We start from the raw sequence: 52,091 nt of genomic DNA, 5'->3' as shown, positions 1-52,091 counted from the left end.
CCCGCCAGCCACCCGCCCCACCCCCCCCCCCCCCACCCCCCGCCCCCCCCCCCCCCCCCCCCCCCCACCACCTGGATGCCGCCGGCGATCGCGGCGAATCCGATTGCCATGAGAACACTTTCGCGCGACACCGCCGCACTCTGACCGGTCAGTTGCCGCGGGTGACGAATCCGGCGTCGAGCATGGTCTTGTAGTCCGGCAGCGGCGTCGAACGGTCAACCTTCCCTTGGTCCTTGGCCCAGGTCCCCAGCTCGGCGAGGGTATCGGCGAGCTCCGGCCGCAACTGCAGGGTGTAGTCGAATTCGGGCAGGATCTTCTTGATCAACGCCGGGCTCAGCTGGGTGGCGGTGGCGACCGCGGACACCGCGTCGTCGGAGCGGGCGGTGAGTTGGGTCCCGGCGTCCCCCAGTGCGGCGAAGAACGCCGTCAGCGCAGCCGATTTCGACGCGATGGCGGTATCGGTCGCCAGGTACAGGCTGTGCTGGTTGTAGGTGCTGCCGGTGAGCTCGACGGCGTCATCACCCAGGGATTCGGCGACCTGGGCCTGGTAGGGCTGGAAGATCGAGACGGCGTCGACATTGTGCTGGGTCGCCGCGGTCAGCGTCGCGGACGGTGCGACCTGCACGAGGTTCGCCGAGATGCCGTTGTGCGAGAGCACATTCGACGCGAAGTAGGCGGCGCTGGTGCCCAACGGTGTGCCGATCGAATGCCCGGCCAGGTTCGCGACCGAGGTGATCCCGGCGCTGCGCCGGGCGATGATCCGCGAACCCTGCCACCGCGATCCGTCCCCGACCACGCGCAGTGCGGGCGATCGGGTCAGCGTGGCCGAAGTGGGCACATCGGCGGCGGTGGCGATGTCGACCTGGTGGGCGGCGAGCGCCTGCAACGCCTCCACACCGGTCGAGAAGTTGACGACCTTCACCTTCACGTCGTGATTGGTGAACAGTCCGGCCTGCTGGGCGACCGGAATCTGCGCCCACGACGGGTCGACCACGAATCCGACGGTGAGGGTTTTCGGGTCGGAATCATCGGAGGACCCGCACGCGGTCAGCGGCAGGGCCAGCGCGAGTACGGCGAGGGCGGTGGTCAGGGGGCGGAGGAGTTTCTTCACGACTGTTCTCTTCTTCTCTTCAAATCGCGTGCTGGATACCGAGTTCGTGGTGGAGCCGCCGGCGCAGTTCGCTGTAGCCGGGCTGATCGGCCAGAGCGTCCGCGGGCCGGGGCCGGGACAGCGGGTTGGGGATCTGATCGGTGATCCGCCCGCCCGCGAGCACGCTGATGGTGTCGGACAACCGGATCGCCTCGTCGACGTCGTGGGTGACGAAGACGACGGTGCGTTGCAGCCGGGTCCACAGATCGATGAGCAGGTCCTGCATATTGAGCCGGGTCAGCGCATCCAGCGCCGCGAACGGCTCGTCCATGAGCATGATCTCGGGCTCGCCCGGAGCATCCGTGCGATCCCGACGCGTTGACGCATCCCGCCCGACAACTGGGCGGGCCGCTTGCGCCGCACGTCCGCGGGCAGTCCGACCAGGTCGAGCAGCTCGTCGATCCGATTGCCGCGCAGGCGAACCGGCACCCTATGGGCGCGCAGCGCGAAGTCGATATTGCCCGCCACGCTCAGCCACGGGAACAGCACGTCCCGCTGGAACGCGACACCGCGGCGCGGGTCGGGGGCGAGCACCGGCACGCCGTCGTCGGTGATGGTGCCCGAGGTAGGGGTGATGAGCCCGGCCAGGCAGTGCAGCAGGGTCGATTTGCCGCTGCCCGACGCGCCCACCAGCACCGTGAACGAGCCGTCCGGAACGGTCAGATCGATGTTGTGCAGGGTGGGCTGCGGGGTGTTCGGGAAGCGGACCGTCAGGTCGCGGGTGGCGATCGCCATGGCTAGCTCACCTCCCGCGCCCAGCGCTGGACCGGGGCGCTGATCACCGCGATCACCGCGTCACCGATCGCACCCAGGACCCCGAGCACCAGCAGGCAGAAGATCAGCCGGTCGGCCTGGGAGAACAGCTGCGCCTGATAGATCCGATATCCGAGACCCGCCGTGGTGCCGGTCATCTCGGCGACCACGATGAGCACGAACGCCATGGCCGCGCCGACCCGCACACCGGCCACCACATCGGGCAGCCCCTCGGCGATGACGACGCGCGTCAGCGTTTGCCAGCGCCCCGCGCCGAGGCAGCGTGCGGCTTGCAGGTAATCGGCCGGGGTTCCGGAGAACCCGGAATGGCTGTTGATCCAGACCGGAACGAACACACCCAGGGCGATCACCAGGATCTTGCTGTTCTCGCCGATGCCGAACCAGAGAATCGCCAAGGGCACCAAACCGATAGTCGGCACCGGCGACAACAAGCGCAGCACCGGCTGCAACAAGGCCCGCCCGATCCCGGTACTCGCGGTGAGGATCGCCGCGAACACACCGGCGGCCGCGCCGAGCAGCAGACCGAACACCGCCCGGCGCAGGCTCGCCGTGAGATCGGGGATCAGCAGCCCTTCGGCCCACAGCGTGTGCCCGGCCGTCAGGATCTGGGGAACGGTCGGAAACAGTTGGCGGGGAAAGGGTTCGGCTGCGGCGACCAGGGACCAGGCCAGCACGGCCAATCCGATTCCGGCCGCGGTGCCGCCGATCGATCGCCATCGCGGCGACCAGCGCGGGTACGGCCGCCGCGTCCGGCGCGGTTCGTCCGCCACCGCGGCGGTCGGTTGCGCCGCGGGGCGGTCCGATGTGGTGTGCACGCTCGATGTCATGGGATTCACCTGAATTCGGCAGAGCTAGGTGGTGGGACGGACCGTCGTCCGCAGATCGACGGCGGCCAGATCGGGATGCGGCTCGAGCGGCACCCATTCGGCGGGGACGGCCTGTGCGCGATACACCAGCGGGGTGTCGCTGAGCCGGTCCACGCCCGGCACGCGCGGCTCGTGCACCTCGGGTTCCCCGGCGACGCCGCGACCCTCATAGGGCGACACGTACTCCCACACCACATCGCCCTGCGGGGTGACCTGGAACAGGCGGCCGGTCATGCCCTCGGTGACGAGGGTGTTGCCGTTCGGCAAGCGCTGGGCGTTGCTGACGAACGAGCTGAAGAAGGTCCACGACGGCAGCCCGGAATCCTCCGCCGTGTACTGCCACACGATCTGCCGGGTCGTCGGATCGATCTCGAGGACCCGGGATCCGGCGTAGATGCCCAGGGCCGCGGGCGGATACCCCGCGCCGCCCTGATTGTCGAAGACGAGGATATTGCCGGCACCCGGCAGGCCGTCGGCGATGAGATGCGGATTGTGTTGCCCGGAGATCTGATCCAGCGGCCGCGGCACCTTGTGCGCGTTGATCCGCTGGTGCTGCGCCCCGGCCTCGGCGTCGAAGTACGGGCCCAGCCTCCACACGATCGAACCGGACGCCTTGTCGATCAGCGCCACCACATTGGCCTTGCGGCTGCTGATCAGGATGTTGTCGGGCTGGAACACACTGTCGGGGTCGGCGCGATGCCAGCGGTTGGGTCCCAGCGTCTTCGCACTGTTGATCTCCAGATAACCCCAGGCATCGTCGGGGTCGCGAGCGACGGTCTCGCGCAGGGCATCCCACCCGGCGTCGGAGAATCCGAGGTCCTCGAGATGGTCACCGGCCCGCCACTCCCAGACGATCGACCCGTCCGGGGCGACCTCGTAGAGCCCCTGGTCGCCGACCACATTCGAGCCCAGCTGCGGAACCACCCGAGGAATGGTCACCAGCAGCAGGCGGTTGCCATTGGCCAGCAGTTCCCAGTCGTGGTTCTGCCGGGCGGCACCGCCCGGAGCCTGCGTGCCCCACTCCCACACCCGGTCGCCGTCCCAGGTCAGTTGTCCCACAGTGCCATTGGCGTAGATCCCGCCGCGCGGATCGCCGCTGAGCGAGAGCTGTACCCCGACGTCACCCAGCCGCCCGGTCAGCGCCGGATCCAGGATGCGCGGCGGCACACCGGCACAGGGCCATTCGTGGCGCACCGTGCCGTGCATGTCGATGAGCCGGGTGACGGAGTCCGCGCCGGTGAAGACGATGTAGCTGTCATGGGCTGATTCCGGTTCGTAAAAGGTGACACCGGTGAGTCGTACGAAGGCCATGCATTCACTCCATCAGTCGGCTGTTAAGCGGTCGGGTCACGGATGTAACGAATCTAATCGATTTGCGCGGGACGGAACCGGTGCGGAGACTGTAAGAATCAGAACGATTTCAAGCCTGGGCAACCGGCCCGCGAGCGACGAGAGTTGGGACCAACGTGACTGCCAAACGCGCCACCCTCGCCGATGTGGCCCGGCGAGCGGGTACCTCGACCGCCGTCGTGAGTTACGTCCTCAATGACGGCCCGCGCCCGGTCTCGGATGCTCTGCGCGCCAAGGTGACCGCCGCCCTCGACGAACTCAACTACCGCCCCGACCGCGCCGCGCGCGCCCTGCGCAGGCCGCGGCGCTGGCGGCACCTCGGCCTGCTGGTCCCCGACGTCCGCCTCCCCCTCTTCGGCACCCTGGTCGGCCACATCGAGATCGAGGCCCGCCACCGCGACCACCTCACCCTGATCGGCAATACCGCCTACGACCCCGAACGCGAGATCGAGTTCGCCGCGGCTTTCGTGGATTCCGGTATCGAGGGGCTGATCGTGGTCGGCGGGGCCAACGGTCCGGCGACAGCCGAATTGTGCAGGCAGGCACGCATTCCCATCGTCTGGGTGCACAACAACCGCGACCACGTCGACGCGGGGATGGTCGGCGCCGATCACGTGCAGGCGGGACGGCTGGCCGCGAGCCACCTGGCCCGGGACCATCACCGCCGATCCATCGTCTTCGTCGGCGGATTCACCCCCGACGAGGTCCCGCACGGTGACCGCGAAACCGTCGCCCAGCGCTACGAGGGGTACGCCTCCGTCGTCGGACCCGCTGCCGCGCAACGGATTCCCACCGACCTCACCCCGGCCGGCGCGTACGACGCCGTGCGGCGCTACCTCGCCGACCATCCCGCGCCGGACGGACTCGTGGTCGGCACCTACGCTCAAGCCGCCGCGACCTTGCGCGCGGTCGCCGATTTCGGCCTGCGCATTCCCGAGGACGTCGCCGTCGTCGGCTACGACGCCGATGCCGCGAACACCTACGCCCCGCTGATCCTGACCACCGTGCAACAGCCGATCGACGACATTGCCCGCACCGCCCTGGCCCGCGTGCTCGACGCGGCCGGAAGTGCGAACTCCCCCACCGCTCCCCCGATACCCTTCGGCGTCCGCCTGAGTCTCGGCGAAACCTGTGGCTGCACACCGGAACGGACAACTTCCGCACCCGTCGGATGACGCGGCCAGCCGGCAGCATCAGCGCCGCAGCCCGGAACCTGAATCTGACCCAGCCGACGCTCAGCCGCCAGCTGCGGGATTGGAGCGGCGCGTCGGTGCCGAGTTGTTCGAGCGAGAGGGCCGCAACCTGTTGCCGACACACCTCTGTCGGGTCAGACCGTGCACAGAGACCAGGCGGTGGACATGCCGCGAGCAAATCAGCCACACCGGCGACAGAAAGTTGACGAGTCACCACGCCGGGTTACCTGCGGGACGTTATGGGGTATCGAACCACGAACACGAACCGCTGCGAATAGGTGTAGCAAACGCGCGTGTCTCTGAGAGTTCATCGCTATAGTCTCCTGAGAATTCGGACTGGCTTGTCGAACGAAGTGAACTATTCATGGAGGTCGGACACGTGCTTGGTCAGTTTCCTCTTGTTCTTCGTAGCGGGTCGGCGAAAGTGCTGGCTGCGCTGGGTGGCGTAGTTCTCGGGTTGTCAATGGTGACTCCCGCCGGGGCGGACTCGATCTATCCGATACCCGATCCGGATCCGTTCTACGCCGCCCCGGCGGATCTGGCGGCACACCAGCCCGGTGACGTGCTCCGCGTGCGGGCAATGCCGCCGGTGGCCGTATTTCCGGGCGCCACCGTTACTCTTGTGCAATTCCGATCCGCCAACTCCCGGGATGAGCCGATCGCGGCGACCACCACGGTCCTCACCCCCGCCGGTCACCGGCCCGACGGCCCATTGATGTCGTATCAGCACTTCATCAATGCGCTCGGCACTCGCTGTGCGGTGTCGCATCAGCTGTACTCCGACGATCCGAATCTCTTGACGACGGCGTCGATTCTGAATGTGGCGATGGCGCAGGGCTGGAGCATCGCGCTGCCGGATCATCTCGGTCCGTACTTCGCATTCGGCGCGACGCGTCTGGGCGGCCGGATCGTTCTGGACGGCGTCCGAGCGGTGAAACAGGTGCCAGAACTCGCGTCGCAGCAGAGCCCGGTCGCGTTGGCCGGCTACTCCGGCGGCGGCATGGCCACCGGGGCAGCGGCGGCGATGCAGCCCACGTACGCACCGGAACTGAAACTCGCGGGCGCGGCCATCGGCGGTGCCCCGATGAACCTGCTGACGATGGTCGAGGCGCTGGGCTACAACCCGCACCCGGCCTTCGGGCTGGTTATGGCGGCGGCGATCGGCCTCGAGCGTGAATATCCGAGCCAGTTGCCAATCAGCTCGTACCTCAACCAGCGTGGCTTGGCGATCCGCGATGCCATGGCCAACGACTGCACCAATCAGATCCTCGCAGACGGCCTCGGCGGCAGCGCGCGGGAATTCATGACCGATACCTCGGGTTTCGACGTCGGTGAAGGCCGGGCGGTGCTGGAGGAGAACAGCTTGGAGCTCTTCGGCGAAGTGCCGGCAACACCGGTGTTCGAATGGCATTCACCCGACGACCCGCTGATTCCGGTCCAGGCGATCGACAACACCGATCACCGCTGGTGTGCGGCCGGTGTTCCAGTGCAGGCGATGCGCGTTCCCGCACCCGAGCATCTGTCGGGAGCGGTGATCGGTGCCCCGGAGGTGATGGCGTGGCTCAACGGCCGGGTTCGCGGCGAGCCCGCACCCAGCAACTGTTGACGGGAACAGGGGTGCTGTAACTTCTCGGCCGACATTCTCAGCTGTCCCGATCGGGCGGTTCCGGCTGCCCACCCCGGCGGAGTGGTCGGCCGAGTCCATTGCTCGACCATGAAGGCCGCGGCTACGAAAGCCAGGAACAGGCATATCGCGGCGATTCCCTTGTCCCACTCGGGTATCGGGCGGCGGCGCCCGGCTCTGGTCGTCACTCCTCCAGCATCACCGCCCGGCGCCGCCCAGCGCATCCGTAGATCTACCCGGCCCGCGAACGTCGCGGCCGCGCGCAGGGAAGTGGCTCGCCCCCTGGACCTGCGCTTCCGCACCACAAGGGTGGGCGCAGCAATTTATGCCAGGGCGGCGAGCCACGACTGACGCTGGCCAGCCCCTCTCCTGCCCGCCGGCCCCAGAATCAGGGGCACCTGCTGACCGCGACGTACGCCGAGCGCGGCGCCCGAGGGTGAAGGGGTTCAGGTAGTAATGGCGCAGAAACCAACGAAGTTCGGGTAGCCGCAGGTCAGTTCACCGGCGGCGATCGGCGCACAGCCGGGCCATGATCGGCGACTTCGGCTCGATCCGGAAGTTCCGCCAAAAGCCAAATACGTCAAAAGATTTCATTTCGTCAGATCAGCGCGTTCGGCACCCGAGCGGAACGAACAACAGCACCGAGCAAGCCTTGGTGGTCCACCAAATAAGCTGAGCATCCGAGAACTTATCCGCCACCATCGGAACCGTTGGTCTCATCGCCAGCACGACCCTTCAGGTGTTGCCCGTCCGCAATAGAAGGAGGAGTCATGAGCAGGGAACCGAACCACGACGATCAGCCGGACTTCGAAGCGCTGTACCGGGACGCGTCATCGGAACCGGGTGCTCCCGCGTTGATCCCCTGGGACATCGGCGGCCCACAACCGGTCGTGCAGCAGTTGGTGGCCTACGGCGCCGTGCGGGGCGAGGTGCTCGACCCCGGAACCGGCCCGGGACATCACGCGATCTACTACGCATCCAAGGGCTACTCGACCACCGGTATCGATGCGTCGCCGTCGGCGATCGAGCGGGCCAAGCGTAACGCCGAGCGCGCCGGGGTGACGGTGGACTTCGAGGTGGCCGACGCCACCAAACTCGAGGGCTTGGAGGACCGGTTCGACACCGTCGTCGACAGCGCGTTCTACCACGTGTTCCTCGACGACGAAGAAATCCAGACCCGGTACCTGCAGGCCCTGCACCGGGCCACCAGGCCGGGGGCGCGACTGTTCATGTTCGAATTCGGCCGCCACAACGTCAACGGCTTGCAGCTCGAAGGTTTGCCGGCCGAGAATTTCGACCGCGTGCTTCCCACGGCCGGGTGGCGCCTCGACCACCTGGGAACCACCACCTACCAGGGCAACTTCAGCCCGGAGACGTTCACCTATATGACCAAGGAGATGAGCGAGGACTCCGGATGGGCCGATCGGATGAAGCCGATGCTCGAACAACTCCAGGTCATTGGGCCGTTGCTGAAAAACAATCGGGTGCACCTGCCCGTGTGGGCCGTGACCGCCACGCGCCTGGACTAGCGCTGGCCCGGCTGTCCTACGACCAGGCCCGTGACCTGCTCGACGCCGCGACCGCCGTCGACGGGCCGGGGACCGGGTGGGATCTGCACGAGCTCCGGCATTCCGTGCTCACCCATCTCGGCGAGGCCGGCGCGAGCCTGCTGGAGCTGATGGCCAAGTCCCAGTCCCACGACGAGATCCTCGCCCTCTGCGCGAAAGCCGGTGTGGTGCCGCGGATCGGCGCCGAGGGCCGCAGCGTGCAGACGGTGCTGGCACTGGTCGCGGCAGGATTCGGCGGGGCGGTGCTATCGGATTCACACCGCGCGCTGCGCCGGGTCGGAGTGATCGCCCGGCCGCTGGCCGGCACCCGGACGACACTGCGACTGGTGTGGCGCGGCGGCGACCGGAATCCGGCACTGGAACGACTGCGCGCGGTGCTGGCCGAGGTTCGTCTCGATGGCGAGCAGCCGCCCCGGTGAAGGCCTGGCCGTCGTGGAGGCGGGATACCTCCGCGCGGAATCGGGTAGCGGCTACAGCGCGGGCAACGTGACGACCTGCGCGCCGAAGGCGAGACCGGCACCGAAACCGGCGAGCAGTGCGGTGCCCCCATGCAGGTGTGTACCACGTCACCCTCCGATTGTGAACGCGCACACGGTAACCCGACGTAAGAGACAACTGGGGTAACGACATTTGCGAGTTCTCGAGCCGCTCGCCGGGTTTCGCCTGCCGCCAAACCTATGTATATTAGGTTTAAACCTAATAGTCTTAGGAAGGAGTGGCTGATGTCGCCGCGGGTGGGTCTGAACGCCGAACGCATCACGCAGGCAGCCGCCGAGATGGCCGATGCCATCGGACTCGACAACGTCACGCTGGCCGCGGTCGCCAAGCACTTCGGGGTGAAGGATCCGAGCCTCTACTCGCATGTCCGGAATCTGCGGGATCTGCGCACTCGCATCGCCCTGCAGGCGGCGGTCGAGATGACCGACCGGATCGGTGTGGCGGTCCAGGGACGGGCGGGTCGCGACGCGCTGATCGCCTTCGCGAACGCCTACCGCGACTACGCCCGCGAACACCCCGGCCGCTACGACGCGACCCAGCGCAAGCTCGACAACGAGGCCATCGCCGACGCCCCCGGAGCGGTCCGCAGCGTGCAGCTCACCGAAGCCCTGCTTCGCGGCTACGACCTCGACGGCCCAGAGCTCATCGACGCGGGCCGACTGCTGCGCAGCACCTTCCACGGTTTCGCGACGCTCGAGACCGTCGGCGGCTTCAACCACTCCCGTGAGACCGACGGGTCCTGGGCGCGCATCCTCGACGCCCTCCATCTGCTGCTGACCCAGTGGCCGACATCGAAACAGGTGACCCCGCAATGAGATCCGAGACACTACCGGTACCGGGCGCGACCATCTACTACGAGGTGCGCGGCAGCGGCCCGCTCGTGCTGTTCCTGCCCGGCGGCGGGGGCGACGCGGCCTCGGCGGACCCGATCGCCGAGGTTCTCGAGGACCGGTTCACGGTGGTTTCGCTGGATCAGCGCGGTTATTCGCGCAGTGTCCTCGACGGTCCGCAGCGGACCCAGCGGGTCGAGGTGCAGAGCGACGACGTCCACCGGCTGCTGAGCCACCTCACCGGCGAGCCCGCGCTCGTCGTCGGCGGCAGCAATGGCGCGATCGTCGGACTCGAGCTGCTGGCCCGGCATCCGGAGCAGGTGTCGCTGCTGATCGCGCACGAACCACCGTGTTTCGCCGTCCTTCCCGATGCCGCCGAACAGCGCGCCATGATCGACGAGGTCTACACGCTGTTCCGCACCGAAGGCCCCGGCCCGGCGTCGATGCGCTTCCTGGCGGGCATCGGCAATGCGATGAAACCGTCTCCCATGCCCGACGAGCTGCCGCCGCGCGCCGCCGAGATGTGGGCACGACTGGCGGCCAACGGCCCACTGATGCTCGAACACGAGCTGCGGGAATTCACCTCGTACCTACCCGATTTCGCGGCGCTCGCCCCGGTGGCCGATCGACTGGTCCTGGCCGCCGGGCGCGAGACCAAGGGCTGCCTGCCGTACCGCCCTGCCGTCGAGATCGCCCGCCGGCTGGGGATCGAGGTCACCGAGTTCCCCGGCGCCCACAATGGTATGCGCACCGAGGCCCCCGAATTCGCCGCGCGGCTGGGCGACATCCTGACCGCGCACCTGCGCGCCGGAGCGGCCGGACGCTGTTAGCGTCGGCACATGATCACCGGTGCGCACACCATCCTCTACGCCGAGGACGCCGACGCGGCACGGGCTTTCTTCCGCGACGTCCTCGGTCTGGCCCATGTCGACGCGAACAACGGGTGGCTCATCTTCAAGTCGCCGCCCGCCGAACTCGCCGTGCATCCCGCACAGGTCCCCGACAGCGGCAAGGCCGAGCTGTACCTCATGTGCGACGACCTGACCGCCACCGTGGCCGACCTGGGGTCTCAGGGCGTCGAATTCGCCTCGGACATCACCGATGCCGGGTGGGGCCTGCTCACCATGCTGAAGGTGCCGGGCGCGGGCCAGATCGGCCTCTACCAGCCGCGGCACGCCACGGCGTACGACCTGCCCTGAACGGCGCGCCTACGCTGTCGGTTTCCGCCACGCGGGGATCGACAGGTAGGTCGCCGCGCGCAGCAGCCACTCGACCGGGCCGTACGGGTGAGTCCGCAACCACCTTGCGCTCAGCCGGATCTGCACCAGATAGGTGGCGACCGCGAGCAGCACGACCCCGACCGGGGGCACGCGATCGGCCAGCGCCAGGCCGTATCCGGTGTAGATGAGCATCAGTACCACCGACTGCCCGATGTAGTTGGTCGCCGCCATCCGCCCGGCGGGTGCGAGCCGGCCCACCGCGCCCGCCCATCGGTAGCGGGCCAGCCACACGATGCCCGCCGCGTACCCGAGCGTCAGCAACGGATTCGTGAGTTCCTGCACCCCGTACCAGAACGACGGCAGCTCGCCGTGCAGCGTCATCAACGTCACCGTGACAGCGGAAACGGGCAGTCCCACACCGAATCCCACCGCCAGCGCCCGCGGCAGCCACCGGGTGGTCCAGTCCGCGTCCTCGAGCACGCGGCGCTTGCCGGCCGCCAGGCCGACCAGGAACATCCCCAGCGCCGGAATGCCCTGACCGATCCAGGTGAAGATCATGAACTTCGGGCCGAACTCCAGCTGGGCGCGCAGCGTGTCACCGATATTGCCCGTGTAGCCATCATGCATCCGCTGCAAATCGAACACCTCGCCCAGCCCGGCCAGTCCCCCGTTGCCCGGCAGGAACGCCAGTGACGCGAACGCGAAATACAGGACCAGACCCGTGATCAGGGCCGGGCGTGGCCGAATCCAGCGCAGCGCCACCAGGATCAGGCACAGCGCGGCGTACAGGGTGAGGATGTCGCCGATCCACAGCAACAGCAGATGCGCCAGGCCGATCAGGAACAGTGCGAGGCAACGGCGCAACAGCCGGGGCGTGGCCGCGACGGCCGCACGCCCGGCGGCCGCGATCTGCAAGGTGAACGAGTACCCGAACAGGAACGCGAACAGCAGATAGAACTTGCCGAGGAAGAACCCGTCGATCAGCCCGTAGACGAACCGGTCGAGCGTGCCGTCGAACATCGACTGCGGATCGGCGCCCGCGCCCGGCGACGACCAGAGCATGGTCGCCACCACGGTGTTGGTGACCAGAATCCCGAACAGCGCGAATCCGCGCAGACTGTCGACCACCCCGATGCGCTGCCTCTGCGTCACACCGGCTACCTGGGTTTCGAGCTGTTCGGACATGCCTGCACGCTATTTCCGGCAGCGCCCCCGCCACATCCACCACGGCCCCGGATTCCCTATCCGACCTCCGAGGTATTGACACGCCCGGAAGTCATCCCATGGCAGGACCTCTCAGCAGGTCGATGAGCTTGGTTTCGGACAGATCGCCATCTCCTTCCGCGACCAGACGTTCGAAGATCCGCTCGGCGGTATGCCCCAGGGCCGCGGGAGTGCCGACCGCATCGGCCAGTTCGACCCCGATCCGGGTGTCCTTCAGGCGCAGGGCCGCGGTAAAGGCGATATCGCGGTCGTGCACGCCGCCGATCATCTCCGCGCACATGCGGATCACCGTCGGGCTGGCCGCGCCGCCACGCGAGAGGGTGTCGGCGACGACCGCCAAGTCCAGGCCCGCGAGTTCCGCGGTGCGCAGGGCCTCGGCGGTGGCGGCGATCTGAATGGAACCGAGCAGGTTCTGGATCAGCTTGTAGCTCGTGCCCGAACCGACCTCACCGAAGCGCACGATATCGGTGCAGAGAGGTTGCAGCAGTGGGCGCGCCGCGTCGAGGTTCGCGGTGGACCCGCCGACGAACAGGGTCAGTCGCCCGGCGGCCGCCGCGTCAGGGAGCCCTGTCACCGGTGAGTCGAGATACCGAAGACCGTGGGCGGCGGCATGTTTCGCCAGCTCCAGCACCCACGGCCGGGAGATGGTCGAGAACTCCACGGCGAATGCGCCGGGCGCGTACTCCCCCGCCAGCGCGCCGTCCGGCCCCAACCAGGCAGCCCGCGACGCCTCGTCGTCGGCCACCATGGCGAAGATCGCCTCGGCGTCTCGGGCGGCCTCGCGGGCCGTGGCCGCGAATGTGGCTCCCTGAGCGACGAGTTCGTCGGCCTTGGCGGCGGTCCGGTTGTAGACCACCACCTCGTGCCCGGCGGCGACCATGCGCCCCGCCATCCCCGCACCCATCCGGCCCAACCCCAGAAACGCGATCCTCGCCACGAGCCGAACCCTACCCAGCCCCGGCTACCGGCCGCAGCGCTCGGCCGTCGAGCGACAGGATTTCACTCAGTGCGTCGATCAGGACGGTCCGCGGGTCGAGGGGCTGGTCGATCATGCGCCAGGCGACCACGTGGTCAGGGCGAATCAGGACCGCGCCGTCCGGGCGCAGCCCGATGCCGCCGGTCCAATCGCTGTCCACCACAGGAATTCGCTGCACGGTCAAGGGAATCGCCAGTGCATCGGCTGCGGCGTCCGCGGCATCAGCCCAGTCCTCGTCGGCGGTCAGGACGGTGAGATCCTTGCCGACCAGATCCAGCGTCGACACCCGCTCCCCGTCATGCGACACCCATCGATGCGGCAGGCGCGAGCCGGGCGTGCCGTCCAGGACCAGCGAAACGTTCTCGGTGGAAGGCAATATCGGATTCGAGCCGATGACAGCGGTGGATTCGTAGCGATAGCCCACATGCACAACGGGAGCATTGAGCACTCCAGCCCGTTGGCGAGCCGCGACGATCTCCGGGGAGTTCTCCCAGTGCAGCCGGGGATCCGGTAGCCGCAGCACGGCCTGCTCGAGCGTGGTCGCCGCGACCGGCCGCCGTTCGGCCTCGTAGCTGTCCAGCAGTCCGCGCTCGGCCCACCCGTGGTGGACGGCGGCGATCTTCCACGCGAGGTTGTGGGCATCGGCCACACCGGTATTCAGTCCGAAAGCACCCAGCGGAGGCACCGTGTGGGCGGCATCGCCCACGAGGAAGACCCGACCGGACCGGAACCGCTCGGCCAGCTGTCCACGCGGCCGCCAGGGCAGCACGCTGACCACCTCGACTTCGACGCCCGGGTCACCGACCGCCGCCCGGATCAGCTCCACACACCGGGCATCGGGGAATCCCCCGTCCGAATCATCGGCGGGCACATGGAGAATCCACTCGCCGGAACCGTCCACGGTGACCAGCAGGCCGGAGACGTCCGGGTTTTCGATCGTGCAGGTAGCGAAAGAGCGGCCCCCGGTATACGGGGTGAGGTCAGCGCGAAACAGCATGCTGATCATGGGCGTTCCCAAGGGCCCGGGCCCCTCGAGCTCGATATCGAGTAGGCCGCGAACATCACTCCGCGCCCCGTCCGCGCCGATCAGATAGTCGGCTCGCACGAGGGAGCCATCGGACAACACCGCGCGCACGCCGTCGTCGTCCTGCGTGAACGATTCCAGTCGCGTCGAATACCGCACCACCGCACCGCGTTCCCGCGCGGCGGGCAGCAGCACCGAGTCCAGCCGGTGCTGCGGGCACGTACCCCGCACCAGCGCCGGACTCGAATCGTCCGTGCGTGAGGTGGCAGCCGCCGTGCCCGCGAGATCGGTTGCGGCGAAGTCGGCCTCGGCCAGTGTGCGCGCGTAGACCTTGCCGAGCCCGGCGCGCATATCGATGCTCACCGCGTTGACCGCGTCTTCGAGCCCTTCGGCGCGCAGCATCTCCATGGTTCGCCGCGACAGCCCGGTGGCGCGCGGATGTGGTGACGGGCCGGGCTGTGCCTCGACCACGAGCGTCGGAATGCCGTGCCCGGACAGGAAGACGGCGGCGGCGAGGCCGACCGTGCCTCCCCCGGCGATCAGGACCGGAACTCGGTGTTCGGTCATTGCGAAACTCCTTATGGATACGCTGTAGCCGTAATGGATACACCGTAACCACAGTGCTAGGCTCAGCGCAATGGCGCAGTGAGGCGCGAGAATCCGGACAGGAGCGCGATGACGAACGAGAACCCGATGCTGGTCTGGAGCAAGGAGCGCCCGGAGCCGGCCCGCCGCGCGCCGAGCGTCGACCGCATCGTCGACACCGCCCTGACCCTCGCCGACACCGAGGGACTCGACGCGGTATCCATGCGCCGCATCGCCACCGAACTCGGCTCCGGCACCGCCTCGCTCTACCGCTACATCACCGACCGTGGCGAACTACTCGACCTCATGATCGACGCCGCCCAGGCCGAAATCCCCCCACCGGCCCTCACGGGTGATGCCCGCGCCGACCTCGCGGCGGTCGCCCACCACTTCCGGGATCTCCTGCTCCGCCATCATTGGCTGGGCCGCGTCCTGTCCGGCCGACCCGCCCTGGGCCCGAATGCCCTGCGCCGCTTCGATATCGCCATGGCCGCGGCCTTGGAGCTCACCGACGACATCACGCTGGCCGCCAATATCGTCGACACGGTGCTGTCCTACGTCGCCGGCGCCGCCATCCAGGAACTGTCCGAGATTCGCGCCCAACGGCGCACCGGACTCACCGAGGACCAGTGGCGCGAGGCGGTCGGCCCCTACCTCCGAACCGCCATCGCCACCGGCGACTACCCCCACTTCGCTCGCCGCATCCGCGACGCCGAAGACCCCACTCCCGACCAGACATTCGCCTTCGGTCTGTCCTGCGTCCTCGAAGGCGTCCTGGCAACCGCGCGAGCCGCCTCGGACTAGGCCTGTCTCGGCATGTGGGGTCCAGTTGAGCGGAAACTGGCGTTCCGATACCCGAGCACACGAACGATTCGAACCTACTGGCAAATCTCGGGCAATTGCAGAATTTCGCGATGGTTAGTTATCCGAGACAAAGACGAAGGTCGGCGGCGGATTCGTCAGACAGTTCCGACGGTCACCGGCTGCACCCGCAGGCCGATCGCGATCTCCGAGACACCGAGCGCGACCGTCAGCAGCCCCACGGTGATCGAGAGCGGCGGCAGGGTCGTGAACGGCGCGACCGCGACGCCCACCCCCGCGGCCACGGTCGCCAGCCCGATCAGCTCCAGTCCGCCCGCGCCCGCGTACTCCTCCGACCACACCCCGACGATCGCCTGCACGATCCCCCGCAGCACCCAGCCGATCCCAATCCACAAGGACAGCAAGGCAACCCACTCGCCACCGTCGAGGGTCCACAGCGCCAGCACGAGGGAGACGACCGCGCTGAACACCTCGAGCCATTTGAGGGCGGTGTGGATCCGGGCGCCGAACGCCATCACCAATTGGAAGGCCGCCGTCGCCAGCAGCACCAGCCCGAAGAGGATCCCCGCCACCTGCCACGATTTGTCCGGCCAGACCGCCAGGACCACCCCCAGCACCACAGAGCAGCCGCCGGTGACGACCAGCGACTGCCAAGCCCAATCGGCGAAGACCTCGCTTCGCCCTTCTATCCGGTTGGCGGGCACCTATTCATGATATGGCCGATCAGTCCAGGTAACTGGACGTTTGCGTGTGCGCTCGGCGCGTCGGGGCCGTCCCGGATCAGGGAGCGCTGAGGAAGACCCCGCGTGGCGTGGTGCCGTCGGGGGCCGACCACGGCGCGTCCAGATGGCTGCGGTCACGGCCCAGCGACCGGCCCGTGGCGAGACGCCGGTGCACGCGGATCAGCTCCGCGCCTGCATTGGTGGAGCGGTCGGAGTCGAAGGCGATATCGGTCTGGGCGTCGGTGTCGATCACCGTGGGCCGGAATCCCGGTGCGGGCGTGAGGATATCGCCCGGTACCACGTGCACCGTCAGGTCGGGGGTGTCACTGGTGTTCTGATCCTGCGGAGTGGCCTTGCCGGTCAGCAGCAGGGCGGCCTGCTCGATGAACACCGGGTCGTGGGCGGCGTCGTAGAGCCAGCGCATGCCCAGCACACCGTGTTCGGAGGTACCGATCAGCGCGTGGTCCAGGCCCTCGACGCGGGCGCCGCGGTAGGTCATCGGAACCAGATACGCGACCGGCACCGGACCCGCGAGGTCGGTGACGACCATGAGTTCGATGCCGACCGCGCCGTCGGGGTCGTCGAGCCGGAATCCGCCCGACTTGACCAGGGCGGGCGTCCCGGCGCCGACGTGCCAGTGCCGGGTGGGTAGCCACGCCGTCAGCAATTCCAGTTTGGAGGGCTGCATGGTCGTCTCGTGGATCTCGGCCATAGAGCCATCCTGCCAGAGTCCGGCCGGATCGCGGCCGAACCCTTTGCGGCGGACCGATATTCGCCGATGTCAGCGCAGCTTTCGGAAGAAGTCACGCAGATCCCGGGTCAGCAGATCGGGGGTCTCCATCGAGGCGAAGTGGCCGCCGCGATCGAATTCCGACCATCGCACGACGGTGTTCTGCCGCTCGGCCAGGCCGCGAATCGTGCCGTTACCAGGGAAGACCGCGACCCCGGTCGGCACGCCGGAGTCGGGCAGCTCGGCACCCCAGTGCTGGGACTCCTTGTACAGGCGCATGGACGAACCCGCGGTGTCGGTGAACCACAGCACCGCGAGGTTGGTCAGCAACAGATCGCGGTCGATCGCCGCGTCCGGGGTCTCGCGGGTCGGATCGGTGAAGGTGTTCACCACGTCGAGCACCCATGCCAGCAGTCCCGCCGGGGAGTCGGCGACGGCCGGGGCGAGAGTCTGCGGACGGGTCGAGTGCATGCCCGCGTACCCAGAGGTCTCGCTGCTGCTCCAATCCTTCAGCCGCGCCAGCTTCTGCTGATCGGCCTCGCTGTAGCCGGAGCCGTCGTCGTTCCAGGACGGGATCGTGATGGGGTCGTTGAGGTGCACACCCGCCACCCGATCGGGCGCCAGGCGGCCGATGCCGGGAGCGATGAACGATCCGGCGTCCCCGCCGTGCGTGCCGTAGCGGGTGTAGCCCAGGGCGGTCATGAGCTTCACGATCAGCTCGGCCGACCGCTCGGTCGCGGCCTCCCCCGCGTGCCGTGTCGGCCCGGAGAAGCCGAACCCCGGCAGCGTCGGGACGACCACGTGGAAGGCGTCGGCCGGATCGCCGCCGTGCGCACGCGGATCGGTGAGCGGGCCGATCATGCCGGTGAAATCCTCGAACGGCCAGCCGTGCACCAGCACCAGCGGCAGGGCGTCCGGTTCGGGCGAGCGGACGTGCGTGAAATGCAGTCGCTGACCGTCGATTTCGGTGACGAACTGGGGATGGCGGTTGCGTTCGGCCTCGTGGACGCGCCAGTCGTAGCCGCCGCCCCAGTACTCGCACAGCTCACGCACGTAGGCGGTCGGAATGCCGTAGGACCAGCCCACCTCGGGCAGGTCGGCGGGCCAGCGGGTGCGGGCCAGGCGGGTCCGCAGATCGTCGATGTCGGAGGCCGGAATGTCGATTCGGAAGGGCTCGAAAACCGTCATGTCTCCACGGTAGGAATCAACTAGGTCAGGGGCGGCCCTAATCCGTGCGCCGATTCCGCTGCGGCGGCCCGCGTTCTAGGCTGGTACGCAAGCGTTTCAGCCGCGGCGAGGCGGCGCGACTGGAGGGAACCGGCTACGTGACCACCACCTTTCCACCCGGACCGGCCCTGCCGCCCCTCCTGCAGACCGCCATCTACACCAAATGGCGCGGACCGCTGGTCCGATCGGCCGCCCGCCGGCACGGCGACACCTTCACCCTGCATCTGGTCGCGCCGTACGCCGAGAACCTGGTCGTGTTCACCCGGCCCGAGCACATCCGCGAGATCTTCGCCGGAGACCCCGCGGATCTGCATGCCGGAGAGGGCAATCGGCTGCTGGCCGAGATCCTGGGTGAGCACTCGCTGCTGATCACCGACGAGGACGAGCATGCCCGCGCGCGGCGACTGCTCATGCCCGCCTTCGTGGGGTCCTCACTGCGCGGATACCGGGCGCTGGTCGACGACATCGCGAAAACCCATGTCGACCGGTGGGTTCCGGGCGCGACCGTGCACACGCTGGACCGCATGAACGATCTGACACTCGATGTCATCATGCAGGTGGTGTTCGGTATGGCCGACGAAGCCCGCCGGGCCGCGCTGGTGCCGCGATTGCGTGAGGTCGTGAACGTCAGCCCGATCATCATGTTCGGCTGGAAGTACCCGTTCCTGGCGCGGCGCGGCATGTGGAAACGGTTCCGCGCCACCCAATCCGCCATCGACGAGCTGCTCTACCGCGAGATCGCCGAGCGTCGGGCGCAGCCGAACCTGGACGCGCGCGACGACGTGCTGTCGCGGCTGCTGGCCGCCGGATCCGGCGAGAACCCCGACGACGCGCCGCTGACCGACGCCGAACTGCGCGATCAGCTGATCACCCTGCTGCTGGCCGGGCACGAGACGACCGCGTCCGCGCTGTCCTGGACCTGCCACGAGCTGGCCGCCAATCCCGAGATCCAGACCCAGGCCCGCCGCGCGGCCCACAACGGGGACGAGAAGTACCTCGAAGCGGTGCTCAAGGAGTCGATGCGGCTGCACACGGTCATCGCGGGCACGGGCCGCAAACTCACTCGCGACCTGACCATCGGCGGATACGACCTGCCGCGGGGCACGGTCATCGCGACCTCGATCATCCTGGCGCACGAACGTGTCGAAGCCTTCCCGGACGCCGTCACGTTCCGGCCCGAACGATTCCTCGACGGATCGGTCGCACCCAACACCTGGTTGCCGTTCGGCGGCGGCGTGCGGCGGTGCATCGGAGCCGGGTTCTCACTGATGGAGGGAACAGCGGTGCTGCGGGAGATCCTCACCCGCTACCGGCTTTCGCTGCCGCAGGGCAAGACCGGCGAGCCCGTGCGGATCCGGAACATCACGCATGTTCCGGCCCACGGCGCTCCGGTCGTGGTCTCCCCGCTCCCTTAACCGCGGTCCGGGAAGTCGGGTGCTCGTCGCACGTGGGCCTGGGCCACGTACGCCGAGCACTCGTCGCATTCGCTGATGATGGCGTGGCGGCAGGCGAGCAGATGCTCGAGGAAGTGGTCGGTGGCCTCGAGCAAGGCGATGCGCTCACGCACCTCGGCGCGGCGGTCGTTGATGATGGCGCGGCGATCGGTGTGCTCGCTGAGCCCCAGCTGCCGGATCTGGCTCAGCGACAGACCGGTTCGCTGCAAAGTCAGAATCGCGCGGGCGTAGTCGAGGATGTCCTCGTTGTAGCTGCGGTGACCCGATGGGCTGCGCGGCGGGGCGAGCAGGCCCACCGACTCCCAATGCCGCAGCACGTGCGTCTCCACACCGAGTGCCGCGGCGGCGTCACCGATTCTCATGTCCTGCGCTGTGGTCACGATTCTCCCCTTTACTTCATGTCGACCTTAAGTATTAGCGTTCCTTCATGTCCGATCCAGTCCGCAAGCCCACGCTCCTGCAATGCTGCACCGCCGCAATCGGTTCCCTCCACGGCGCGGTCCGGCCCAGGCCCGCCGACCAACGGTTCCTGCGCTCGATCACCGACGCGGGACTCCCCCGCGCCGAGCGCACCGTCACCGTGACGGCTCTGACCAACTTCCCGCGACCGGTGCCGACCCAGGTGGTCGTCGAAGGCGTCTCCACTCCGCGCCGCATCACCAGCGCGCTGAGCTCCTTCGTCATCCAGCACCCCGAAGCGACCTTCATCGTGGACCCGGGATTCTGCATCGACGCCGAGCATCGCGCCATCGCGCAACTGCCCGCGGTGATCCGTCCCGTCGCGCGTCCGCCGGCCGAGACCATCGCGACCGCCACCGCGCTGAAAGCCCAACCGGGCCTGCCCGCACTGGACTTCGCGCTACCCACCCATGCCCACTGGGACCACGTGTGCGGTCTGCTCGACCTGCCGGGGCTGCCCGTCCACCTGCACAGCGTCGAGCGGGACTGGGTCATGGCCGGTCCCGTCGCGCCGGTCGGCGGCGTCCGCGACTCCCTCGTCGACCGTCCCCACCAGGAGTACGACCTCGACGGTCCCCCGATCCTCACCTTCACCCGCAGCCACGACCTCTTCGGAGACGGCAGCGTCGTCCTGGTCGACCTCGCCGGACACACCCCCGGCAGCATCGGCGTTCTCGCCCATACGACGCACGGCTGGAAGCTCCTCGCCGGCGACGCCGCCTGGCACACCCTGCAAATCGACCGAATCCGTCAGAAGGCCACCTATCCGGGCGTCTTCATGGACCACGACCGCGACGCCACCTTCAGAACCCTGCACCGGCTCCACCTGGCACAACGCCTCGTTCCGGTGATCCCCACCCATGATCCCGACGCCGCCCTGCTACTGGCAGCGCCCGATGCGGAGGTCGCCGAGCCGCTACCGTGAACCCATGGGGATCACCGTACGTCCGGCCCAGCTATCCGATATTCCGGAATTGGCGCGAGTGCTCGGCATCGCCTTCTCCGACGATCCGATCACCGCATGGCTCATCCGCGACGACGCCACCCGCGCTCGCCGCGCCGCCGCACTGTTCACCGGTATGGCCCGCCACCATCTCATCCCCCTGGGTGGGGTGGAGGTGGCCTGCAACGACGCCAATTCCATCGTGGGCGCGGCACTCTGGGCGCCGCCCGGGCACTGGCACGCCCCGGACGACGCGAGCCGGCGTCAGCTGCCCGGGCTGCTCTTCGCCTTCCGGCACCGGCTGCTGACCGCCGGCCGGCTCTCGGAGGCGATGGCGCGGGCGCACCCCCGCGAACCGCACTGGTATCTGGCCGTCCTCGGAACCCTGCCCGGCGTTCGCGGACAGGGATTCGGGCGGGCCCTGCTCAATTCGCGGCTGGATCGCTGCGACGCGGACGGGCTGCCCGCCTACCTGGAATCCAGCAAACCCGACAATGTGCCGTACTACGAGCGGTTCGGTTTCGAGGTCACCGGCACCCTGGACGCCACCCGGGGCGGCCCGCCGCTGTGGCCGATGTGGCGTACGCCCCGCTGACGACCCATCATCGACTTCTGGGCGGGGCCGGCGATCCAGCTCACCACCGCGCTGTGGCTCCACGCCGGGCTGCCGGAATACGCGCAGCGGGCCTGGTGGCTGGTGCGGGACCAGGAGATTCGCGCCGACGGCGACCGGGTCGGGTTTCCGCTGCGGGCGAGCTCGCGCGTCGATCCGGGTAACTATCGGCTCGGCGGCGCCTACCGGCTCGATCGATCCTGGGTCGATCACTTCCGCCGGGACGAGGCTGGACTCGTCGACCCTGAACAGATCGGATACCGACCGGGCCGGTGTGGAGTCGGGCGGACCGACTGATCGGTGCCTCGAGCAGAAACGACGAGGCACCGGCAGCTGGTCGCTACCGGTGCCTCGTCATATGCGGCGATCAGGGCTTACGGGCCATGCCGCCGACCACCAGCTGTTCCCAGACCGACAGTTCCGGCTGGTGCCCCTCGGCGTCCTCACCACGCCATTGGACACACGGGCGCAGATCGTCCTCGTCGAGCGCGAGTGTGCCGAAGCAGGCGCGGATCTCGTCGTCGGTGCGGAAGCGTCCGCGGCCGAAGGCTTCCAGGATCTTGCTCGCGGTGGCCATCGCCTCGCGCGAGGTTCCGGTCCGGAAGTGCGAGAGGTAGATCCGGCTGCCGGAAGCGATGCGATCCGCCCAGTACTGGACCACCGAGGTCGGATTCTCTTCGTCATTGACGAAACTCAGCGTCATGGCGAAGAGCAGGCCGACCGGCTCGTCGAAGTCGATGAGCCGCTGCACCTCGGCATTGTTCTCGATGCCCGCCGGATCGCGAATATCGGCTTCCAGCACCGTGATTCCCTCGTCGACGGCGAGGAGCGCCCGGCCGTGGGCCACCACGAACGGGTCGTCGTCGACGTACACGACGTGGGCCTCCGGGTAGACCTGCCGCACCACCTCGTGCACGTTCACGGCTGCCGGGAGCCCGCAACCCATATCGATGATCTGCCGGATTCCCGCGTCCGCCATGGCCTTCGCGGCGCGCAGCACTGCGTCGCGATTGGTGATGGCCAACTTTTCCGACCCGGGTAGGTCTTCGATGAAGTAGTCACCGAGATCCTTGTCGACACCGTAATTGTCGCGCCCGCCGAGGACGTAGCTGTATACGCGTGCCACGCTCGGCCGGGACTGCCGTGCTCGCATGGCGTTGATGTTCAAGTGTCACACCCCTCTTTCCCCCACCGACGATACCGCTATCCACCAGGAAATCTTGCGTCATATTCGCAAACGGCACCAGGTGTCACAAGGGGGTGAGCCCGAGCTATTTCTGGACGGTCGCGGCGGCCGGCGTGGTGGCCGGATCGGCGGCGGGAGGCGCTGCGACCGTTGTGGTTTGCGCAGACGTCGTCTCCGCTGCTGTGGTGGTCGGAGCAACCGTGGTGGAGGTGACGGCCGGTGCTGGATCGGTCGTGGTCGTGGCCGGTGGGGTTGTCGTTGCGGTTGCGGTGGCGGTAATCGGAACCGGGCAGTCGCCACCGTGTTGCTCACCGAGCAGATTGATTTCGGCGTTGCTGCGCGGGTCGCCAGCGTAGTTGATCTTGTCGGTGCACTTCACGTAGTGGTCGACACCGCCGGGCGCCGGAGCGGGCTCGGGCGGCGGTGCGTCACCGGGTGCCACGTCTTGCGGCTGCTGCGGTGAGTTCGCTACCGGGTTACCGCCGCCGGGATTGCCACCGCCCGGGTTCCCGCCACCCGGACTCGCCACCGGCGCACCGGAACTCGTCGGTACCACACTGGTAGTGGTCACACTGGTGGACGGCTTGGTCGTAGTCGCCGACGAAGTCTTCGAATCACCCGAGGAACACCCCGACGCCAGCGCCATCACGGCCGCCAACACCAACACCGCCGCCGCGCCGGCACCCTTCCCCGCACGCAACCCGCCACACCGATCCGCAATCGCGGACATTCTTCCTCCCGAATTCACCGCAGCCCCATCCCCGACACATCCGCTGCGCGACAAGACAACTCGGGGGCGAAGGCCCCCGCTCCGACCTTAGGAGGCGATTCTCCGGTTCACCATCGGAACGGGTGCCCTCAATTTCTCTGTCCCCCGCAACGGGGCTGCATGGTGTAAGGGCCTACTGGGAGGGCTCGGGCTGTTCGGTTCGGGATGCGAGGAGAGCGTCGAGTTGCTGCTCGGCGCGGGCGGCGCGCGCCAGGGTCTGAGCGCGCGCGTCGTCGAGCGCGGCGATACGGGCCGCGGACTCCTGATGCGCCTGGTCCAGTGCGGCTTTGGCTTCCGCGCGGACGGTGCCGATATCGGCGGCGGCCTGCCGGCGGACATCGGTGAGTTCGGTCCTGGTGCGGTCGAGGTCGGTGCGCGTCTGTTCCAGCACCGCCCGCGTCTCGGCGACCACCTGACTGCGTTCCGCCACCGCGGCTTCCGCGCGTTCGATGGTGCGCTCGGCGTCGGCGGCCCGCTGCACGGCCAGATCCCGCTCGGCGCCAGCGGCGGTGATCCGCTGCGCCGAATCCCGCCGCACCTGCTCGATCTCGGCCGCCGCCTTGGTCCGTGCCAACTCGATGTCCTCGCTCGCCTGCTGCCGGGCCCGCTCGACGTCCTCGCTGGATTCCCGGCGGATGGTGCGGATCTCGGCCTCTGCCTCGGCCCGTGCCGCGAACACATCATCGGCGGCCTGCTTGGTCACCCGCGCGACCTCCTGCAGCGCGTCATCACGTGCCGCCAGCGCCTCCGCGATCCGCCCCTCGGCCTCTTCGGCGGCGAGCGCCGCATCCTCGGCCGCCGATTCCGCCGCGGCCTTGGCCTCTTCGCTCTCCCGCCGCGCCTGCTCGGCCGCCACGGTCGCCATCTCAGCCTCGGCAATCCGCCGCGCCGCATCCGCCTGCACAGCCTGGACCTGCGCCTCCGCCACCGCCGGATCGGCCAGGGTGGACAGCTCCGCCACGGCCGTATTCAACGTCGTGCCGAGCTGTTCGGCGATCGCCCGAAACTGTCCGAGCAGCTCATCCGCCCGTAGACGGGCCACGGTCACCGGCCCCTGTTGCGTCACAGTGACATTCGCGACCGGCCCTTCACCGTCCCCCGCCTGCTGCCGCTGCCGCTCCCGCCAAGCCCGCCACCGCGTGTGCTCGGGGTGCTCACAGTATTCCGACGGCCGCCCCGGCCCTCCGCCGCGCGTGATCGGTTTCGTACACCCCGGGTAATTGCAAGTACTCGTCACGCCGCAAATCGTAGCGTTGGTTTCGTCATTTCCAACGGAACAACACGAAACGAAACCCGAACTGCCCCAAATCAATCAACCCGAGTCTGACCTCCGATAAGTGAACCTTATCGGAGGTCAGGATCCCCACTTCCCCTGAAAACCGTTGGATCTTTTTCGTTTACGTTTGGTTGGCGCAAACGCTACTAAAGCTCAACGAAACTACTCAAAAACTGTGCTTGCATGTACCCGCGTACCAGTTCTGTCGTACCCTGCTGCGTTCAGGGGGATTCGTGCGAGGCTGTCCCCGCCGGGGAGGGAATCCGAATGATGGGCAGTGTCGTATCAGCCTGTGACGCAACGAGTTCAGTGGTCAGGCGCGGTCAACTGCGCTCGGTGCTGATCGCAGCTTCGGCCATGTTGTGCCTTGCGGTCACTCCCATGGCTGTCGGGAGTGCGGATCCGCTGCCTACCCCGCAGAACGACCCGTTCTACACGCCGCCATCGGGCTGGGACTCGAAGGCGCCGGGCACCCTTCTGAATTCGCGACCCGTCGAGGTGGCCTCGATGGGGCCGCAGGCGCAGGACGCGGATGCCTGGCAGTTGCTGTATCGAACGACCGATACCGACGGCCGCCCGATGGCGACCGTGCTGCGCCCAAGAACCGGGCAGGTCAAAGGATTGATCACCTATCAGGCCGCCGAAGATGCGTCGGCCCCGCAGTGCGTTCCCTCGTTCGTGCTCCGGCAAGGAGGGCCGGACAAGAACGATGCCAGTCTGGATCTCATGCAGATCGACCAGATCTTGTCGTCCGGTCACGCGATTTCCGTACCCGACTGGGAGGGGCCGAAAGGCTCGCTGTTCACCCCGAAACAGCCGGGTTACGCCGCGCTCGAGCGAGCACGTCAGCCTCGCGGTCAGCGCGAGTCCCGCGGTGCTGCGTTGGATCGATGACCGTCTGGCAGGGCAGGCCGCGCCAGACGGTTGTTCGACGCGCGCGGTGCCGTCCATGTCGCTCGGCGGTGCGTGAGACACGCTCTAGCTGAGCGTCCTCAGTGCCGCCGCGTCATACGGCTTCAGCTCCTCGATCCGGCCCGACAGGACCTTGGACGCCCACTCCGGGTCCTGAAGGAGGGCTCGGCCGACGGCGACCAGGTCGAATTCGTCGCGTTCCAGCCGGTCGAGGAGGTTGTCGAGGCTGCCGAGTTCGGCGCCGACGCCGGTGAAGGCGCGCAGGAAGTCGCCGTCGAGGCCGACCGATCCGACGGTGATGGTGGGTGTGCCGGTGAGCTTCTTCGTCCAGCCGGCCAGGTTCAGGTCCGAACCCTCGAACTCCGGCAGCCAGTAGCGGCGGGTGGACGCGTGGAAGGCGTCGACGCCGGCCGCGGCGAGCGGTGCCAGGATCGCTTCCAGGTCCTGCGGGGTCTCGACGAGCCGCGCGTCGTAGGCCTCCTGCTTCCACTGCGAGTAGCGGAAGATCACCGGGAAACCGGGTGAGACGACCGCCCGGATCGCCGCCACGATCTCGGCCGCGAACTTCGTGCGGGCCACGGAATCGCCACCGTAGACATCGGTTCGGCGGTTCGTCCGCTCCCACAGGAACTGGTCGAGGAGATAGCCGTGGGCGCCGTGCACCTCGACGCCGTCGAAGCCGATGCGCTCGGCGGCCGCGGCGGCATCGGCGAAGGCGCCGATGACATCGTCGAGGTCGCGCTGCGTCATCGCCTTGCCGGCGCCCTCGGTGCCGTCGACGCGAATACCCGACGGGCCGACGGCGGGGGCATCGGCATACGGCTCATCGCCGTGGTTGCGAACCATGCCGATGTGCCACAGCTGCGGCACGATCGTGCCGCCGGCCGCGTGCACGTCCTCGGCCACCTTCGCCCACCCCGCCAACTGTTCCTCACCGTGGAAGCGCGGCACCCGATCACTCTGTCCGGCCGAATCGTGGCCGACGTAGGTGCCCTCGGTGACGATCAATCCGACGCCGGCGGCAGCGCGGCGGGCGTAGTAGCCGCGCACGTCCTCGCCGGGCACGCCGCCCGGGGAGAACATGCGCGTCATCGGCGCCATCACGATGCGGTTCGGAACGGTCAGCCCGTTCAGCGTGACGGGCCGGGACAGAAGGTGGGCCGTGCGGGCGGCATCGGAGGTGGTGACGGTCACTGGGCGCTCCCCTACTTGTGAACCTTGATAGTTGAGAACTTCAAACAATTTCGACAAACGCTAGTGGTGAATATTTGAGATAGTCAAGTTTCTGCGGATAAGATTCTTCCCATGCCCGAAACGACCCGCGTAGACACCGCTCAGCTCATGGAGTTGCTCTCGGTGTCACTCGGCGTCTACTACGGGGACTTCACCGTCGCGGCGGCGAGTGAGAATCTCACCGCGAGTCAGGGCAAAGCCCTGATCGTGCTGCGCCGAGGACCCAGCGCCATGCGCGCCTTGGCCGAGATCATGGCCTGCGACGCCTCCAACGTGACCGGGATTATCGACCGGCTGGAGAAGCGCGGCCTCGTGCGCCGCGAGGCCAGCGGCTCCGACCGGCGCGTCACGAACCTGGTGATCACGGTCGAGGGTGAACAGGTCGCCGACGCCATCCGGGCGAAGATGCACACCACTCGAGATTGCTTGGACAGACTCAGCAGCGAAGACCGGGACCATCTGTACGCGTTGCTGGAACGGGCCTTCGTCTGCCGGCGCGACACCCACCCGGAGTGACTTCACCCGTTCCAGTTCCGGGTTTCAGGCCTTGTACGCGAGGTCCAAGTCGTCACGGGGATCACCGTCGGGCCGGTGCGGGTGGCTGTGCAGCGCGAAGAGGAATACGAAGGCGCTGTCGACGCCTTCGCTGTCGAAGATATCCAGCAGTTCGGACAGGTAGGCGGCTTGTCCGGCCTCGTCCCGAACGAAGTTGCCGTTCAATCGAATCGGGGCACCGCCGGCGTCGTATTCGACGATCTCGTTGCTGCGCGGCGCGATATCGGCCGAGCCTTTCCAGGTCGCGGTGCCGAAACCGGTGATCGCCAACGGTTTTCCCTGCGCGACCAGTTCGCGCACCCCGGCCTGGAACTGCTCGGCCACCTCGGCGGAGCGGATGAGTTCGATCGACATGATGTCGAAGGGGGTCCAGCCGATCCGCTCGAACGGGATGGCGCAGTAGGTGAGCTTGCCTCCGAAGTGCTCACGCACCATGGCTACGGCTTCCCCAAGAAGCTGTCGAGTCGAGCGATGACGTCGGTCAGTCGCTCACCACGAGTCTCGGGGTCGCCGAGCAGGAATTCCAGCCGATCGGCATCGCCTCCGACGATCTGAACGGCCGTGCAGTGCAAGTTATCTCGAATGATCTTCAACTCCCGGCGGACGACTTCGGGGTCGAAGTCCCGTCGTGAGGTGTGGCCGTTCGCGATGAACCCGGTGTCGTAGGTCATCCCCTTGGCTCGCATGTGTGGTCCCTTCTGTCGATCCGGAGGTTCGCAGGGGCCGGACAATGTGCGAGTCGAGGACATCGCCGAGGCGGCCGGCGTCTCACCGCGCACCTACAACAACTACTTCTCCAGCCGCGACCAGGCGATCGTCGCGGCCGTCACCACCGAACGGGAGGTCCGGGTCGGGGCGGCGGTCACCGCTCGCGCGCCCGAAGTCGGTCTCGCGGACGCGATCACCGAACGTCTGGGCGCTATAGACGAATTCACCGCCCCGGTACTCGCGGCCGGCGTTGCTGCCGCCATCCGAGTCGCCCTCGAGCAATGGCTACAGCCCGCCTCCGACACCGCCCTCGCAGGCTTCGTCGTGGTGTCCGGCTCACTGCCTGATCTGCTGCGCGCCGCACTTGCTCCGCTCGTGCCCGCACTCGACGACGCGGACGTCAGGGCAGGTTCCGCGTAAGCAGCGACCGATACCAGGCGCCACGCCGAAGAAGTCATCTACGAGCTGGATAGGGAGAGCCTTCTACCCTGGCGAAAGATTCGTCACTGACGGCATATTCGCCCGAATTCGGGTAGGGGATGTGCAGGGTGCGGCCGTCCAACCGGACGCGACGCGGTAGAGCTCGTCGGCGAAAGGCTCGACGCGACAACATCATCCACGTCGCGTGATCCGGGGCCGGGTCGCGTCGGTGGAATCGCTGGGCGAGAGCGCACCGCTGGTGCCCATGGCCGACGTGCGGGAGGGTCCACACCCTCGGGGCCGGACACCGCTCCAGGGGTGTCGTCCGACCGACACCTTGGGTGGCTATTTGCGCGGAGATTGCCGAGCGACGATATCTATCGAGGCAGATTCCAGGCCTACCCCACCACCCCTGATGGCGACCTCGCCAGGAGTTCACTCACATGCATGCCACCTTTGTCGCACATGTTCGCCGTCAGGTCGCCGCCTATGGCAGCACCCGGTCGTATACGTACCTGCGGGAGGCGGGTCGTGAGTTGATCGAGGATATCGATACTTTCTCGGACCTGGACCGGGACGCTCGGGCGCTGGCCGACTGGCTCTCGCGGCGCGAGGAGGCCGACCGGCCGGTGATGTTGCTGTACCCGCCCGGCCCCGAGTTTCTGCGCGCCTTCCTCGGCTGCTTGTACGCCGGAGTGATCGCGGTACCGGCGCCCGCGCCGCACGATGCGCGCAGTTTGCGACGCGTCCTCGGGATCTTCGGCGATGCGGGAGTTCGTCTGGTGCTCACCACCGCCGAGCTCGGTGAGCCATTGACCGCGTGGATTCGCGAGGACGAGGGCCCCTTCACGAGTTCGATCTCGGTCGCGGCGACCGACGGCGAGCCGCTCGGCGATCCGGACGCCTGGGCAATGCCCGATATCAGCGGCGACACCATCGCTTTCCTGCAGTACACCTCGGGCTCCACCGGTGAACCCAAGGGCGTGGTCGTCTCGCACGCCAACCTCATGCACAACGAGGCGGCCATCGCCGCCGCTACCGCGGCCGATGACACCAGTGTCGGCGTCGGCTGGCTGCCGCACTTCCACGACATGGGGCTGATCGGCATGCTGCTGCAGCCGATGTTCGTCGGCGGAAACTTGGTCTACATGTCGCCGCTGACCTTTCTGAAGCGGCCCGTCCGGCTCCTCGAAGCCATCGATCGTTATCGCGCGCACATCACGGCGGCCCCGAACTTCGCCTACGAGCTGATGGCCCGCCGGGTGACGGATGCGATGCTCGCGGAACTCGATCTTTCCTCACTGCGTGTCGCGTTCACCGGCGCCGAGCCGATCCGCGCGCGCACCCTCGACGCGGTGATCGAGCGGCTCGGTCCCGCCGGGTTCCGCGCGGACGCTTTCCTCGCCGCGTATGGCCTGGCGGAGACGACGCTGATCGCCACCGCCGGCGGGGTCGGCCGGCCGACGGTTCGCCTCGCCGCGGATCCCGGCGCCTTGGAACGCAACCGGCTCGTCCCCGCCGAGGACGGCACTCGTCTGGTCGGCTGTGGCGCGGCGGTAGCGGGGCTCGACATCCGCATCGTCGACCCCGTCACCCTGCGGACACTCCCGGATGGTCACGTAGGAGAGATTTGGATCGCCGGAACCAGTGTGGCACAGGGCTATTGGGGACGAGGCGAGGAAACCCGCGACCGGTTCGCCGCCTATACCGAAGGCGCCGGACCGTACCTGCGCAGCGGGGATCTCGGCGCCCGCCACGCCGGTGACCTCTACATCACCGGACGGCTCAAGGACCTGATCATCCTGAACGGCCGCAACCTGTATCCGCAGGACATCGAGGAGGCCGTGCGCGAAATCCACCCGGCGCTGGCCGATTCCGGGGTGCTGTCGATCGAGACCGGCGGTCAGGAGCGGTTGCTGGTGATCCAGGGCGTGCGAACCGACGCGTCGGGTGAGCCGCACCCGGCCGAGCTGGCGTCCCGAATCCGGACCACGGTGGCCCGCGCCTTCGAGGTGCCCGCACCGAGCGTGGTGCTGGTCGAACGTCACGCGGTGCACCGCACCACCAGCGGCAAGGTGCAACGCGCCTCGATGCGGGCCGCGTTCCTGGACCGCACGCTCGACGCCGTGCTGCACGAGGAGATCGAACCGGCCGTCGAGCACGCGCGCACACCCGTCCCCGCTCTCGTCTGACCCCACGAACCGAACTATCAGGAGATCACCGCAGATGAAGGCACTCATGAGCACCCCAGAACACGTCCTCATCGCCGACTGGCTGGCCAGTCGGGTCGCGGATCACCTCGACCGCCCCGCCGACGACATCGACCCCACGGTCCCGCTCGCCGAACTGGGCCTGGATTCGGTGTCGGCGGTGGGCATCTGCGGCGAGATCGAGGAGGAGTGGGGCCTGGACGTGGATCCGACGATCGTGTTCGACTACCCGGCGATCGTCGACCTGGCCGCCTACATCGCCGATGAGGTCGGCACGCAACGCGAGCGCGCCGCATGACCGACATCGCGATCGTCGGGCTGGACTGCCGCTTTCCGCAGGCGCCGGATGCCGCGGCACTGTGGCGGCTGCTGATGGCGGGGGCGGACGCCATCGCCGACGTTCCGGCCCAGCGGTGGCGGGCAGCCGATCTCTACCACCCGGACGGCGGTCCTGGTGCGGTCAACAACCGCAGCGGCGGATTCCTCAGTGACGCCGACGCATTCGACCACGAGTTCTTCGGCATCACGCCCCGGGAGGCGGAAGCGATGGATCCGCAGCAGCGGCTGCTGTTGCAGTCCGCGTGGCGCGCGTTCGAGGACGCCACCCTCGATCCGCGCGGGCAGGCGGGCTCGAACACCGGCGTCTTCGTCGGTGTCATGGCCAACGAATGGGCCACCGTCCACCTGCGCGATTACGCGCGCATCACGCCGCAACTCGGGTCCGGCAACGGGTATTTCATGACCGCCAACCGCCTGTCCTACCAGCTCGATCTGAAGGGTCCGAGCATCGCCGTCGACACCGCCTGCTCGTCGTCGCTGGTCGCCGTGCATCAGGCCTGCGTCGCGCTGCGCGCCGGGGAATGCGATCAGGCGCTGGCCGCGGGCGTCAACATCAAGGTCACACCCACGCTCAATATCTTCTACACGCAGGCCGGTCTGTCGGCGCCGGACGGGCGCTGCAAACCGTTCAGCGGCAAGGCCGATGGCATCGGCCGCGGCGAAGGCGTCGCGGTGCTGGTGCTGCGCCGGCTCGCGGACGCGCAGGCCGAGGGCTTGCCGATCTACGCGGTGATCACGGGCAGCGCGGTGAACAATGACGGCCGCAGCAACGGGATCACCGCCCCGAACCGGTGGGCGCAGCAGCAGGTGGTCACCGAGACCTACCGGCGCGCGGGGGTGAGCGCGGATCAGGTCGCGTTCCTGGAGGCGCACGGCACCGGAACCGTGCTCGGCGACATGATCGAGGTCAAGGCGCTGGGTGCGGTGCACGCGGTGCCGCGGCCGCAGCCCTGTGGGATCGGCTCCATCAAGGGCAATCTCGGGCACACCGAGGGGGCCGCCGGTATCGCGGGGCTGATCAAGGCGGCGCTGAGCCTGCACCACGGCGTCGTGCCGCCCACCCGGTACGCGGCCGACGAGAATCCGAAACTTCGCCTGGCCGGTCACGGGCTGCGACTGCTCACCGAGCCGATGGCCTTGCCGGATGGGCCGAACTACGGCGCGGTCAGCAGCTTCGGCATGGGCGGCACCAATGCGCACATGCTGCTCGCGACCGCTCCCCCGGTGCAGCCGGCGCCCGAGGCGCTCGGCGGTGGCGTGCTCACCCTGTCGTCGAACGATCGAGAGGGGTTGCGGCGCAACGCCGCTCGATTCGCCGAGCGGCTGGCTCAGGATTCCGCCGCGCTGGGCCCGGTGTGCTGGTCGACGAATCAGGTCAAGTCCTCGGGCCGCCACCGGCTGGCATTCGTGGTGCGGGGCCGGGACGAGGCGGTCACGACGCTGCGCGCCTGCGCCGGCGACGACACCGTGCTCGACGCGAATTCCGGTGTCGCGCGGCGGCCTTCGATCGGATGGCTGTGCACGGGCCAGGGCGCGCAATACCCCGGAATGACGCGCGCCCTGTACACGGAGTCCGCGGCGTACCGCCGGGCGCTCGCCGAGGTGGACGAGCACATGTCGGCACATCTGCACCGTTCCGTGGCCGAATTGCTGTTGGGCGACGACGAGATCCTGCATCGCACCGAATTCGCGCAGCCCGCGATCTTCGCGGTCGAGTACGCACTCGCCCGGGTGCTCACCGACATCGGTGTCCGGCCCGCATGGCTGCTCGGCCACAGCATCGGAGAATTCGCGGCCGCCGCCATCGCCGGCGTGTTCGGCCTCGACGACGCCTGCCGTCTCGTCGCCGCCCGCGGGCGGCTCATGCAGCAGTTGCCCGACGGCGGGGCGATGCTCGCGGTCCGCGCCACCCCGGAGTCGGTCGGCGAACTGATCGCGGACGAGCGCGAGGTGGCGCTGGCGGCGATCAACAGCCCCCGAGATGTGGTGCTGTCCGGCGCGGCGGACGCGATCGGCCGCCTCGGCACGGTGCTCACCGACCGCGGCGTCACCGTCCGGCCGCTCACCGTCTCGCATGCCTTCCATTCGCCGCTGATGACACCCATGCGGCAGGCGTTCGCGGAGGTGGCGCGGGAGTGCGTCTACCGGCCGCCGAGCATCCCGATCTACTCGACGCTGCGCGGCCGCCTACTCGCGGCCGACGAGCCGATGGACGCCGTCTACTGGGTCGAACACATCGAGGCGACCGTGCGTTTCGCCGACGCCGCGGCGGCCGCCCTCGCCGCCGAACCGACGCATCTGATCGAGCTGGGCCCGCAGCGCACGCTCGCGCCGATGCTCACCCGAGCGGGATCACAGGTGCCCACCCTGACGCCGTGCCCGGGACCCCGGGCGACGGGCCACGAATTGGCCGCCACCGTCGCCGCGCTGTATCGCGATGGATTCGATCCGGACTGGGATGCGCTGTACGAGCCCGCCGCTCGGCTCCGGCAGCGTGTCGGTGGATACGAGTTCGACACCACCCATCGCTTCTGGACCCGAACCGATGACGCCCCGGCCACCGAATCACCCACCCCCGCACCGCAACACACCGAGGAAACCACCATGGAGCAGCTGATCGCACTCTTCCGGGAGCAGGCCGCCGTGCTGGCGGCGGCCGCCAACGGGCGGCCCGGGACGGACCCGCGACCGACTCGCCCGGGTCTGGACGGCACGAACTCCGATGTCGCGGCTGCGATCCGGGCCGAGGCCGCGCGAGTCAGCGGCTTTCCGGCCGGGAAGTTGACCGACAGCCAAACCATCAGCGGCGACCTGGGATTCGACTCGATCATGATCGCCGATCTGTTCAACGGCATCGCCCGCACTACTCCCGGGCTCGTCATCGCACCGGACTGGTTCACGCCCGAAACGACTCTCGGTGATGTGATCGCGCTCGTGGCGGGAAATTCGGGACCGGAGGATGCTCCTGCGGCCCCCGAGCCCCTGGCGCCACCACGGGCCGTGGTGGAACCCCAGTGCCGCATCGCGGACTTCCCTGAGGTCAAAGCGATCTCCGACCGGATCGGACTGGCCGAGTCGCTCGGCGTGTCCAATCCCTACTTCCTGATCAACGACGGGGTCACCCGGGACACCTCGATCATCGAGGGCCGGCCGGTGCTGAACTTCTCCAGCTACAACTACCTGGGCATGTCCGGGCATCCGGCGGTCGTCACCGCGGTGCAGGACGCGGTGGCGCGATACGGCAGCTCCGTGTCGGCCAGCCGTGTGCTCTCCGGGGAGAAGCCGATCCATACCGAGCTGGAGCACGAGCTCGCCGCGCTGCTCGGCACCGAGGACGCGATCGCGCTGGTCAGCGGCCACGCCACCAATGTCACGGTGATCGGGCACATCGTCGGACCGGAGGATCTGATTATCCACGACAGTCTGGCGCACGACAGCATCCTGCAGGGCTGCAAGCTCTCCGGTGCTACCCGGCGCCCGTTCCCGCACAACGACCACGCCGCGCTCGACCGCATACTCACCGACATCCGCCACCAGTATCGGCGGGTGCTCATCGTGATCGAGGGCGTGTACAGCCAGGACGGCGATATCCCGGATCTGCCCGCGATCATCGGCGTGAAGAAGAAGCACCAGGCACTGTTGATGATCGACGAGGCGCACAGCATCGGTGTGCTCGGTGCGACCAGTGGCGGCATCGGCGAATACTTCGACGTGGACCGCGGCGATGTGGAGCTGTGGTCCGGCACGATGTCGAAATCGCTGGCGGGCTGCGGCGGATACGTCGCGGGCAGCCGGGAGCTCATCCGGTTCCTGAAATACACCACTCCCGGATTCGTCTACAGCGTCGGCATCACCCCGCCCAATGCCGCGGCATCTCTCGCGGCGCTGCGCCAGATGCGGTCGGAGCCAGAGCTTTTGGAGCGGCTCCGTGACATGTCTGGGCTGTTCCTGGGGCTGGCCCGGGAGGCAGGAATCGACACCGGCGACAGCCACGACACTCCCGTCATCCCGTGCATCGTCGGCGACTCGATGAAGACCCTGACCCTGTCGAATGCCTTGCTGCGGCGGGGAATCAATGTGAATCCGATCGTGTATCCGGCGGTGCCGGAGGACAAGGCCCGGCTACGGTTCTTCGTCACCGCATGCCACAGCGAGGAGCAGATCCGCCACACGGTCAAGGTGCTGGCCGAGGAACTCTCGATCGTGGCCTCATGCTGAGACGACTCGCCCACCTGACGGTCGCGCACCCCAAACCGGTTCTCGCCGTGACGATCGCCGTGCTCGTTCTGGCCGGACTGCTCGGGGCCGGTGCGTCCTCGCAGCTGAAGGTCGGCGGGTTCGAGGATCCGCGGTCGGAGTCCGCCCACGTGCAGCGGGCCCTCGACACCGAGTTCGGCGGATCGCCCGATCTCATCCTGGAGGTGACCGCCCGCGACGGCGATGCCGACAGTCCTGCGGTGGCGGCCGCCGCGCGACGCCTGACGCGGGACCTCGCGGCGGAACCGGATGTCGTGGTCATGGGGTCCTATTGGTCCCAGGGAGTTCCGGAGCTACGCAGCTCGGACGGCCGGTCGGGGCTGGTGCTGCTGCATACCGAGGGCACTCCGGAGCAGCGGGCGCGGGTCGGCGAGACGATCGTCGACGAACTGCCCACCGACGATCCCGCCATCCGGGTCCGGGCCGGCGGGATCCTGGGGCTGACCAACGAGATCGAGCACCATGTCAAGAGCGATCTCGTGAAATCCGAATCGATCGCGCTACCCGCGACACTGTTGTTGCTGATCGTCGTCTTCGGTGGCGTGGCGGCGGCGTTGCTTCCGCTGTCGGTCGGCATCTTCTCGATCCTGTCCACCACACTGGTGCTGTACTGGCTGGCCAAGGTCACCGATGTGTCGGTGTACGCGCTCACCGTGGCCACCGCCTTCGGGCTGGGGCTGGCCATCGACTTCGGCCTGCTCATGGTGTCCCGGTTCCGTGAGGAGCGTGACCGGGGCCACGAGCCCGGACAGGCGGTGGTGGAGACGGTGACCACGGCCGGGCGCACCATCCTGTTCAGTGCCGCCACCGTGACCGTCGCCATGGCCGGAATGCTGATCTTCCCCACCTACTTCCTGCGTTCGGTCGGCATGGCCGCGATCGCGGTGGTGCTGCTGGCGGCGCTGGCCGCGGTGGTCGTGCTGCCGACGCTGCTGAGCCTGCTCGGTCCACGGGTCGACGCGCTGGCGATCCGCCGCCGCCGCACTCGGCTCGCCATGCCGTCGCGGTTCTGGCGGCGCACGGCGGCGGCGGTGACCCGGCGGCCGATCCGCATGGCGTTGCCCGTGATCGTGCTGTTGATGGCGATGGGAATCCCGTTCCTGCACATGCAATTCGCGACGCCCGACGAGCGGGCGCTGCCGACCGATTCCGCCGCCCGGCAGGTCACCCAGGCCATCCGGACGGACTACCCGGTCGACATGTCGGACGCGGTGACAGTGTTGACCGAGCGAGACCCTCGGGCGCTCGAGGCCGTCGCGCGAGATATCTCCGCGATGGACGGCGTCGCGGCGGTCGAGGGCGGATTCGGGCAGTACGCACGCGGGGTGCGAACTGCCGACCCGCGGCTCGGGAGCGCCGAATTCACCTCCGGCAGCACCGGATTCATGCTGGTGCGGCTGAAGGGTGGCGCGCAGTCCGCGGCCGCGCAGGATCTGGTGCGGTCGATCCGCGAACTACCCGCCGTCACCGCGCAGCACATGTCGGTGGGCGGCGACACGGCGTCCCTGATCGACAGCCGCGCGGCGATCACCGGGCGGCTCGGTCCGGCCCTCGCGATCATCGCGGCGGCGACCCTGGTGTTGCTGTTCCTGTTCACCGGCAGCATCGTGGTGCCGATCAAGGCGTTGCTGCTCAATGTGTTCATGCTCGCCGCCGTGCTCGGGGCCATGGTCTGGATCTTCCAGGACGGTCATCTGGCGGGGCTGCTCGGCGTGACCCCGGCACCGCTGAACCTCGCCATGGTGGTGCTGCTGTGCTGCATCTCGTTCAGCCTGTCGGTGGACTACGAGGTGTTCCTGCTCAGCCGGATCAAGGAGGCCTACGACGCCGGCGCCGACACCACGACGGCCACCATCGAGGGCCTCGGCCGGGTCGGGCGGATCGTGAGCAGCGCCGCCGCACTGCTCACGGTGACGCTGCTGTCGTTCTCGAACGGCCTGTCGTTCATGCAGATGTTCGGAATCGGCACGGCGTTGGCCGTCATGATCGACGCGACACTGATCCGTGGCGTCCTGGTTCCGGCATTCATGCGGATCGCCGGAGACCTGAACTGGTGGGCGCCGCGCCCGCTGCGCCGACTGCATGCCCGCATCGGATTGAGCGAAGCAGCCGCAGTGCCTAGCCGGACGCGGGAGCCGGCGCCCATCGGATCCCCGAAATCGCTTGCGACGGCTCCCGACTCGTCTGCGGTCAGGAAGTGCACCAGGACGTGACGAACGCCGCGAACGACAGGGCGACGAAAGCGATGGCCACGGCAGCGGCCAGCCGGGTGTTCCAACGCTGGAGACGATCCACGCCGAGGAAGGCTGCACTGATGAGCAGGATCGGGATCACCGCGGGAATGATCAAGGCCACCAGAGGCCCGAGAATCCATCCGGCCTTTCGGAATTTGCCCCACGTCGAACCGAGTAGCAGCGGGATCACGACGGCTCCGGAGAAGCCTCCGATCAGCTCATGCCAGATGTCGTTGCCGAGCCAGGGCACGCTCGGGATGCCGGGGACGTCGATGAGGTCCAGGGTGCACCAGAGGCCGATCAGGAGGATCAGCAAGCCGGTGCCCCACAAGGCGATTCGGTAGTGCCACTTGCGCAGCGGGGACCAGTCGACCTGGTGTCCGAGGTGCATGGTCGCCGCCGTCACCGCGGCCCAGATCATCCAGCGGCGGATCAGGCCGGTGCCGGTCTTGGCCATGGCGTCACGGAAGATGCGGTCGGCGTCGTCGCGGTGGATGATCCGCTCGGCGATGTAGCTGGCCGGTTCGTCGCCGTTGAGCACGAGGCCGTCGTGCAGGATGGCGGCGGGCAGGTGGGCGCCCGTTTTCGGCACCAGCCAGGTCAGGAAGGCCGGGACCGAGGTGAGGTCGGTGGTCCAATGCTCGAGGTCCGCCGGGACCAGGATGGTGCCGAACCCATCGGGTGCGTCGTCTTCATATCCGATGCGCCGCAATAGCCGGAACGATTCACGACGGGTCGCCGTGTTGTAGGTCCGATCCAGCATGATCGTGAGGTCGGGTTGCGGTTCGGGTGCGGTGAGTGGCGGCGCGGGCTCAGCCGGTTTGTTGACCACCACGGCGGTGGGACCGACCTCGGCCGCGGCGACCGCGGCCGGCGCCTGCCCCGCGTCGTAGAAGGATCCGGTGCCCTGCTCATCGTTGAGCTCCATCGTCTCAGGGTGACACCGGAAGGCAACGGTTCAGGTCGATATTCGGCGAAGCGGCAATCAAGAAGACCGCTGGTCGGCGCGTCGTTCGTATCCCGTTCGGGCGCGTCGGTGTGCTGTCCGCAGCAGATCTCGGGCGGCCGCTTCGGTGGCGGTCGCCGGGTTGACCACCGACAGCCAACCCGCAGTGCCGTATACGGGGTGCGGGATCCAGGTGTCGAACTCGCTCGCGTCGACGGGATGGTCGTGGAGGTCTCGGGGACCGTATCCGAGTGTGGCCGTGAAGCCTTCGTGTCCGGCGTTGATGTTCAGACGGAAGGCGCCGGGGCGGTCGAGGTCCGACGTCGTGTCGTCGGGGTAGTTCTTGGTCACGATGGTGGCGAAGGGCTGGGTTCGGGTGGGTACCTGGCCGTCGGGGGCGTAGTAGAAGAACTTGTCACCCCAGGCCAGTTCCGGGAAGCCGCTGTCCGGGCCGGGCGCGAGGGTCAGGACGCCGTCCAGGGTCTCGATGAACTCGGTGATCTCGTCGATATCCATGAGTTCTATCGTCACCTTGAAGTGCTTGTGGAGACTTGGGCAGTCAAGGTGGAGGTCGCTGGGTGGAAAGTCGCAACTCGGGGTCGTTCCGTACCGCCGATGTCGCCCGTATGTCCGGGTACTCGGTGCAGCAGATCCGCAATCTCGAACGCGACGGGGTGCTGCCGCCGACGACCCGCAGCGAGACCGGGTATCGCGCGTACCGCGAGGTTCATGTCGTGTCGGCGCGGGCCTATCGCGCGCTCGCCGCGGGTGTGGGGCCGGTCGACGCCAAAGCGATCATGCGCGCCGCTCATCACGACTCCCCCACCGCGATGCTCGAACTCCTCGACGCCGCGCACGCCGCCCTGGACGCCGAACGCCGCGATCTCGCGGCGACCCAGGCCGCCGCACGGCATATCAGCGACGAACCGATCACCGATGTGCGCCAGTCGGATTCGATGACCATCTCCGAGCTGGCCTATGCGATCGGAGTGCGGCCCTCCACGTTGCGGCACTGGGAGGCCATGAGCCTGTCGAGTCCGCAGCGCGGTGACACCCGAGACGCCCGCATCTACACACCCGCCGATGTCCGCGACGTCCGCATCGTCCACCAACTCCGACGCGCCGGTTACGGCATCCCAGCCCTGCGCGCTCTCATGCCCGAGCTCCGGGACGCCAGCCGCCGGCAGGACGTCCTGACCCGTCTGGCCGCCCGCGAGCAAGCCATCGAATCCCGCTCCCGAGCCCTCCTGGCGGGTGCGGCCGAACTCGATGCTCTGCTGACTCGCCCCTGAACCGCGATGACATAATCGGCCGATGACCGACGCAGAGCGGATCAACTGGGACCACCTCAAATCCCGCCAGCCCACCGACGCCGACCGCAGCGCCCTCCAGACCGCCCTGGTCGACCGCGCCCTCGCGGTCAAACAGCACGGCTGGGACGACTATCGCGACACGTGGACCAGCACCGAACTCGCCGACGTCGCCTACCTCCTCCAGGACACGGCCGTCCTCGAGGAACTCGATGAGCCCGAGGGCTCGGTCCTCACCCGCTACGCCGGCAACCTCTACGGATTCAACGGCGCCCGCAAGGACATCGCCGCCGGACTCGTCGGCACCCAGGAATGGTTCACCGCCGCCCGCAAGGCCCTGGCGGCCCGCGAGCGATAGCGAACCGCGCGTGCGGACGGCCGCGCTTTCGTCTGGATCGACGATGAGATCGGTGATGGCGATGAAGAATGGGTTTCCGCCAATCACCGTGGGCCCGCCCTGCTCTACCGGGTGAACCCGCGGAACGGGTTGCGGCAGAGCGACCTCGCCACGATCAGCGAGTGGCTCGGGGCGAACGACACCCCGTCCTGACCTGTTCCTCGTCGGATCAAGCGCGGTCTTGGGGTTGGAGCGCGGCGTCGAGTTCGGACAGGAGTTTCTTCTTCGATCGCGCGCCGACGAGGGTGCGCACGAGCTCGCCGTCGCGGAACAGTAAGAGTGTCGGCTGCGACATGATGGCGTATTCGCGGACTGCCAAAGGGTTTTCGTCGGTGTTGAGTTTGTAGATGGTCAGGGCGTCTGCTCGTTCCGAGGCGACCTCCGCGAGCACCGGCTTGATCATGTGGCAGGGCGGGCACCATTCGGCCCAGAAGTCCACCAGCACGGTCCCCTGCTGGTTCAGGACCTTCTGCTGGAAGGTGTTGTCGGTGATGGAGGCGATCTCGGTCATCTGGGGTCCTTTGTGCGGCGGCGCTTCGGGGAGTGGGCCCGCGGTTCGGCGTGCGGCCTCGTGGAGTCGCTGGACTAGGCCGTCTCTGCGGGCGGTGAGGATGTCGATCTGGGCGGTGAGATCGGTGATGGCGCGGTGGTATTCGGCGAGGGACTCGGGGCAGTCGTCGCCGTGTTCGCTGCCCGAGACCAGGCAGTCGAGGAAGGGGCGGGTTTCCTCGACGGGGATGCCGAGGCGGTTGAGGGAGCGGATTTCGCGGACGAGGCGGATGGTGTCGTCGTCGTATTCGCGGTAGCCGTTGGCGTGGCGGGTGGGGGCTACGAGGCCCAGGGACTCGTAGCGCCGGATCGCTTTCGGGCTGACTTCGGCCAGTCGGGCGAGTTCACCAATCCGCATGGTGGTGAATCTAAACGCTGCCCCTAGGGGCAAGGTCAAGACTTGGGGACGAAGCGGCTCGAGTCAGCCCTCGGGCCGGATCGTCGTCGAGATCTGCGCGACCAACCGCGATGGCCGGTCCATGTCGGCTTGGGCCTTGCCGCTGGTGAGGATCGCGCCGGAGAGGCTGCGTGCCGGATCGGCCCAGCCGTACTGGGTGGTCAGTCCGCTGCGGCCGAAGTGGGAGCCGGTGTCGGGGCCGAATTTGGAACGGCGGGCGCCCAATTCGTAGCCGCCCACCGAGACCCGGCCCGCCACGCCCGGGAGCCAACGGGCCGGGCGGGTCGCGGCGGCCAGGGTGTCGGGGCGCATGATCCGGACGCCGTCGAGTTCGCCGCCGCGGGCGAGGATTTCGTAGAAGCGCGACAGCTCGGTGGCGGTGGTGACGAGGTTGCCGGAGGGGAGTTCCGCGGTCAGGAAGGCGCGGGCCGCGGATTCGTCGGTGGGGCCGGACAGGCCGCCACCGAGGGCGCGCCCGGCGAGGTGACGCCACACCTTGGACGGTCCGGGGCCGACTCGCACGCTGGGGACCACGCTGTCGACGTCCTCGGGCCGGACACCGAAGTTGTTCCAGCGGAAGCCGAGCGGTTCGAGGACCTGCTCACGCAGGTGGTCGCGCATGGCCCGCCCGGTGGCGCGCTGGACCAGGAGTCGCTGGATCAGGCCGGCGGTCATGGCGTGGTAGACGCGGAATCGGTTGGGCCGCCAGCTCGGAACGAGATCGGCGAGACCGCGCACGGCGAGTTCCTCGTCGAGCACGAGTTCGGAGCCGCGGTAGGGCGGGGTGATGAACGGGACGCCCGCCGAGTGCGACATGACGTCGCCGATGGTGATGCGGTCCTTGCCGTGGCTGCTGAACTCGGGCACGTAGTCGCACACCCGGTCGTCCAAGGCGAATGCGCCCTGTTCGACGAGCATGAACATCACGGCGGCGGCGACGCCTTTGGCCGTGGAGAAGCCGCAGAACGGCGAGTCGGGCGTCACCAGTCGCTTGTCGGCATCGGGTGCGTCCTTCGGCGCGTTGCCCCAGCCGTACCCGATGGCCCGGTTCAGCACGATGTGCCCGCGGTGGCGCAGGCACACCTGGATGGCGGGCGTGGTGCCCATCCGATACCAGTCCTGCACGGACCGCCAGATCGCCTCGATGTCGCCGCCCGCGAGGCCCGCGTCGGCGGGGTCGGATTCGGGACCGATCGTGGTCACGGCGTCGAGGTCGGGGTCGATCCGCACCAGGGCCGTCATCGGAGGGGTCATGCGACCAGCATAGGGAGATCTTGGTTCCCAGGAAGCTCCCAGCTCGGAGCCAGGGTGTTCACCGGCTGGCCGGACACACTCCCGCGGTGAGCGTGACCACTGCCGAGCTGGCCCCGTCCGAACCGACCACCCCGCCGACCACGAAACCGGACGGCCTCGCCCCCGCCCGACGCTGGGAACGGATCGCGCTGACGGTGCTGCTCCTCGGCACCGCGGCCGCCTACCTGTGGAACATCAGCGTCAACGCGATGGGCAACAGCTTCTACGCCGCGGCAGTCTGGTCCGGCTCGCGGGATTGGAAGGCGCTGCTGTTCGGATCGCTGGATCCGGGCAACTTCATCACCGTCGACAAGCCGCCGGTCTCGCAGTGGGTGATGGGCCTGTCCGGGCAGTTGTTCGGATTCAGCAGTGCGAGCATGCTTGCACCGCAGGCAATCATGGCGGTCGGCGCGGTGGCGCTGATGTACGCGGCCGTGGTTCGCGCGACCGGCAACCGCGGCGCGGGACTGCTGGCGGGCGTGGTGCTCGCGGTGACGCCGGTGGTGGCGTTGATGTTCCGGTTCAATAACCCCGACGCGGTCATGGTCCTGCTCATGACCGCCGCCGCCTATTGCACGGTGCGCGCGCTGCCGCGGGCGAGTCTGCGCTGGATCGTGCTGGCCGGTGTCGCATTGGGATTCGCGTTCCTGGCCAAGATGCTCGAAGGCCTGATGGTGTTGCCCGCGCTGGGACTGGCGTACGTGATTGTCGCCCCGACGGGCATTCGCACCCGTCTGCTGCACTCGCTGGCCGCCCTGGGCGCGCTGATCGTGTCGTCGGGGTGGTTCGTGCTGCTCACCATCCTGTGGCCCACGGATTCTCGCCCGTATCTGGCCGGCTCCAAGGACAACACGTTCATGGATCTGGTGCTGGGCTACAACGGTTTCGCCCGCTACCTGGGCAAGAACCACATGGGCGGCAACAACAAGAACCCGTTCGAACTGCCCGAGGGCTATCAGATTCCGGAGGCGCTGAAGCAGGGTGGTTTCGGCGGCGGATTCGGCTCGGGCCCGGACCGCATGTTCACCGGCGAGATCGGCTTCGAGATCTCCTGGCTGCTGCCCGCGGCGCTGGTCGCGTTCGCCCTGGTGCTGCTGTCGCGAGGCCGACGTCCGCGCACCGACCTGATCCGTGGTTCCGCGCTGGTGTTCGGCCTCTGGCTGGTGATCGACAGCGCGCTGTTCTCCGGCATGAAGGCGGGCATGCACGCCTACTACACGCTGGCCGTCGCACCCGCCATCGCGGGCTGCGTCGCGATCGGCGGGTACGAGGTGTGGCGTCGCCGCACCGACGCGTTCGGGCGGGCCGGGGCCGCGGCGTTGATTCTCAGCGCGGGCATCTGGGGTTTCGTCCTGCTGCAACGCAATTCCGACTGGCAGCCGTGGCTGCGCTGGACCATCCTCGCAGCCACGGTGATCGCCGCGTTGGCCCTGCTGGTCCTGTCGCTTCCGCCCGTGGCCCGCTGGGACCGGCAGCGTACTCGCGCGACGACCGCCCTACTGATCGCCGGAGTCCTCGCGTCGCTGGCCGGTTCCGCCGCCTACGCCGCCGCCACTCTGCCGCAGTCCCACACCGGTGGCAGCCCCACCGTGGGCCCGGCCCGTCCGAAACAGTCCGGTCCGGCCGACCAGTTCCGCCGCCAGCTCTCGACCCTGATGGGCGGGCAAGCGGATCCCCAGCTCGTGACCTTGCTGCAGCAGACCAGTACCAAGTGGTCGGCCGCCATCGACCGTTCCTCCCCGGCGGCGGGCCTCGAATTGGCCAGCCGCACACCCGTCCTCGCGATCGGCGGCTTCACCTCGGAGGATCCGGTTCCCACCCTCCCTCAGTTCCAGCAGATGGTCCGTGACCACGCCATCACCTACTACCTGATCCCCGAGGTCAAGCTCCCCGACTCCTGGCGCGTCGACCCCAAGCCCGAAGACACCTCCGGCCCCGCGCAACCGAATGGGCCCCAAGGCGTCTGGCGCCCGGCAGGCAACAAGGAGATCCTCGCCTGGGTGACCGACCACTACACCGCCACCCACCACTTCGGCGACATGGCCGTCTACGACCTGACCGAACAGGCCCACTGAGTCCGCCCGGATCAGTTCAAGGTGTCCGGGTGCGGGCCGGTCCGCAGGTCCTGATCCAGGGTGGCGATGGTCGCCATGTCCTCGTCGGTGAGCTGGAAGTCGAAGACGTTCAGGTTGTCTCGGATCCGGGACGGGGTCACCGACTTCGGGATGACGATATTGCCGAGCTGGAGATGCCAGCGGAGCACCACCTGGGCGGCAGACTTTCCGGTTCGGTCGGCGATGGCGGTGATCGCGGAGTCGGTCAGGATGCCGCCCTTGGCGAGCGGGCTCCAAGCCTCGGTGGCGATGCCGTGCTCGGCATGGAAGGCGCGGAGTTCGGATTGCTGCAGGGCCGGGTGCAGTTCGATCTGGTTGACGGCAGGCACGAGGCCGCTGTTGTCGAGCAGCCGCTGGAGGTGGGCCGGCTGGAAGTTGGAGACACCCGCGGCGCGGATACGCCCCTGCTCGGCGAGGTGCTCCAGGGCACGCCACGTGTCGAGGTAGAGATCCCTTGCGGGCGTGGGCCAGTGGATCAGGTACAGGTCGACGTAGTCGAGGCCGAGCTTGGCGAGACTCGCGTCGAAGGCGCGCAGCGTGTTGTCGTAGCCCTGATCCGCGTTCCAGACCTTCGTGGTGATGAACAGGTCCGCACGCGACAGCGCGGAATCGGCCAGGGCGCGGCCGACACCCGTCTCGTTGCCGTAGATGGCGGCGGTGTCGATGCTGCGGTAGCCCGCGTCGAGGGCGGACGCGACGGCGGCGGTCGTCTCGTCGTCGGGTACCTGGAAGACGCCGAAGCCGAGCTGCGGGATCTCGACGCCATTGTTGAGGGTGACGGTGGGAATTGCGTTGTCGTTCATGGTGATTCTCCTGAAATACCGAGGGTGGTTCGCCGGGCAGCTGTCAGTGCTGGAAGGCGACCGGACGGGATGCGGCGGGCTGCTCGCGGACCGCGTCGCGGCGTTCGAGCGCCGCGGAGACGAACGCGAGGCCGAGGGCCGCGGCCGCGAGGAGCGCGCCGACCCAGTTCGGTGCGGTGTATCCGAGGCCCGCGCCGATGACGAGTCCGCCGAGCCAGGCGGCGAGGGCATTGCCCAGGTTGAACGCGCCGATATTGATCGCGGAGGCCAGGGTGGGCGCGCCGTGCGCCTGATCCAGGACCCGCTTCTGCAGCGGCGGCACGGTGGCGAATCCGAGCCCACCGACCAGCACGATGGTCACGGCCGCAAGCACTTCGCTGTGGGCGGTGACGGTGAACAGTGCGAGCACGACGGCGAGGCCGCCGAGCGTCGCGTACAGCATCGGCATCAGGTGGCGGTCGGCGTAGCGGCCGCCGAGCAGGTTGCCGAGGAACATGCCGATGCCGAACAGCACCAGCAGCCAGGTGACCGAGCCGTCGGAGAATCCGGCGACCTGGGTCATCATCGGGGCGATGTAGGTGATGGCGGCGAAGACGCCGCCGAAGCCCAGCACGGTCATCGCCATGGCCAGCACCACCTGGACATTGCGAAGCGCGGCGAATTCCTGCCCCAGCCGGGCGGTTTCGGGCCGCGGCAGGGCGGGCACCAGCTTCGCGATGCCGATCAGACCGGCCACACCGAGCGCGGCGACGATGACGAAGGTGGTCCGCCAGCCGATCGCCTGGCCGATGAAGGTGCCCAGCGGCACGCCGACGATATTCGCGACGGTGAGTCCGGTGAACATGGTGGCGATCGCGCCGGCCTTCTTGTCGGGAGCGACGAGTTCGGCCGCCACGACCGAGCCGATGCCGAAGAAAGCGCCATGGGCGAGTGAGGCGACGATCCGCCCGGTGAGCATGACCGCGAAGCTCGGCGCGACCGCCGAGATCAGATTGCCGACGATGAACAAACCCATGAGCAGCATGAGCATTCGTTTACGGGAGATCTTCGTGCCGAGCACGGTCATCACGGGCGCACCCACTACGACGCCGAGCGCGTACCCGGTGACGAGCAGGCCCGCGGTGGGAATGGTGACGCCGTAGTCACCGGCGATCTGGGGCAGCAGGCCCATGATCACGAACTCGGTGGTTCCGATCCCGAAGGCCCCGATGGCCAGGGCGAAGATTGCGAGGGGCATGCGCGACCTTTCCGCGATTACTTGAGGAAGCCCTTAGTGCTCCTCAACAATAATTGCAGACGCGGCATATATGCAACTGCATCTAATGTGACGTGGCCGTCACCGCAGGTCGCGACTCCGGGATCAGCCCACGTGAGCCGGGGAATCCATCCCACGCACGGTCGCCACGAGCGGCGCCAGCTCGGGATTCTCCCCCGCCTTGTCCAGCGCCTCCCGCAACGCGGCGTCATGAGTCGGCCGCGCCTCGGCGAGGAGCGCCAGGCCCGCCTCGCTGACATTGGTGTAGATGCCACGCCGATCGGTCGGGCACAGGTAGCGAGCCAGCAGGCCGCGATCTTCGAGCCGGGTGACCAGTCGCGTTGTGGCGCTTTGGCTGAGCACAACCGCGTCGGCGACCTGCTTCATCTGCAGATGGCCACCATCGCCGTCGTGCTGGCGACTCAGCACCTCCAGGAGCGAGTACTCGCGCACACTCAGGTCGTGGCGAGACTGCAAGGCGCGTTCGATGTGCGACTCGATCCGGCCGTGCAGCAGAGACAGGGCAGCCCAGCCGCTGGCGAGGGCTGTCAGTGCCGGGTCTTTTGCGGTCATACAACCAGGGTAGTCCACCTGGGCAAATATCAGCTGAAGCCCATATACAGCGAATGCAAGGAAACGACTGGTGGATGACCAGGCAATTCAGGCGGAGCGTGGATTCCGGCAACCACCAGACCGCGCGGTATGCGAACATATGTTCGTGTCCGACATCGACCCGAGCAGCGCTGACCGCCACGAGCGCGCGGCGATTCTGCACGCCGACTTGGACTCGTTCTACGCGTCGGTGGAACAGCGGGACAATCCGCGACTCCGCGGTCGACCGGTCCTGGTGGGCGGCGGCGTCGTGCTGGCCGCCAGCTATGAGGCGAAGGCGTTCGGCGTGCGGACGCCGATGAATCTGCGTCAGGCGATGAGCCTGTGTCCGAACGCGATCGTGGTGCCGCCGCGAATGTCGGCCTATTCCCAGGCCAGCAAGGCGGTGTTCGAGATCTTCCGGGACACCACGCCCGAGGTCGAGGGCATCTCCATCGATGAGGCGTTCCTCGATGTGGCGGGCCTGTGGCGGATCGCGGGAAGCCCGGTCGATATCGCGCGCGGACTGCGGGAGCGGGTGCGGACCGAGGTCGGGCTGCCGATCTCGGTGGGGGTGGCTCGGACCAAGTTCCTCGCCAAGGTGGCCAGTGCGGTGTCCAAACCGGATGGGCTGCTGGAGGTTCCGCCGGACAAGGAGCTGGAGTTCCTGCATCCGCTGCCGGTGGAACGATTGTGGGGCGTGGGCGCCGTGACCGCCCGCGAGCTGCACGAGCGCGGAATCACCAAGGTCGGTCAGCTCGCCGATATGGGTGAGGGACCGCTCGCCGCGGTCCTGGGCCCGGGTGTCGGACGGCACCTGCACGCGCTGTCGTGGGCGCGTGATCCGCGGCGGGTGGACACCGGCCGGAGGCGGCGGTCGATCGGCGCGCAACGGGCCATGGGGCGGCGGTATCGCAGCGACGAGGAGCTCGAAGCGTATCTGCACGGACTGGCCGATCGGCTCGGGCACCGGCTACGCAAAGCGGGACGGGTGTGCCGAACAGTGGTGTTGCGCATGCGCTTCGACGATTTCACCCGCGCCACCCGCTCACACACCCTCCCGGAGGCCACCGACAGCGGCACGGCGATCCTGCGTGCGGCGCGCACGCTGCTGGAGACGGCGTTGCCCCTGATCAGGGAGCGCGGTGGGCTCACGCTCATCGGTCTGACCCTGACCAATCTCGATCGGGCCGACAGCATGCAGTTGTCACTGCCGTTCGAGGCGCGCGCGGAATCGACCCTGGATTCGACGCTGGACGCGCTGCGGGATCGATTCGGTGCGGGCACGGTCACCCGCGCGGCGCTGCTGCGGAAGGGCGAAGGGCTGTCGGTGCCGATCCTTCCGGACTGATCAGTCGTGTTTGGCGGCGCGGGTAGCCTGTGACGCATGGCTCTCGACCACGGTGACCCCGGCGACGCTCCCTCGACTCCGCCGCCGCTGACCCCGATCGTGAACACCACGCGGCCGTCCGCGGCCGATGAGGCCAGAACGGTTGCCGCGGCGACGAATACGGCGACCTTGGCGACGTTGTCCGCCGACGGCGGACCCTGGGCCAGTTTCGTCACGTACGGGTTGCTCGAGGGTCAGCCGGTGCTGTGCGTGTCCCGGATGGCCGAGCACGGCCGCAATCTGGCGGGCGACCCGCGGGCCAGCGTCTCGATCGTCACCCCGGATCTGCCCGAGGATCCGCTGGCCGGAACGCGATTGACGCTCGCCGGCGTCGCCGAACGGCCCGAGGGCGCGGAGGCCGTCGCGGCGCGCGAGGCACATCTGGCGGCGGTCCCGGCGGCCAAGACCTACATCGATTTCAGCGATTTCACGGTGTGGGTCCTGCGCGTGCAACGGGCCCGCTGGGTCGGCGGCTACGGCCGGATGGATTCGGCGACGGCCGAGGAATACGCGGCGGCTCACGCCGATCCGATCATTCCCGCCGCGGCGCGGGCGATCGCTCACCTCAACGATGATCACGCGGATGCCCTCCTCGATATGGCGCACGCGCGCGGCGGGTACCCGGATGCGACGGCCGCGGTCTGCGAGCGTGCCGACCGGTTCGGACTGGATCTGCGGGTGACCACGCCGCGCGGCATCGCCGTGACGCGGATCGGCTACCTCCAGCCGATCGACGCGATCGCCGAATTGCGTGCGGCGACAGTGGAATTGGCGCGAGCCTCACAGGACGCACTATGACCCACATCGCCGCCGGTCAGGCGCCTGAACCGGGTCGCGTCGCGAACGGCGATCAACACCCCCATGGACCGCGGATGTCCTTCCGGCGCTGCGAAGACGCGCAGACCGCACGACAGTCCGCCACCTTTGGGGGATGATTGGGCCATGTCGGACACGCCGTCTGTGCTCAAGCATCATCGGATGCCGGAGCATGACGCCATGCGCTTGTCCGGCACGGTGGAAGCCATGCTCTGGACACACCGCAACTGCGTCGAAGGCGACGGCGACACCGAGCAATCCTGTGGACGACGTGCGCAACTGCTCGAACTGCGTGCCCAGCACGGCTGGAGCTGGCCGCTCCCAAAACCTGACGCGGCCTGGCGACTACAGCCCTGACCCGGCGCCGGACACGCGAAACGGGGTCTGCCGCAACGGGAACGCCCGCTCGATCTAGGGTCGAGGGCATGCCGGAACCGACCGAGATCAGCGAACGCCCGCCCGGGGATCAGTCCGCGGTGATCGCGGTACCCGACGAGGTGCGCGGCGAACTGCGCCGCGGAGTACGCAGCGTGCTGGTCGACGCGGCGGCCTTGCGGCTGGTGCGGGACCGGTTCGACGAGGTGCAGGCGGAGTCGCTGCGCCGGTATCTCGAAGCGTCGCAGTCGGCGAACACCTTGCGTGCCTATCGGACCGATTGGATCGCCTGGGCGGCGTGGTGCTCGGCCGAATCGCGGCAGGCGCTGCCCGCGGACGCCCTGGATGTCGCGGTCTATCTGGCCGCGGCAGCCGACGCGCGCCGTGAGAACGGTGAATGGGCCTTCAGCGCAGCCACTTTGGAACGGAAGGCCGCCGCGATCGCCGCGGTCCACGCCGCCAACGGGCTGCCCTCACCGACGCGCGCCGACGTGGTGCGCCTGACCCTGCGCGGTATGCGGCGCACCCGTCGCACCCGTCCGAAACGCAAGCGTCCGGTGCTGTTGCACACGCTCGACCAACTGCTGGGCCAACTGCCGCCCGCCGAATGGCCCACCGAACCGGCGCGCCGCCGCGACATCTTGCTGCTGCTGGTCGGCTTCGCCGGAGCGCTGCGGCGCAGCGAGATCGCCGCGCTGCGGGTCACCGATGTCAGCGTGGCCACCGACCACACCACCGGCGAGCCCCTGCTGCTGATCCAATTGCCCGCCACCAAGACCGATGCGACCGGCGTCAACGAGCAGCGCGTGGCGCTCCCCCGCGGGCAACGCCCGCACACCTGCCCGGTGTGCGCCTACGCCGATTGGACCCGGCTGCGGGAGGCGCACGCCTCCGGCGATCTCCGCACGTGGCTTCGCACCACGCCCGCCGCCGATCCGAACCTGCACCGCTGCCACGGCTTCACCGGCACCACCCTCACCGACCCGGATCTGCCACTGTTTCCGTCCATTTCGCGCCACGGCGGGCTCGCCTCGACCGCCATGTCGGGCCGTGCGGTCGCCGAGCTCGTCAAGCGCTACGCCGCCCGCGCGGGCCTGGACCCGGCGCTGTTCTCGGGCCACTCGCTGCGCGCGGGCTTCGCCACCCAGGCCGCCCTCGGTGGTGCGAGCGACCGCGAGATCATGCGCCAGGGCCGCTGGTCCAATCCCCGTACGGTGCACGGCTACATCCGTACCGCGAATCCGCTCGAGGACAACGCCGTGACCAAGTTGGGCCTCTAGCGGGGCATCGATCCGGACCGGCGATGCGGCGCCTGTTCGCGGGCGTCGTACTCCTGCCGGGCCCGATCGACCTCGTCGAGATTGACGGACCACTCGGCGAGGGTCGCGAAAAGCGGTGCCAGACTGCGTCCCAACGCGCTGATCTCGTACTCCACCCGGGGCGGCACCTCGGCGTGATACGTGCGCAGCACGAGGCCGTCACGTTCCAGCTGCCGCAGCCGCTGGGTCAGGACTTTCGGCGTGATCGTGGTGATGCGGCGTTCCAGCTCGCTGAACCGCTGCCTGCCGAACTCGTTGAGCGTCCACAGAATCGGCGTGGTCCAGCGGCTGAAGACGAGATCGACCACCGGTGTGATCGGGCAAGCCAGTTCTGGAGGGAGCTGTGACGTGGTCTCGGTCACTTGCAAGCCACTTTCCTCTAGGTACCTACTAGCCCACGGATAGTAGCGTCGCCGACTGCGTAGAACAATCGCCGAACAGGAGATAGTGATGATCGTGGTCACGGGAGCGACCGGCAATGTCGGGGTGCCGCTCGTCCAGACACTCGCGCGCGCAGGGGAATCGGTGATCGCCGTGTCCCGGAAAGAGATCGGGGTACCCGACGGAGTCCGGCACCACCGGGCC

The 52,091-nt window shown here is 68.2% G+C and carries 53 protein-coding genes (1 of these 53 cut by a window edge); 27 read left to right on the top strand and 26 right to left on the bottom strand.

Annotation, left to right across the window (positions count from 1 at the left end):
• Nucleotides 1-148 precede the first annotated feature (148 nt).
• The 5 genes from ACWEOI_RS32905 to ACWEOI_RS32885 are packed head-to-tail and all read right to left on the bottom strand — an operon-like array spanning nt 149 to nt 4,101.
• Entirely contained in the window at nt 149-1,111 is a 963-nt protein-coding gene (locus tag ACWEOI_RS32905) for an ABC transporter substrate-binding protein (protein ID WP_452362128.1), read from the bottom strand.
• A 19-nt stretch (nt 1,112-1,130) separates the two neighbouring features.
• A complete protein-coding gene (locus ACWEOI_RS32900) occupies nt 1,131-1,421 on the bottom strand; it encodes a hypothetical protein (protein WP_452362127.1) in 291 nt (96 codons plus the stop codon).
• Complete coding sequence (locus ACWEOI_RS32895) at nt 1,388-1,885, bottom strand: ABC transporter ATP-binding protein (protein ID WP_452362126.1); 498 nt, start codon at nt 1,883-1,885, stop codon at nt 1,388-1,390. Before ACWEOI_RS32895 ends, ACWEOI_RS32900 begins: the two co-directional genes overlap by 34 nt.
• Before the next feature lie 2 nt (nt 1,886-1,887).
• Nucleotides 1,888-2,751 (bottom strand): ABC transporter permease subunit, encoded by an 864-nt coding sequence (locus ACWEOI_RS32890; protein WP_433665677.1) that lies wholly within the window; start codon nt 2,749-2,751, stop codon nt 1,888-1,890.
• Nucleotides 2,752-2,775: 24 nt separating this feature from the next.
• The gene (locus tag ACWEOI_RS32885) at nt 2,776-4,101 is read right to left on the bottom strand and encodes an aryl-sulfate sulfotransferase (protein WP_433665676.1); all 1,326 of its coding nucleotides are present in this window, start codon (nt 4,099-4,101) and stop codon (nt 2,776-2,778) included.
• Nucleotides 4,102-4,256: 155 nt separating this feature from the next.
• Here ACWEOI_RS32885 and ACWEOI_RS32880 point away from each other — a divergent pair, with 155 nt between their 5' ends.
• The 8 genes from ACWEOI_RS32880 to ACWEOI_RS32845 all read left to right on the top strand — a co-directional run bounded on the left by ACWEOI_RS32880 (nt 4,257) and on the right by ACWEOI_RS32845 (nt 11,052).
• The gene (locus tag ACWEOI_RS32880) at nt 4,257-5,315 is read left to right on the top strand and encodes a substrate-binding domain-containing protein (RefSeq protein WP_433665675.1); all 1,059 of its coding nucleotides are present in this window, start codon (nt 4,257-4,259) and stop codon (nt 5,313-5,315) included.
• Nucleotides 5,312-5,539: a LysR family transcriptional regulator gene (locus tag ACWEOI_RS32875; protein ID WP_452362125.1), complete on the top strand. Its 228-nt coding sequence runs from the start codon at nt 5,312-5,314 to the stop codon at nt 5,537-5,539. The genes ACWEOI_RS32880 and ACWEOI_RS32875 overlap by 4 nt, the downstream gene beginning before the upstream one ends.
• 158 nt (nt 5,540-5,697) lie before the next feature.
• Complete coding sequence (locus ACWEOI_RS32870) at nt 5,698-6,939, top strand: lipase family protein (protein WP_452362124.1); 1,242 nt, start codon at nt 5,698-5,700, stop codon at nt 6,937-6,939.
• Between the two features lie 788 nt (nt 6,940-7,727).
• A complete protein-coding gene (locus ACWEOI_RS32865; RefSeq protein ID WP_452362123.1) occupies nt 7,728-8,486 on the top strand; it encodes a class I SAM-dependent methyltransferase in 759 nt (252 codons plus the stop codon).
• Nucleotides 8,456-8,944, top strand: coding sequence for a LysR substrate-binding domain-containing protein (locus tag ACWEOI_RS32860; protein ID WP_452362122.1), 489 nt, complete (start codon nt 8,456-8,458; stop codon nt 8,942-8,944). The genes ACWEOI_RS32865 and ACWEOI_RS32860 overlap by 31 nt, the downstream gene beginning before the upstream one ends.
• A 303-nt stretch (nt 8,945-9,247) precedes the next feature.
• On the top strand, nt 9,248-9,838 hold the full coding sequence (locus ACWEOI_RS32855) for a TetR/AcrR family transcriptional regulator (protein WP_452362121.1): 591 nt from the start codon (nt 9,248-9,250) through the stop codon (nt 9,836-9,838).
• Nucleotides 9,835-10,683 carry an alpha/beta fold hydrolase gene (locus ACWEOI_RS32850; RefSeq protein WP_452362120.1) on the top strand — a complete coding sequence of 283 codons (849 nt, stop codon included), beginning with the start codon at nt 9,835-9,837 and terminating at the stop codon, nt 10,681-10,683. Before ACWEOI_RS32855 ends, ACWEOI_RS32850 begins: the two co-directional genes overlap by 4 nt.
• Nucleotides 10,684-10,692: 9 nt before the next feature.
• Nucleotides 10,693-11,052: a VOC family protein gene (locus ACWEOI_RS32845; protein WP_433665671.1), complete on the top strand. Its 360-nt coding sequence runs from the start codon at nt 10,693-10,695 to the stop codon at nt 11,050-11,052.
• Between the two features lie 9 nt (nt 11,053-11,061).
• Here ACWEOI_RS32845 and ACWEOI_RS32840 read toward each other — a convergent pair whose 3' ends face one another.
• From ACWEOI_RS32840 to ACWEOI_RS32830, 3 genes are all read right to left on the bottom strand, one after another.
• Nucleotides 11,062-12,258: a DUF418 domain-containing protein gene (locus tag ACWEOI_RS32840; RefSeq protein ID WP_452362119.1), complete on the bottom strand. Its 1,197-nt coding sequence runs from the start codon at nt 12,256-12,258 to the stop codon at nt 11,062-11,064.
• Between the two features lie 91 nt (nt 12,259-12,349).
• Nucleotides 12,350-13,234 carry an NAD(P)-dependent oxidoreductase gene (locus tag ACWEOI_RS32835; RefSeq protein WP_452362118.1) on the bottom strand — a complete coding sequence of 295 codons (885 nt, stop codon included), beginning with the start codon at nt 13,232-13,234 and terminating at the stop codon, nt 12,350-12,352.
• 10 nt (nt 13,235-13,244) lie between these two features.
• The gene (locus ACWEOI_RS32830; RefSeq protein ID WP_452362117.1) at nt 13,245-14,864 is read right to left on the bottom strand and encodes an FAD-dependent monooxygenase; all 1,620 of its coding nucleotides are present in this window, start codon (nt 14,862-14,864) and stop codon (nt 13,245-13,247) included.
• 108 nt (nt 14,865-14,972) lie between these two features.
• On the opposite strand from ACWEOI_RS32830, the gene ACWEOI_RS32825 reads away from it, so the two are divergent.
• On the top strand, nt 14,973-15,686 hold the full coding sequence (locus ACWEOI_RS32825; RefSeq protein WP_433665667.1) for a TetR/AcrR family transcriptional regulator C-terminal domain-containing protein: 714 nt from the start codon (nt 14,973-14,975) through the stop codon (nt 15,684-15,686).
• Between the two features lie 155 nt (nt 15,687-15,841).
• Here ACWEOI_RS32825 and ACWEOI_RS32820 read toward each other — a convergent pair whose 3' ends face one another.
• The 3 genes from ACWEOI_RS32820 to ACWEOI_RS32810 form a co-directional block, all read right to left on the bottom strand.
• Nucleotides 15,842-16,408: a DUF308 domain-containing protein gene (locus ACWEOI_RS32820; protein ID WP_357276595.1), complete on the bottom strand. Its 567-nt coding sequence runs from the start codon at nt 16,406-16,408 to the stop codon at nt 15,842-15,844.
• A 76-nt stretch (nt 16,409-16,484) separates the two neighbouring features.
• On the bottom strand, nt 16,485-17,138 hold the full coding sequence (locus tag ACWEOI_RS32815; RefSeq protein ID WP_433665665.1) for a maltokinase N-terminal cap-like domain-containing protein: 654 nt from the start codon (nt 17,136-17,138) through the stop codon (nt 16,485-16,487).
• A gap of 69 nt (nt 17,139-17,207) precedes the next feature.
• The gene (locus ACWEOI_RS32810) at nt 17,208-18,344 is read right to left on the bottom strand and encodes an epoxide hydrolase family protein (protein WP_452362116.1); all 1,137 of its coding nucleotides are present in this window, start codon (nt 18,342-18,344) and stop codon (nt 17,208-17,210) included.
• Between the two features lie 137 nt (nt 18,345-18,481).
• On the opposite strand from ACWEOI_RS32810, the gene ACWEOI_RS32805 reads away from it, so the two are divergent.
• The gene (locus ACWEOI_RS32805) at nt 18,482-19,798 is read left to right on the top strand and encodes a cytochrome P450 (protein WP_452362115.1); all 1,317 of its coding nucleotides are present in this window, start codon (nt 18,482-18,484) and stop codon (nt 19,796-19,798) included.
• Here the strand turns inward: ACWEOI_RS32805 and ACWEOI_RS32800 are convergent.
• Complete coding sequence (locus tag ACWEOI_RS32800) at nt 19,795-20,217, bottom strand: MerR family transcriptional regulator (RefSeq protein ID WP_379099373.1); 423 nt, start codon at nt 20,215-20,217, stop codon at nt 19,795-19,797. The genes ACWEOI_RS32805 and ACWEOI_RS32800 overlap by 4 nt on opposite strands.
• Before the next feature lie 47 nt (nt 20,218-20,264).
• On the opposite strand from ACWEOI_RS32800, the gene ACWEOI_RS32795 reads away from it, so the two are divergent.
• Both ACWEOI_RS32795 and ACWEOI_RS32790 read left to right on the top strand, forming a co-directional pair.
• On the top strand, nt 20,265-21,221 hold the full coding sequence (locus tag ACWEOI_RS32795) for an MBL fold metallo-hydrolase (protein WP_452362114.1): 957 nt from the start codon (nt 20,265-20,267) through the stop codon (nt 21,219-21,221).
• Between the two features lie 4 nt (nt 21,222-21,225).
• Nucleotides 21,226-21,834 (top strand): GNAT family N-acetyltransferase, encoded by a 609-nt coding sequence (locus tag ACWEOI_RS32790; RefSeq protein WP_452362113.1) that lies wholly within the window; start codon nt 21,226-21,228, stop codon nt 21,832-21,834.
• A 385-nt stretch (nt 21,835-22,219) separates the two neighbouring features.
• On the opposite strand, the gene ACWEOI_RS32785 is transcribed toward ACWEOI_RS32790, so the two are convergent.
• The 3 genes from ACWEOI_RS32785 to ACWEOI_RS32775 all read right to left on the bottom strand — a co-directional run bounded on the left by ACWEOI_RS32785 (nt 22,220) and on the right by ACWEOI_RS32775 (nt 24,873).
• Entirely contained in the window at nt 22,220-23,005 is a 786-nt protein-coding gene (locus tag ACWEOI_RS32785; RefSeq protein WP_452362112.1) for an SAM-dependent methyltransferase, read from the bottom strand.
• Between the two features lie 118 nt (nt 23,006-23,123).
• Nucleotides 23,124-23,417, bottom strand: coding sequence for a hypothetical protein (locus tag ACWEOI_RS32780; RefSeq protein WP_433665659.1), 294 nt, complete (start codon nt 23,415-23,417; stop codon nt 23,124-23,126).
• A gap of 523 nt (nt 23,418-23,940) precedes the next feature.
• Nucleotides 23,941-24,873, bottom strand: coding sequence for a hypothetical protein (locus tag ACWEOI_RS32775; RefSeq protein WP_452362111.1), 933 nt, complete (start codon nt 24,871-24,873; stop codon nt 23,941-23,943).
• Between the two features lie 546 nt (nt 24,874-25,419).
• On the opposite strand from ACWEOI_RS32775, the gene ACWEOI_RS32770 reads away from it, so the two are divergent.
• On the top strand, nt 25,420-25,977 hold the full coding sequence (locus ACWEOI_RS32770; RefSeq protein WP_452362110.1) for a lipase family protein: 558 nt from the start codon (nt 25,420-25,422) through the stop codon (nt 25,975-25,977).
• Nucleotides 25,978-26,061: 84 nt separating this feature from the next.
• On the opposite strand, the gene ACWEOI_RS32765 is transcribed toward ACWEOI_RS32770, so the two are convergent.
• Nucleotides 26,062-27,189, bottom strand: a complete 1,128-nt coding sequence (locus tag ACWEOI_RS32765) for an NADH:flavin oxidoreductase (protein ID WP_452362109.1) — start codon at nt 27,187-27,189, stop codon at nt 26,062-26,064.
• A 111-nt stretch (nt 27,190-27,300) separates the two neighbouring features.
• Here ACWEOI_RS32765 and ACWEOI_RS32760 point away from each other — a divergent pair, with 111 nt between their 5' ends.
• Nucleotides 27,301-27,744, top strand: coding sequence for a MarR family transcriptional regulator (locus ACWEOI_RS32760; protein WP_433665655.1), 444 nt, complete (start codon nt 27,301-27,303; stop codon nt 27,742-27,744).
• A gap of 24 nt (nt 27,745-27,768) precedes the next feature.
• Here the strand turns inward: ACWEOI_RS32760 and ACWEOI_RS32755 are convergent, their stop codons facing one another.
• Together ACWEOI_RS32755 and ACWEOI_RS32750 are read right to left on the bottom strand one after the other, a co-directional pair.
• Complete coding sequence (locus tag ACWEOI_RS32755; RefSeq protein WP_452362108.1) at nt 27,769-28,218, bottom strand: hypothetical protein; 450 nt, start codon at nt 28,216-28,218, stop codon at nt 27,769-27,771.
• A 2-nt stretch (nt 28,219-28,220) separates the two neighbouring features.
• Nucleotides 28,221-28,454, bottom strand: a complete 234-nt coding sequence (locus ACWEOI_RS32750; protein ID WP_452362107.1) for a hypothetical protein — start codon at nt 28,452-28,454, stop codon at nt 28,221-28,223.
• Nucleotides 28,455-28,467: 13 nt separating this feature from the next.
• Here ACWEOI_RS32750 and ACWEOI_RS32745 point away from each other — a divergent pair, with 13 nt between their 5' ends.
• The 5 genes from ACWEOI_RS32745 to ACWEOI_RS32725 all read left to right on the top strand — a co-directional run bounded on the left by ACWEOI_RS32745 (nt 28,468) and on the right by ACWEOI_RS32725 (nt 37,930).
• Nucleotides 28,468-28,911, top strand: a complete 444-nt coding sequence (locus ACWEOI_RS32745; RefSeq protein WP_433665653.1) for a TetR family transcriptional regulator — start codon at nt 28,468-28,470, stop codon at nt 28,909-28,911.
• Between the two features lie 443 nt (nt 28,912-29,354).
• Entirely contained in the window at nt 29,355-31,103 is a 1,749-nt protein-coding gene (locus tag ACWEOI_RS32740) for a fatty acyl-AMP ligase (protein ID WP_452362106.1), read from the top strand.
• Nucleotides 31,104-31,149: 46 nt separating this feature from the next.
• Entirely contained in the window at nt 31,150-31,419 is a 270-nt protein-coding gene (locus ACWEOI_RS32735; RefSeq protein WP_452362105.1) for an acyl carrier protein, read from the top strand.
• Nucleotides 31,416-35,678, top strand: coding sequence for a type I polyketide synthase (locus tag ACWEOI_RS32730; RefSeq protein WP_452362104.1), 4,263 nt, complete (start codon nt 31,416-31,418; stop codon nt 35,676-35,678). The genes ACWEOI_RS32735 and ACWEOI_RS32730 overlap by 4 nt, the downstream gene beginning before the upstream one ends.
• Entirely contained in the window at nt 35,672-37,930 is a 2,259-nt protein-coding gene (locus tag ACWEOI_RS32725; RefSeq protein ID WP_452362103.1) for an MMPL family transporter, read from the top strand. Before ACWEOI_RS32730 ends, ACWEOI_RS32725 begins: the two co-directional genes overlap by 7 nt.
• Here the strand turns inward: ACWEOI_RS32725 and ACWEOI_RS32720 are convergent.
• Complete coding sequence (locus ACWEOI_RS32720; RefSeq protein WP_452362102.1) at nt 37,908-38,879, bottom strand: DUF1353 domain-containing protein; 972 nt, start codon at nt 38,877-38,879, stop codon at nt 37,908-37,910. The genes ACWEOI_RS32725 and ACWEOI_RS32720 overlap by 23 nt on opposite strands.
• Before the next feature lie 57 nt (nt 38,880-38,936).
• Nucleotides 38,937-39,413, bottom strand: a complete 477-nt coding sequence (locus tag ACWEOI_RS32715) for a DUF6194 family protein (protein WP_452362101.1) — start codon at nt 39,411-39,413, stop codon at nt 38,937-38,939.
• Nucleotides 39,414-39,475: 62 nt separating this feature from the next.
• Between ACWEOI_RS32715 and ACWEOI_RS32710 the strand changes: the two genes are divergently transcribed.
• The gene (locus ACWEOI_RS32710) at nt 39,476-40,189 is read left to right on the top strand and encodes a MerR family transcriptional regulator (protein ID WP_452362100.1); all 714 of its coding nucleotides are present in this window, start codon (nt 39,476-39,478) and stop codon (nt 40,187-40,189) included.
• Nucleotides 40,190-40,211: 22 nt separating this feature from the next.
• Entirely contained in the window at nt 40,212-40,565 is a 354-nt protein-coding gene (locus ACWEOI_RS32705) for a hypothetical protein (protein ID WP_452362099.1), read from the top strand.
• A gap of 208 nt (nt 40,566-40,773) precedes the next feature.
• On the opposite strand, the gene trxA is transcribed toward ACWEOI_RS32705, so the two are convergent.
• The gene (trxA, locus tag ACWEOI_RS32700; RefSeq protein WP_452362098.1) at nt 40,774-41,511 is read right to left on the bottom strand and encodes a thioredoxin; all 738 of its coding nucleotides are present in this window, start codon (nt 41,509-41,511) and stop codon (nt 40,774-40,776) included.
• A 63-nt stretch (nt 41,512-41,574) separates the two neighbouring features.
• Nucleotides 41,575-42,804 (bottom strand): serine hydrolase domain-containing protein, encoded by a 1,230-nt coding sequence (locus ACWEOI_RS32695; RefSeq protein ID WP_452362097.1) that lies wholly within the window; start codon nt 42,802-42,804, stop codon nt 41,575-41,577.
• Nucleotides 42,805-42,890: 86 nt separating this feature from the next.
• On the opposite strand from ACWEOI_RS32695, the gene ACWEOI_RS32690 reads away from it, so the two are divergent.
• Nucleotides 42,891-44,918, top strand: a complete 2,028-nt coding sequence (locus tag ACWEOI_RS32690; protein ID WP_452362096.1) for an ArnT family glycosyltransferase — start codon at nt 42,891-42,893, stop codon at nt 44,916-44,918.
• Between the two features lie 11 nt (nt 44,919-44,929).
• Here the strand turns inward: ACWEOI_RS32690 and ACWEOI_RS32685 are convergent, their stop codons facing one another.
• The 3 genes from ACWEOI_RS32685 to ACWEOI_RS32675 all read right to left on the bottom strand — a co-directional run bounded on the left by ACWEOI_RS32685 (nt 44,930) and on the right by ACWEOI_RS32675 (nt 47,588).
• Nucleotides 44,930-45,760, bottom strand: coding sequence for an aldo/keto reductase (locus tag ACWEOI_RS32685; protein ID WP_452362095.1), 831 nt, complete (start codon nt 45,758-45,760; stop codon nt 44,930-44,932).
• Between the two features lie 43 nt (nt 45,761-45,803).
• Entirely contained in the window at nt 45,804-46,997 is a 1,194-nt protein-coding gene (locus tag ACWEOI_RS32680; RefSeq protein ID WP_452362094.1) for an MFS transporter, read from the bottom strand.
• A gap of 123 nt (nt 46,998-47,120) precedes the next feature.
• Nucleotides 47,121-47,588: a MarR family transcriptional regulator gene (locus ACWEOI_RS32675; protein WP_433673198.1), complete on the bottom strand. Its 468-nt coding sequence runs from the start codon at nt 47,586-47,588 to the stop codon at nt 47,121-47,123.
• Between the two features lie 139 nt (nt 47,589-47,727).
• On the opposite strand from ACWEOI_RS32675, the gene dinB reads away from it, so the two are divergent.
• The 4 genes from dinB (at nt 47,728) to ACWEOI_RS32655 (ending at nt 51,467) form a co-directional block, all read left to right on the top strand.
• Nucleotides 47,728-48,957 carry a DNA polymerase IV gene (gene dinB / locus ACWEOI_RS32670; protein WP_433673197.1) on the top strand — a complete coding sequence of 410 codons (1,230 nt, stop codon included), beginning with the start codon at nt 47,728-47,730 and terminating at the stop codon, nt 48,955-48,957.
• 36 nt (nt 48,958-48,993) lie between these two features.
• Complete coding sequence (locus ACWEOI_RS32665) at nt 48,994-49,794, top strand: HugZ family pyridoxamine 5'-phosphate oxidase (protein WP_452362093.1); 801 nt, start codon at nt 48,994-48,996, stop codon at nt 49,792-49,794.
• 144 nt (nt 49,795-49,938) lie between these two features.
• Nucleotides 49,939-50,169: a hypothetical protein gene (locus ACWEOI_RS32660; protein WP_452362092.1), complete on the top strand. Its 231-nt coding sequence runs from the start codon at nt 49,939-49,941 to the stop codon at nt 50,167-50,169.
• Nucleotides 50,170-50,237: 68 nt separating this feature from the next.
• Nucleotides 50,238-51,467, top strand: coding sequence for a site-specific integrase (locus tag ACWEOI_RS32655; RefSeq protein ID WP_452362091.1), 1,230 nt, complete (start codon nt 50,238-50,240; stop codon nt 51,465-51,467).
• Here the strand turns inward: ACWEOI_RS32655 and ACWEOI_RS32650 are convergent.
• Nucleotides 51,464-51,868, bottom strand: a complete 405-nt coding sequence (locus ACWEOI_RS32650; protein ID WP_433673193.1) for a winged helix-turn-helix transcriptional regulator — start codon at nt 51,866-51,868, stop codon at nt 51,464-51,466. The two genes, ACWEOI_RS32655 and ACWEOI_RS32650, sit on opposite strands and share 4 nt — an antisense overlap.
• Nucleotides 51,869-51,956: 88 nt before the next feature.
• Here ACWEOI_RS32650 and ACWEOI_RS32645 point away from each other — a divergent pair, with 88 nt between their 5' ends.
• Nucleotides 51,957-52,091: the 5' end (the start) of an NAD(P)H-binding protein gene (locus ACWEOI_RS32645; RefSeq protein WP_452362090.1), read on the top strand. 684 nt of this gene lie beyond the right edge of the window; only the first 135 of its 819 coding nucleotides appear in the window; it begins with the start codon at nt 51,957-51,959; its stop codon lies off the right edge, out of view.

The sequence above is a fragment of the Nocardia sp. NPDC004340 genome (assembly GCF_053602575.1).
The sequence above is the reverse complement of the archived record's forward strand: the minus strand, read 5'-3'. Positions and strand labels throughout refer to the sequence as shown.

Coding starts and splice junctions, on each gene's coding strand:
- ACWEOI_RS32685 (WP_452362095.1), bottom strand. CDS start 45,760: ATGAACGACAACGCAATTCCCACCGTCACCCTCAACAATGGCGTCGAG.
- ACWEOI_RS32655 (WP_452362091.1), top strand. CDS start 50,238: ATGCCGGAACCGACCGAGATCAGCGAACGCCCGCCCGGGGATCAGTCC.
- ACWEOI_RS32785 (WP_452362112.1), bottom strand. CDS start 23,005: ATGCGAGCACGGCAGTCCCGGCCGAGCGTGGCACGCGTATACAGCTAC.
- ACWEOI_RS32815 (WP_433665665.1), bottom strand. CDS start 17,138: ATGGCCGAGATCCACGAGACGACCATGCAGCCCTCCAAACTGGAATTG.
- ACWEOI_RS32865 (WP_452362123.1), top strand. CDS start 7,728: ATGAGCAGGGAACCGAACCACGACGATCAGCCGGACTTCGAAGCGCTG.
- trxA (WP_452362098.1), bottom strand. CDS start 41,511: ATGCGGATTGGTGAACTCGCCCGACTGGCCGAAGTCAGCCCGAAAGCG.
- ACWEOI_RS32705 (WP_452362099.1), top strand. CDS start 40,212: ATGACCGACGCAGAGCGGATCAACTGGGACCACCTCAAATCCCGCCAG.
- ACWEOI_RS32675 (WP_433673198.1), bottom strand. CDS start 47,588: ATGACCGCAAAAGACCCGGCACTGACAGCCCTCGCCAGCGGCTGGGCT.
- ACWEOI_RS32660 (WP_452362092.1), top strand. CDS start 49,939: ATGTCGGACACGCCGTCTGTGCTCAAGCATCATCGGATGCCGGAGCAT.
- ACWEOI_RS32730 (WP_452362104.1), top strand. CDS start 31,416: ATGACCGACATCGCGATCGTCGGGCTGGACTGCCGCTTTCCGCAGGCG.
- ACWEOI_RS32795 (WP_452362114.1), top strand. CDS start 20,265: ATGTCCGATCCAGTCCGCAAGCCCACGCTCCTGCAATGCTGCACCGCC.
- ACWEOI_RS32890 (WP_433665677.1), bottom strand. CDS start 2,751: ATGACATCGAGCGTGCACACCACATCGGACCGCCCCGCGGCGCAACCG.
- ACWEOI_RS32825 (WP_433665667.1), top strand. CDS start 14,973: ATGACGAACGAGAACCCGATGCTGGTCTGGAGCAAGGAGCGCCCGGAG.
- ACWEOI_RS32830 (WP_452362117.1), bottom strand. CDS start 14,864: ATGACCGAACACCGAGTTCCGGTCCTGATCGCCGGGGGAGGCACGGTC.
- ACWEOI_RS32715 (WP_452362101.1), bottom strand. CDS start 39,413: ATGGATATCGACGAGATCACCGAGTTCATCGAGACCCTGGACGGCGTC.
- ACWEOI_RS32900 (WP_452362127.1), bottom strand. CDS start 1,421: ATGGACGAGCCGTTCGCGGCGCTGGATGCGCTGACCCGGCTCAATATG.
- ACWEOI_RS32720 (WP_452362102.1), bottom strand. CDS start 38,879: ATGGAGCTCAACGATGAGCAGGGCACCGGATCCTTCTACGACGCGGGG.
- ACWEOI_RS32760 (WP_433665655.1), top strand. CDS start 27,301: ATGCCCGAAACGACCCGCGTAGACACCGCTCAGCTCATGGAGTTGCTC.
- ACWEOI_RS32745 (WP_433665653.1), top strand. CDS start 28,468: ATGTGTGGTCCCTTCTGTCGATCCGGAGGTTCGCAGGGGCCGGACAAT.
- ACWEOI_RS32840 (WP_452362119.1), bottom strand. CDS start 12,258: ATGTCCGAACAGCTCGAAACCCAGGTAGCCGGTGTGACGCAGAGGCAG.
- dinB (WP_433673197.1), top strand. CDS start 47,728: ATGTTCGTGTCCGACATCGACCCGAGCAGCGCTGACCGCCACGAGCGC.
- ACWEOI_RS32695 (WP_452362097.1), bottom strand. CDS start 42,804: ATGACCCCTCCGATGACGGCCCTGGTGCGGATCGACCCCGACCTCGAC.
- ACWEOI_RS32875 (WP_452362125.1), top strand. CDS start 5,312: ATGACGCGGCCAGCCGGCAGCATCAGCGCCGCAGCCCGGAACCTGAAT.
- ACWEOI_RS32855 (WP_452362121.1), top strand. CDS start 9,248: ATGTCGCCGCGGGTGGGTCTGAACGCCGAACGCATCACGCAGGCAGCC.
- ACWEOI_RS32885 (WP_433665676.1), bottom strand. CDS start 4,101: ATGGCCTTCGTACGACTCACCGGTGTCACCTTTTACGAACCGGAATCA.
- ACWEOI_RS32735 (WP_452362105.1), top strand. CDS start 31,150: ATGAGCACCCCAGAACACGTCCTCATCGCCGACTGGCTGGCCAGTCGG.
- ACWEOI_RS32895 (WP_452362126.1), bottom strand. CDS start 1,885: ATGGCGATCGCCACCCGCGACCTGACGGTCCGCTTCCCGAACACCCCG.
- ACWEOI_RS32740 (WP_452362106.1), top strand. CDS start 29,355: ATGCATGCCACCTTTGTCGCACATGTTCGCCGTCAGGTCGCCGCCTAT.
- ACWEOI_RS32725 (WP_452362103.1), top strand. CDS start 35,672: ATGCTGAGACGACTCGCCCACCTGACGGTCGCGCACCCCAAACCGGTT.
- ACWEOI_RS32790 (WP_452362113.1), top strand. CDS start 21,226: ATGGGGATCACCGTACGTCCGGCCCAGCTATCCGATATTCCGGAATTG.
- ACWEOI_RS32810 (WP_452362116.1), bottom strand. CDS start 18,344: ATGACGGTTTTCGAGCCCTTCCGAATCGACATTCCGGCCTCCGACATC.
- ACWEOI_RS32850 (WP_452362120.1), top strand. CDS start 9,835: ATGAGATCCGAGACACTACCGGTACCGGGCGCGACCATCTACTACGAG.
- ACWEOI_RS32665 (WP_452362093.1), top strand. CDS start 48,994: ATGGCTCTCGACCACGGTGACCCCGGCGACGCTCCCTCGACTCCGCCG.
- ACWEOI_RS32750 (WP_452362107.1), bottom strand. CDS start 28,454: ATGACCTACGACACCGGGTTCATCGCGAACGGCCACACCTCACGACGG.
- ACWEOI_RS32870 (WP_452362124.1), top strand. CDS start 5,698: ATGGAGGTCGGACACGTGCTTGGTCAGTTTCCTCTTGTTCTTCGTAGC.
- ACWEOI_RS32755 (WP_452362108.1), bottom strand. CDS start 28,218: ATGGTGCGTGAGCACTTCGGAGGCAAGCTCACCTACTGCGCCATCCCG.
- ACWEOI_RS32845 (WP_433665671.1), top strand. CDS start 10,693: ATGATCACCGGTGCGCACACCATCCTCTACGCCGAGGACGCCGACGCG.
- ACWEOI_RS32680 (WP_452362094.1), bottom strand. CDS start 46,997: ATGCCCCTCGCAATCTTCGCCCTGGCCATCGGGGCCTTCGGGATCGGA.